Below are 56818 nucleotides of genomic sequence, written 5' to 3'. Positions count from 1 at the left end.
GAACTCGCCCCGCTCCAGGGCCGCCGGCAGCGCGGTCGTCAGGCCGTGCCGGGTGATGACGCGGGCGTCGGCCTCCGGGTCGGCCAGCTCGTAGCGGTTGCCGCCCGCCGACTTGGCCCGGTACATGGTGATGTCGGCGCTGCGCAGCACCTCCGCCGGACTGCGTTCCCCCGCCGGGCCCTCGACGATGCCGATGCTGCCGCGGACCGTGAGTTCGCGGCCGTCGACGCTGATCGGGGCGAGCAGCGCGTTCATGATCCGGCCGGCCAGTTCGTCGACCTCGCGCGGGGTGTCCGGGCCGGTGGTCAGCGCCACGAACTCGTCGCCGCCGAGCCGGGCGACCATCTCGCCGGGTGCGGTGGCGCAGGACTGCAAGCGGTCGGCGACCTCCACGAGGAGCCGGTCGCCGGCCGCGTGGCCGAGACTGTCGTTGACCGTCTTGAAGCCGTCGAGGTCCAGGTAGCACAGGCCGTACCGCTGGCCCGGCCCCGCGTTCAGGGCCTTCTCCAGGCGTTCGAAGAAGAAGCTGCGGTTGGGCAGGCCGGTGAGCGCGTCGTGGGTGGCCTCGTAGCGCAGCCGCAGATTGAGCAGCCGGCGCTCGGTGGTGTCCTCCATCAGCGCCAGCTGGTACTGCGGGCTGCCGTCGGCGTCGCGCAGCAGGGAGACGGTGAGATTGGTCCACAGGACGGTGCCGTCGGGCCGGTAGAAGGCCTTCTCCAGGTGGTAGGCCTCGCGTTCGCCGCGCACCAGCTCGTCGTAGAGCCGCCAGGTCTGGGGCGCGTCGTCGGGGTGCGACCACTCCCGGACGTTGCGGCCGCGCAGCGTCGGGTCGGCGATGCCGAACATGCGCATCAACGCCCCGTTGACCTGGAGGACGTTGCCGTCGAGGTCGGCGATGCCGATGCCTATGGCGGCCCCTTCGAAGACCGCGCGGAAACGGGCCTCACTGGCGTGCAGCGCCTCGGCCACCACGCCCTGCGCCTTGAGGGCGGCCTGCGCGATGGCCTCCTGCTCGGCCAGGGTCCTGGCACGCAGCGACCCGGCGAACCCGGCCGCCATGGCGTGCTGGAGCCGGGCCGAACGGGCCCGCAGGTGCTCGGGGTCGCCGTCCTCGCCGCAGTAGAGCACGAGGTAGGCGTCGATGCAGTCCAGCGTCCGGGCGAGCGCCTCCGGATCGGTGCAGTGCGCGTCGACGAGCGCGGCGCCGACCGCCCTGGCGTCCTCCGCCTCGAAGCTCCGCGCCCGCAGCACCTCGCTCAGCCGGCGGGCCAGCGGCAGCAGCTGCTCCTCGAACTCGGGGCGGGTCGACGACGTCGAGGTCACCGGGAAGACGGCGCGGCTCCAGATCGTCGCGAACCGGCGCAGTCTGTCCTCCGCCCCGTCCGGCTCCGCGCTCACGCCGTACGTCCCACGCCGGCGAAACCGGAGAACGCGTACGGGTCCTCGTCCTCCGGCGCCCCCTCGGGCCGCCAGCGCGGCATCGGAACCAGTCCGGGTTCCACCATGTCGTACCCCTCGAAGAACCGCGCGATCTCGCCGCGCGAACGCATGATCAGTGGATTGCGGATGTCCTTGTACACGCCCACCGCACCCCCGGCCCGCTCGGCGGGCAGCGGGACCCCCTCGTACGAGGCGTGCGTGAGGACGAGCAGGCTGCCCGGCGCGAGCGCCCGGCTCAGTTCCGCCACCGCCGCACAGGGGTCGTCCGCGTCTTCCACGAAGTGCAGTATGGCAAGCAGCAGTAGAGCCACCGGCCGATTCAGGTCGATCAGCCGCTCCACCCGGGGGTCGGCGAGGATGTCCCGGGGCTTGAGGAGGTCGCCGCCCACGACGTCCGCGTGGTCGTCGCCCGCCAGGACGGCCTCGCTGTGCGCGACCGCCACCGGGTCGTGGTCGACGTACACCACGCGCGCGCCGGGCCGGGCGGCCCGCGCCACCTCGTGGACGGCGCCGAAGGTGGGGATGCCGGAGCCGATGTCCAGGAACTGGTCGATGCCCTCACCGGCGGCGAAGCGCACGGCCCGGCGCATGAACGCCCGGTTCGCCTGAGTGATCTTGGGAAGTCCCGGCATGAACTCCATGGCCTTGCGCGCCGCTTCCCGGTCGACCTCGAAGTTGTGCGAACCGCCCAGGTAGAAGTCGTGGATGCGGGACACGCTGGGCACCGTGATGTCGATGCTGCGGGGGGCCCAGGCGGGACGCTCCATCTAGCTCTCCAAGGCATTGGCGATCCGGTGTTCGAGCAGAGGCTACTGATCGCCCGCCGACTGGGCGAGCCCAACCGGAAATTGACCATCCGTTACCGGTCACTGCCTGCGGCACGTGCCGTGCGCCGCACGCGTCGGGACACGCCGCGCCGCGCCGAGGCGCACGAACGGGACGGCGCACGAACGGGACCGTCCCCTCCGCCTGGGTGCGGAGGGGACGGCCCGCTGTCGTGCGCCGGAGGCCGGCGGACGCGAGGTCGCTACTTCTTGGGCGCGCCGACCGGCTTTCCGTCGGGCGAGACGGCGTACCACGTGCCGCCGACGCCCTGGCCGTTGGTGTCGCCGGCCTTCTTGTCGCCGGCGAACGTGTAGATCGGCCAGCAGTCGACCGTCTGCTGCTCGGCGCCGTCGGGCCGGGTGAAGGTCATCAGGTCCTTCTTGACGACGCCCTCCGTGTCGTCGGGCTCCACGGGTGCCACGACCGGCCACTTCTCCAGGCAGGCGCCGGTGCACGCCGAGACCGGCTTCGGCCAGGCCTCGTCCTTCATGAAGCGGTAGACGGTCATGCCGTTCTTGTCGACGACGATCTCGCCGAGCTTCGGGTCCTCACGCGTCGACAGGGCCGCCGACTCGGCCGCCTGGGCCTTCTTGCCGTCGGCGGCGAGCGCGTACCACTTGCCGCCCACGCCCTGGCCCTTGACGTCGCCGGCGGCGGTGTCCTTGGCGTAGCGGTACGCCGGCCAGCCGCCGATGGTCAGCTGCTTGGTGCCGTCGGCCCGGGTGACCTCGCCGAGCAGGGCCTTGTCGATGCCCTCGCCGGCGAGGGCATCACCGGCGGCCACCGGCGGCCAGGCGGTGGCGCAGTCGTTCTCGCAGGTCGTCTTGGGCGGCTTCGCGGTGTCCGCGTCGAAGCGGTAGAGGGTGCGTCCCGCGCCGTCGGTCACCAGCTCGCCGATCTCGGCGTCGGTGGAGACGGACAGCTTGCCCGCGGGCTCCGCCGCGCTCGCCGACGCCTGCGCGCCGTTCGCGCCGGTGCCCAGTCCCTCGCCGGCGCCGGCCCCGATGTCGCCCACGTCGCCCGGCGCCGCGGTGGCGCCCACGTTCTGGCTGCCGGTGGTGGTGCCGCCGTCCTGGCCGCACGCCGTCGTCAGCGCCAGCACCGCCGCGGCGCTCACCACGAGTGAGGCGCTCCGCCAGGAGGTCTTCATCGTCAATCCCCGATCGTCACGAAGGTGTTGGGACGGCAGCCGCGCCGCCGCACGACACTGGGTACGCACGGGAGAGCCGGTTGTGTTCAACGCGGGCGCGCCTTTTTCTTCGCGGTGGTGGACGCTCCCCGCACTACGGACCACATCCCGCACGCGGGTTCGAGGCTGACCGCGAGAGGGTGTGCGCCGGTCAAACCCGCGACCGCTCCATGTCCCTCCTTCGGACCAATCGTGCGGTGATCGGGTGTGGCCGGGCCCGCCAGGCTCCATGATCTGCGTCGTGCATGGACCCGAACCGTCCCGATCCGTCCCTTCCGGACGGGTGTTGGCCCTGGTGACGCTGACGTTCACACTCGTCGGCGCACCGGTCGGCCCGGCGCAGGCGGACGCCTGCGCGTATGCGTCCACCGGACCGGGTGGCACGCACGCGGTGGCAGTCGCCGGGAGCGGCACCTGGCCCGACTTCCCGCCGTGCCCCGAGCCGACTCCGACACCCACCCCCACACCTACGCCCACACCCACGCCGACACCTCCGCCGCCGCCGAAGCCCCCTCCCCCACCGCCGCCCGCCCCGGAGCCGCCCAGGAAACCGCCGGCCCCGAAGCCCGAGGCGCCTCCCGCGCCCCCTCCGCGGCCGGCACCGAAGCCGCCCGCGCCCACGCCGACACCCACCCCCACGCCGGCGCCGGCCCGTCCCGCGGCACCCGCGCCCGCCCCGTCGGCGACACCCGCGCCCCGACCGTCGCTGACCCCGGTGCACTACCCGCGCTACCGCGCCGCCCGGCCCCAGCAGCGGACCTCCCGCGGTACCACGTCACCGCTCGTCTTCGTCCTGCTCATCACGGTGCCCGCGGTGGTCGCCGTCGCCGCGCTCCGAGCGCGCTGAACCCTGGAGCCCCTCTTGCCGGAATGGCTTGTTCTCATCCTCGCGATGCTGGCCGCCTGTGTCGTGGTGGTCATCATCACCGTCGTACGGCACCGTCGGGCCTCCGACGACGAGGACATCACCGAGACCCCGGACGTCATCGAGTACATGACGATGTGGATCGGTGTGGTGTACGCCATCGTCCTGGGTCTGGCCATCGCGGGTGTCTGGGAGGCGCGCAGCGCGGCCCAGGACCACGTGCAGACGGAGGCGGTGGCGCTGCACGAGATCTCGGAACGCGTCCGAGTCTATCCGCCCGACGTCCGTGACCGCATCCGGGAGGATGTCAACGCCTATGTCGGACACGTCGTGTCCACCGAGTGGAAGACGATGGCCGACCGCGGCGAGATGACCGAACGGGGCGCCGAACTGCTCGACCGCGTCCGCGCCGACGTCACGGACTACGAGCCGAAGTCGGACTTCGAGGCGCAGGCGTACCAGCCGCTCGTCGACCAGGTGACCGCAGCGGACCAGGCCCGCATCGCCCGGTCGGAGTCGATGGGGGCGACCATGCCGGGCGTGGTGTGGTTCGGGCTCATCACGGGAGGCGTCATCACGGTCGGCATGGTCTTCGCCCTCCAGATCCGGCGTACCCCCCGCGAGTTGATCCTCGCCGGGCTGTTCTCGGCGCTGATCGCGTTCCTGCTCTTCCTGATCTGGGACTTCGACGCGCCGTTCAGCCGCGGCGTCGCGGCGTCCACGGACCCGTTCGTCAATCTCTTCCCCGGGGCCGGGGACTGAGGGCCGCCCCCTCGGCGCCCCCCTCGGCGGCCCCTCGGGTCCGCACGCGTCCGCGCCCCTCGGCGAGCCCCGCACGGGGTTCCGCCGGGGGGCGTCCGACACTCCGGCCGCGTCCCCCGACCGGCCCACGCGCTTACCCCGTTCGCCCTGCAGCGATCGCGCCGGAGGGCCCGCCTTCCTAGCGTTCCGACCATCGAGGTGCACTCCAGGCTCGCGCGGAACAGGTCCGCCGCCGCTCCTCGGGGACCGGAGGATTCACCATGCGCGCGATACCCGTGGCCTCGGTCGCACTGCTGGGCGCCGCCGCCCTCTCGGGCTGCGTACCGGCCGGGGCGGCCGTGGGCGGCAGTTCGACGTTCGGCTTCACCGTCAGTCCCGCCACCGTGGCGCCGGGCGGCGAGGTCACGGTGGGGGTGGGCCGGGGTGCCGGTGGGTGCCACGGACGTGTCACCGTCGAGTCGCCGGTGTTCGACACGGTCACCATCCCGCGGCACGAGTCGTCGGCCACCGCACGGGTCGACCGGGACGCCCGACGCGGGGCGGTCTACCAGGTGACGTTCGCCTGTGACGGCAGGACCGGCACCGTGGACCTGACCATCGCGGGCGGCCACTCCCACCACCCCTCCGGAGAGTCCGGCCACCCCGACAAGGGCGTGCACGCCGGCGAGGGGGGCAGCGTCGCCGGGTTCGACGTGCGGGAGATGGGGCTCGGCCTCGCCCTCGTCGCCGGTTCGGCCGGCGCCGCGTACCACCTCTGGCGGCGCCGCGCCGGCGAGGACGGCGCCTGACCTCGCCTCGCCCGTGCGCGCCGCACACGCACGGCTCCGCCCCGGACCGTCGCTGGTCCGGGGCGGAGCCGTGTACGTGCGCCACGCGTGCGTGGACCGCGCGAGGACGCGCCGCGTGATCCGGAAGGGAGGGCGGGGCACCGGCGCTGTCCGCAGGGACCGGACGGGACCGCCCCCCGAAGGCGGGCCCCGTCCGTCACGGCCGGGACCCGGTCAGATCCGCCGCTCGGCCCTGCGGCGCATCCAGAACAGACCACCGCCGGCGACCGCCGCGGCCACCAGCCCGCCGCCGATCGCGATGTCGGTCGGCGTCGCCCCGCTGGAGCTGCTGCCGCCGATGCCACCGCGGACACCGCCGATGACGGTGAAGGCGGCCGGCCGCGTGAGCCGCCGCCCCGAGCAGTTGACGGTGATGTCGTACGAACCCGGCCGGGCGTCCTGCCTGATGGTGGCGGTGCCCCTGGACGTCTCGTTGGCACCGCGGACCGGCGTCAGGTGGGTCGTCCGGAACGCGTCCGAGGTCATGGTGCCGCCCTGCGGGCAGCCGTCGACCGTGACGGTCATCTGGCCGCCGCGGGCGATCACGCTGGGCAGGGCGACGATGTTGCTCGGCTGGTGGTGGTCGCCGCCGGCGGTGGCCGTGGGGGCAGCCAGCCCGAGGACAGCGACCGCGGCGCCGGCTGCCGCGAGGGCACGAGTGTTGCGCATGTGATCCTCCGCGGAAGACGCCCCGGGACCCGTCCCCGGTCGATCGGCGAGAAAGCGCCTCCCAGAAAGACCCTCAGTTGCCGTGCGCGGGGCCGCATTTCGGGAATGGTCCGTCCTGGTGAGGGGCGTGCCGGGCCGGAGCCGTGCGACCCGATATCGCCGCAGGTCACGGACCGTCAGAAATTTCCCGCCGGACCGTCCCGGATGGCTCACGCGAGGGCGGGCCACCACCCGTTCGCCGCCGCCCCGTCGCCGGTCGGACGCGCTGCGCTTAGCGTGCTCGTATGCGCGGACGACCGGGCGACGGCCGGGTCGAGAGGGGATGGCCAATGGATGCGTCCGAGTGGGCCGAAGAGGAGGAGCGGCGGAGGAAACGTGCTCCCTGGGGCGTGATAGCGCTGGTCCTGCTGACCGGGCTCGCGCTCATCCGCAACGGTTCGGGGGAGTTCGACCAGGGCCCGCCGCAGCCGGCCTCGGCCGCTGCCTCCGACAGCCGCGTCGCGCCGGGCGAGGGTGCCGTCCCGGGTGTCGCCCCGCTGCCCTACTCGGTACCGGACCAGGTCACCATCGGCGCCATCCAGGTGGACGCGCCGGTCATGCCGGTCGGTCTCGACGCGGACGGCTGGGTCGACGCGCCCCCGGCCGAGGACCCGAACCTGGCCGGCTGGTTCACCGGCGCGGTCTCCCCCGGCGAGAAGGGCACCGCAGTGGTCGTCGGCCATGTCGACAACCAGCAGGGGCCCGCCGTCTTCTACGGGCTCGGTGCCCTCAAGAAGGGCAACACGGTGGAGGTGCGCCGTCAGGACGGGAAGACGGCGGTCTTCGAGATCTACGGCATCGAGGTCTTCGAGAAGGACGACTTCCCCGGCGACCGGGTCTACGCCTCCAAGGGAGGCCCGGAACTGCGGGTCATCACCTGCGGCGGCGGTTTCTCGAAGCAGAACGGATACGAGGGGAACGTCGTCGCCTTCGCCCGCATGACCGGGGTCCGCTGAGCGGGCCCCGGCCGGGCTGGCGCGACGGGCGTCAGGCGTACCGGCGCCGGGGGACGGTGAGGCGGTAGCCGGAGTCCAGCAGCTCGGGCAGGTAGGAGCGCAGGGCCCGTACGGTCTGCGAGCGGTCGCCCCCGGCGTCGTGCGAGAGCACCACGACGCCGGGGGCGGCGCCGTCCTCCACCCGTTCGACGATGGTGCCGGTGCCGGGGGTGGTCCAGTCGAGGGTGTCCACGGTCCAGGCGAGCGGTTCCATGCCCAGTTCGGCACCGAGCTGGAAGGCGGCGCGGTTCCACGCCCCGTACGGCGCCCGGAACCAGCGGGGCGGCTCGCCGCAGACCCGCTCGACGAGCTCGCTCGTGCGCTCCATCTCGGAGCGGACGCGCCGCCGGGTGAGGCGGGTCAGCAGGGGGTGGGACCAGGTGTGGTTGCCGACGACGTGTCCCTCGTCGGCCATCCGGGACAGCAGGCTCCGGTTGTGGTCCGCCATCTCCCCGCACACGAAGAACGTCGCGCGCACGTCGTACGCGGCCAGGGTGTCGAGGATGTCCGGGGTGTAGCGGGGGTCGGGCCCGTCGTCGAAGGTGAGCATCATGACGCGACCGCGGCCCGAGACCCGCAGGATCGGCTCGCTGCGCACCGGTGGCCGCCGCAGCGCGACGCGGGGCGCGCCGTATCCGGTCAGGGGTTGCAGGCGGTAGGAGGAGGAGTGGAGCGGGCGGCGGGCCGCGGGGCCCGGGGCGGGGGCGACCGGCCGGGCCGGTCCGTCCCCCGTGCCCACCGCGAGCGCGCCGGCGGTGCCGGCCGCGCCCACGGCCGCGGCGCCGGCGAGCAGTGCGCGGCGTCGTGTGAGCAAGTGATCCTTCTTCATGACTCATCAGTCGCCCGGTCGCGGACCGGCGCACCGGGGAAACACCGGCGTGGCGGCACGAGAGCACCCGCACGGCCGAGGGCCGCGGGTGACTCCGATAGCCTCACCGCGTGACGGAACACCACTCCCACCAGTTCGAACGGGGCACGGACGGGCCGAAGGTCATCGTCGCCGGCGTGGACGGCTCCGACTCCTCGCTGCGGGCCGCCGCCTACGCCGGCGGTCTGGCCCGGCGGCAGCGCGCGCTGCTCGCCGTGGTGTACGTGCAGCCGGTGCTGGCGGCGGGCGCCTCGCTCGGGGCTCCGGTGGCGGAGACGACCGACGAGATCGCCGAGGACCTGGTGGCGCAGATCCGGGACGCGACCGAGCGGGTCAAGGGGATATTCGACCTGCGCTGGGAGTTCCACACCTTCCGGGGCGATCCCTACAACGGCCTGGTCAAGGCGGCCGACGAGCTGAAGGCCGACGCCGTCGTCGTGGGCGCCTCCGAGCAGGCGGGGCACCGGATCGTCGGTTCCGTCGCGGTGCGGCTGGTGAAGGCGGGGCGCTGGCCCGTGACGGTGGTGCCGTAGCGGCCGTCCGGGGCGGTGCGTGCGTCGCGGCTTCCGTCGCGGGCGGGTGTGGGTCATCATGATCCACCGTCAGCCGTTTGCCGTTCACAAAGAGGTGAGGCGCGTGGCCGGGTTCCGCATGGGCGAGGGCGTTCTCCGTCGCAAACCCATCGAGCGCATCGAGGACACGGAGGGCGGGGAGGGCGGCGGCCTCCAGCGGACGCTGGGGCTGTGGCAGCTGACCGCCATCGGTGTGGGCGGCATCATCGGGGCGGGCATCTTCACCCTGGCCGGTACGGTCGCCAACGGCACGGCGGGGCCGGCGGTCCTCATCTCCTTCCTCATCGCGGGCGTCGCGAGCGCGGCGGCGGCACTGTCGTACGCCGAGTTCGCCGGACTGATCCCGAAGGCGGGCTCCGCCTACACCTACGGATACGCGGTCCTCGGTGAGCTGGTGGGCTGGTTCATCGGCTGGGACCTGCTGCTGGAGTACACGGCCATCGTGGCGGTGGTCGCGATCGGCATCTCCGGCTACTTCAGCTTCCTGGTCGGCGAGATGGGGGCCGACCTGCCGAACTGGATGCTGGGCGCGCCCGGCACCGGCGACGGCCACAAGGTCGACCTCTTCGCGGCGGTGCTGTGCCTGCTGATCGCGTACCTGCTGACACTCGGCATCCGGAACGCGGCCCGCTTCGAGATGGTCGTGGTCGTCCTGAAGGTGCTGGTGGTGCTGCTGGTGATCGTGGTCGGCTTCTTCCACATCACCACCGCCAACTACGAACCGTTCTTCCCCTTCGGGATCGGCGGAGCCTTCACCGGGGCCGCCACGGTCTTCTTCGCGGTCTTCGGCTACGACGCCATGTCGACGGCGGCCGAGGAGTCCAAGGACGCCCAGCGGCACATGCCGAAGGCGATCATCTACTCGCTGGTCATCTCGATGGTGCTGTACGTGGCGGCCTGTCTGGTGCTGACCGGCATGCAGGACTACAAGGACATCGACCCGGAGAGCGGCTTCTCCACGGCGTTCAAGTCGGTGGGGCTGAGCGGCCTGGCCGACGTCATCGCGGTGGGCGCCATCATCGGCATCCTCACGGTGATGTTCACCTTCATGCTCGGCGTGACCCGGGTGTGGTTCTCGATGTCCCGGGACGGGCTGCTGCCCAAGTGGTTCGCGAAGACGCACCCGACGCGGCACGTGCCGACCCGGGTCACCTGGATCGTCGGGGTGGCGTCGGCCGCGATCGCCGGGTTCCTGCCGATCGGCGAGGCGGCCGAGCTGACCAACATCGGCATCCTGCTGGCGTTCGTGGTGGTGTGCGCGGCGGTGATCGTGCTGCGCTACCGGCAGCCGGACCTGCCGCGCACCTTCCGGACGCCGTGGATGCCGGTGGTGCCGGCCCTGGGGATCGTCTTCTCGATCTGGCTGATCACCTTCCTCCAGTGGCAGACCTGGGCGCGCTTCGCGGTGTGGCTGCTGATCGGACTGGTCATCTACTTCGGCTACTCGTACCGCAGGTCGGAGCTGGCGCGCCGTTAGCCCCCGACGGGCGGCAGGCCGCGGAGGAAGTCGGCGAGGATCGCGTCGAAGACGTCCGGCCGCTCCATGTTCGGGTAGTGCGCGGCGCCCTCGACGGTGGCGGAGCGGCCGTCCGGGACCGTACGGGCGAGCCGTTCCGCCTCGGCGACCAGGTCGGCGGCGTCCAGGGAGCCGTTGACGGTGAGCACCGGGACGTCGATCTTCGGGACGCGGGCCCAGGTGTCGGTGAGGGGCACGTGGTGGTTCTCCTCGTCCGGAGTGTGCTTGGCGAGGGTGCCGGAGGCCGTCTCCCGCAGCCGGCTCAGGACGGCCGGGTCGACGTCGTCGAGGTCGCGGTGCTCCCCGGGGACGAAGCGCAGGAACGCCGTGAGCCAGCCCTCGACGTCACCCGCTGCCAGTGCGCGGGCCTGGTCGGCCTGGACCTGCCGCACCCAGGGGTCGGTGTACGCGAACTCGCTGGTGGCCGCGCCGCACGCGACCACCGCGCGGACCAGCTCCGGGTACTCCAGCACCGTGTCGGTGGCGATGGCACCGCCCATCGACACGCCGACCAGCACCGCGGGGCCCGCGTCGAGGTGGCGCAGCAGGGCGGCGAGGTCGTCGGCCCAGCGGAACGGCCGCGTCGCGTTGGCCGAGGAGCCGTGACCGCGGACGTCGGGTGCGACGACCCGGTGGCCGGCCGCCAGGAACGGGATCTGGGCGTCGAAGACACGGTGGTCGGTGAAGCCGGGGTGGAGCAGGACGACGAGGTCGCCGGCCCCGGTGTCGCGGTAGGCCAGGTCGCCGTCGGCGGAGGCGAGGAAGCGCAGGTCCGAAGCAGCCATCATGACAACCAGGGTGTCATGATGCGGGGAGATTGACAACCGGGGTGTCATGATGGGGAGGTGAAGGACATCGATGCACCCCTCCCGCCGGACGCCCTCGCCCAGCGCCTCACCGAGGTGTACGACCTGGTCGGCCCGCTCTACCGGCGCGCGCAGCGCAGCGTCGAGCAGGGCCTGGTGGCGGACGGCCTGTCGGTCGGTGTCCGCGCCGTGCTGACCCTGCTGCACCGGGGCGGGCCGATGACCGTGCCGCAGATGGCCCGGGCCCAGGCGATCAGCCGTCAGTTCGTGCAGCGGATGGTCAACGAGGCCGCGGCGCAGGACCTGGTGGAGAGCGTCCCCAACCCCGCGCACCGGCGGTCCTCACTGATCCGGCCCACCGACCGGGGGACGGAGGCGATCACCGCCGTCCTGGACCGGGAGCACCGGATACTGCGCCAGGTCGGCGGCGGTCTCACCGACGCCGACGTCGGCACGTGCCTGCGGGTGCTCGGGGCGATGCTGACCGCCCTGGACCACGTGGACGAGGGATGACCTACTCCCCCATCACCAGGCCGTCCTCGGCCGCGCCCCGGCTGAGCACGACGTCGCGGATGCGGTCGCGCACGGCCCGCACCTCGGCGCCCTTCTCCAGCGCGCGGTTGAGGTTCACCACCCGGCCGGCGTCGACGTCGAAGAGCTGCGGGACGAACTCGGCCTTGGTCACCCGCCAGCGTTCACCGGCGCGGGCGGGCGGGGCGAAGGTGAAGCGGCCGATGGTCGACTGGTTGCCGCGCGGGTCGCGCTCCCCGTCGCCGTTGATCATCTCGCCCGCGATCTGGTCGCCCATCCCGTAGATCACCCAGGTGCCGTTGACCTTCTCGTACGCCTGCGGGACATGGGCGTGGGTGCCGAGGATGAGGTCGATGTCGGGGTGTTCGCCGCTGCGGGCGGCGGTCAGGTTCTCGGCCAGGGTCAGCTGGTCCTGGTCGGGCTCGTCCTGCCATTCGGTGCCCCAGTGCAGGGACACGGCGACGATGTCCGCACCCGCCTGCCGCGCGGCCCGGGCGTCCGCGACGATCCGCTCCTCGTCGATCATGCCGACCGCCCAGGGCTGTCCGTCGGGGACGGGGTGGCCGTTGGTGTGGAGGGTGTAGGCGAGGTGGGCGACCTCGGCCCGCCCCGCGCGCAGGACCGTCACGGTGCGCGCCTCGGCCTCGGTGCGCGCGGTCCCGGCGTGCCGCACGCCGGCGCGGTCCAGCGCGTCGAGGGTGCGGCGGATGCCGTCGGCGCCGTCGTCGACGCTGTGGTTGGAGGCGGTGGAGCAGCCGTCGTAGCCGGTGGCGGCGAGGGCCTCGGCCACCTCGGGCGGGGACTTGAAGAGGGGGTAGCCGCTGTAGTCGCCGTGCGCGCCGTACACCGTCTCCATGTGGCACAGGGCGAGGCCGGCGCGCGAGACGACGGGCTTGGCGCCCGCGAGCATGGGGCGGAAGTCGTAGCCGGTGCCGCCCGCGTCGAAGCGGGCCCGCTCGATGATCGAGTCGTGGGGCAGTACGTCGCCGGAGGCGACCAGGGTGAAGACGCCGGTGTCCGCCGCGGACGGGGCCGGGGCCGGTCGTCGCGGCGGCTCGTGGTCGCGGGCCTGGCAGGCCGCGCCCACGGTGAGGAGGGCGGTCAGGGCCAGGGCCACCTGCCGACTGCGTGTGATCATCCGTTCGCTCCGCTGGGGTCGCACACACCGATGATTAGTCACATTTACCTACGAACAGGAAATGAGGTGCACACCGCCCCGCGCGGCTCCGACACGCGCATTAGCCCGTCCGGTGTGCGCGAACGAGGGCCCCGACCGTTCGTCGAACCGTTCGTCGACGCGATCGACCGTCCGTCGCACATCCGTGCGCGCGCCCTGTCCCCCGACGACGCCCTGCGATGCCATACGGCCATGACGGCCGGAATCACCCTGAGGGACAGGACGCACGGGACGACCGCCGAGCACGAGCTCGCCGCACTGCAGCGCGAGCACGGCCGGCCCCTGTTCGCGCTGCTGCTGCGGCTCAGTGACGGCGACCGGCAGCGCGCGGAGGACCTGGTGCAGGAGACCCTGGTCCGCGCCTGGCAGCACCCCGAGGCACTGCGCGCCGACGACTTCGACTCCGTACGGCCCTGGCTGCTCACGGTGGCACGACGCCTGGCCATCGACGCGCGCCGGGCCCGGCAGGCGCGGCCCCCGGAGGTCGGTGACGCCGTGCTGGAGAACGCGCGGGTCTGCGCCGACCACGCCGAACGGGCCGCCGCGGCCCTGGACGTGCGCGAGGCTGTGAAGACTCTCACTCCTGAGCACCGTGAAGTCCTGGTGCTGGTGTACTTCCAGGGGGCGAGTGTGGCGGAAGCCGCGGCAGCCCTCGGCATCCCGCCCGGTACCGTGAAGTCCCGCGCGTACTACGCGTTGCGCGCCCTGCGCAGGGTGCTACCGGGTTACGCCGCCGACCTGCGGTGAAACCGACCTTTTGGTCAAGCCTCCGTAAAGCGCCTTGCCGTGGACCCCGGTTGGGTAATCGGCTGTCCTCATCCGTGTTCCGGACGGGGGCCCTTGACCCGGGTCGGGCGACGCGCACGCACCGGAGGAAGGCAGGAAGGGATGCCGCACAGAGGCAAAGAGAGCACGGACGGTCCCGCCGGGGGCGAACTGGCCGTCCCCATGGCGTGGTTGTACGCCGAGTACATCGCCGACGAGCTGCTGCGGACCGGCGACCTGATGCCGCCCACGTCCTTCGAGTTCCGCGCCGGGCGGGACGCGCTGGCACTGACCGTCTTCCTGTCCGACACGGAGGACGAGCTCAGCGGCATCCGGGTCATCACCCGGCTGGAGACCTGGCTGTCGCTGACCGCCTACGACCAGCCCTGGCACGCGTGGGTGCGCGAGCGCCTGGCCGAGGTCACGGCCGACGCGGTCGCCGCCGGCCGGCACTCCCCCGACCTGGCGCTCGCCCGGGCTGCGTGGCGCTGGCTCCAGGACACCGAACTGCTCGCCCCCGACCTGAACGCGGTGCCGGGCGGGGCGGCGGGCGGGGAGGACGAGGGGCCGAAGGTGTGGACGCCGGCCTGGCAGCTGGGCCTGCCGCTCGGCCACCTCGCCATCCACCTCTTCTAGGCGTCGCGGCCCGTCCACCGATTTCCTCCGGTCGGCGACCAATCCACGGGCCGTTCCGCTCCGAATCCCTCGGTCGCGATTCTGTCCGGGCCTTGAATGAATCGGCGGTGCGGTGCGTACGGGTGGGAGCAAGGAGTAACCCCACCCGCACCCAACGGTACGAGGATTCGGCATGAGGTCCCTGGAGAGGCATCGCGACGTCGGCGCCTACGCGCTCGGCGTGCTGGACGAGGCGGAAGCGTTCCGCTTCGAGGACCACCTCATGGAGTGCCCCCGGTGCGCGACGCAGGTGACCGAGTTCGGCCCGGCCACCCGTCAGCTGATGCTGTACCGGCAGGCGACACCACGGCTCGTCACCCCGGTGACCCGGCCCGGACCGCGGCTGCTGGACCGCCTGCTGTCCGAGGTGGCCGCGCGTCGCCGGACCGTCCGCAGGCGGCTGCTGTACGCCGTGGCCGCCGCGCTGGTGTGCGCCGTGGCCGGTCCCGGGGTGGCGCTCTACGCGAGCCGGGCCGACGCGGCGGTACGGCTCACCGCGACCGACGAGCGGTCCGGGGTGTGGGCGCGGGTCACCACCGAGGACGAGACCTGGGGCACCGGGGTGCGGCTCGAGGTCCGGGACGGGGCGGGCCCGCGCTCCTGCCGCCTGATCGCCGTCGGCCGTGACGGCACGGAGCAGACGGTCACCAGCTGGAACGCCACCGGGGAGGGCGCGGGGCCGAGCACCGTGCACGGCGGAGCCGCGCTGCACCCCGACCAGATCGCCCGCTACGAGGTGCGTACCGCGGACGGGGAACGCCTCGTGACGCTCGCCGCCGGCTGAGCGGGGACACCTCGGACGCCCTACTTGAGCAGCCGGGACAGCCTCCGGTCCGCCAGCGGCTTGCCGCCGGTCTGGCAGGTCGGGCAGTACTGGAGCGAGGAGTCGCTGAAGGAGACCTCCCGGACGGTGTCGCCGCACACCGGACACGGCTCGCCGGTGCGGCCGTGCACCCGCAGCCCGCTCCTCTTCTCGGCCTTCAGCCGGCCGGCCGCGACGCCCCGGGACCGCTCGACCGCCTCGGTGAGCGTGGCGCGCAGCGCCTCGTACAGCTGCGCGGTCTCCGCGTCGGTGAGGGAGGCGGCGAGTTTGAAGGGGGACATCTTCGCGGCGTGCAGGATCTCGTCGCTGTACGCGTTGCCCACTCCCGCGATCAGGCTCTGGTCGCGCAGGGCGCCCTTGAGCTGCCGGCGCTCACCGTCGAGGAGGGCGGCGAGGCGGGCCTCGTCGAAGTCGTCGGCGAGCGGGTCGGGGCCGAGTCGGGCCACCCCCGGCACCTGCTGGGGGTCGGCCACGACGTACACGGCGAGACGCTTCTGCGTGCCCGCCTCCGTCAGGTCGAACCCGGCCCCGGTGTCCAGGGCGACGCGCAGGGCCAGGGGGCCCTTGCCGGGGCGGGGCGGACCGGTGGGGAGGCTGTCCTTCCAGTGCAGCCAGCCCGCCCGGGCCAGGTGGGTGACCAGATGCGGGCCGCCGGCGGTCTCGACGCCGAGGAACTTGCCGTACCGGTGCACGGCCGCCACCCGGTGGCCCTCAAGGGCGGAGAGCGGAGGGTCGTACGTCTTCAGCACGCTGATCGCCACGGGCAGCACGCGGACGATCTCACGGTCGACGAGGTGCTCGGTCAGGAAGTCCCTGAGCGCCTCGACCTCGGGCAGTTCGGGCATACGTCAAGGGTGCCACCGGGGACCGGCAGCGCCAGCGGGACTCAGCCCCGGCGGTCGGAGACGACGAACTCGGACCACACGCACTTGCCGCGCCCCCGGGCCTCCACACCCCACTGGTCGGCGAGCGTGTCGACCAGGAGCAGTCCTCGTCCGGAGACCCCGGAGTCCCCGGCGTCGCGGCGGCGGGGCAGGGCGCTGGAGGAGTCCTCGACCTCGACCCGCAGCCGGCGGTCCGTCCCGGTGAGCAGCCGCAGGGTGACGATCGCGGAGCCCTCGGTGTGCATGAGGGCGTTGGTGACCAGTTCGTCGGCGACCAGCTCGATCTCGTCGCTCTGCGGGCCGGCACCCCAGGCACCGACGGCGGCGCGGATCATGTGCCGGGCCTCGGTGAGCGCCTCGGGGTCCCCCGGGGACACGTGCTGCCGGAGCCGGCCGAAGGTCCGGGGCGTTCCCAGCCCGTGCCGGCGCAGCAGGAGCAGCGCCACGTCGTCGTCGCCGCGGCGCTCCTCTGCCACGTCGATGAGCCGGTCGGCCAGGTCCCCGACGTCCTGCGGACCGGAGGCCACCAGCGTCGTGAGGGCCTCTATCCCCTCGTCCACGTCGGCACCTGGCTCCTCGACCAGGCCGTCGGTGCACAGCAGCAGGGTGTGCCCCGGGTCCAGCTCGACGGTGGAGACCGGGTAGACGAGGCGCCCGAACTCGGCGGACAGGCCGAGCGGCAGGCCGCCTTCGACGGGCACCCGGCGGCAGCTGCCGTCGCCCGCGCGCAGCAGCGGGTCGAGGTGCCCGGCGCGGACCATCTGGACCACGCCGGTGGCGGGGTCGGCCTCCGCGTACAGGCAGGTCGCGAAGCGGTCGGTGTCGAGTTCGTGGAGGAAGACCGAGGCCCGCGCCATCACGGTGGCCGGGGGGTGGCCCTCGGCGGCGTAGGCGCGCAGCACGATGCGCAGCTGGCCCATGACGGCGGCGGCATGCGTGTCGTGGCCCTGGACGTCGCCGATGACGGCGCCCACGCGTCCGCCGGGCAGCGGGATCAGGTCGTACCAGTCGCCTCCGATGTCGCGGCCGAAGGCGCCGCCGATGGTGGCCGCGCGGTACCGGACCGCGATGTCGCAGCCGGGCACGCTGGGGATGGTGCGCGGCAGCATGGCCTGCTGGAGACCCTCGGCGAGGTCCATCTCCTGCTCGTAGAGCATGGCCCGTTGCAGGCTCTGCGCGATGCCGCTGCCGAGCGCGACCAGCACGTTGCGGTCCTCCGGGGAGAAGCCGCGCCGGTCGCTGTAGAGGAGTCCGATCGCGCCGATCGGCCGGGCCTGGGCGATCAGCGGCAGGTAGGCGGCCGCGGTGATGTCCAGGTGGGTGATGTGCTGCCACAGGAGGGGGTAGCGCTCCGCGAACTCCTCCGGCGACTCGATGAAACGGGGGCTGAGGGTCCGTACGGCCTCGCTCATCGGGTACGGCTCGTCGATCCGGGTGACGCGGGTGCCGGGGACGAAGCTGTTGTCGGGGCCGTCGGCGACCAGCCGGATGCGGCCGGCCTCGACCAGGCCCATGACGAGGCTGGTGGCGCCGAGGCGGGTGAGGCCGTGGGTGTCGCGCAGGACCTCGATGACGTCGTCCACCGTGCGGGCGTGCGCGAGGGCGGCCGTGGCGAGCTGGACGACGTTGGTGAGGCGCCGGCGGGCCTCGTCCTGCGCGGCCTGCTCGCGGCGGGCCTCGATGTCGCCGACCTCCTGGGTGGCGTCGCGGACGATGCCGATGATGCGGCGGGGGCGGCCGGTCCCGTCGCGGCGGATGTAGCCCTGCGTGCGGGTCCAGCGCAGGGTGCCGTCGCGGGTGCGCAGCCGGAAGTAGGTCCCGTAGTTCTCGCTGCCGTCCTTCATGGCCCGGGCGACGATGGCGTCCAGGCGGCTGCCCTCGGCCGCGGGGACGCGGACCGCGAGGGACTCCGGCCGTCCGTCGTACTCGTCCGGGCGCAGATCGAACACCTCGTGGGCCTGGGCGTCCATGTGGAACAGTCCCGTGTCCAGGTCCCAGTCGAAGCTGCCCATGCGGTTGAGCGCCAGGATCGGGTCCGGGTGGGCGGGCCAGTCGTCCGGGAGTGACGAGGCACTCGCTCCCCGATCAACCATGAGCCCCACCTTGCCAGGGTTTGCCCGATTATTCGACTCCTGTCCGCCGCCCGGGTCGTGGGCGGGGGCCGCCCGCCCACCGGGGTACACAGAGCGTGACCGTACGAGAGGAGCGCGGCCGTGGAGTGGTTCACCGCCCCCGACTACTGGCTGAGCAGGCTGGTCTTCCAGCGGGCCCTGGCCGTGATGTACCTGGTGGCCTTCCTGACCGCCGCCCTTCAGTTCCGTCCGCTGATCGGCGAGCGCGGCATGCTGCCCGTGCCCCGCTTCGTCGAGCGGGTGCCGTTCGGGCGGGCGCCCAGCCTGTTCCAGCTCCGCTACTCGGACCGCCTCTTCGCGTGCTGCGCCTGGGCGGGCTGCGCGGTGTCGGCGGGGCTGGTGGCGGGGGTGGACTCGCTGCTGCCGCTGTGGGGGGCGATGCTGCTGTGGCTGGTGCCGTGGGCGCTGTACCTGTCGGTCGTCAACGTCGGGCAGACCTGGTACTCCTTCGGCTGGGAGTCGCTGCTGCTGGAGACCGGCTTCCTCGCGGTGTTCCTCGGCAACGACGAGGTGGCGCCGCCGGTGCTGGTCCTGTTCCTGCTGCGCTGGCTGCTCTTCCGCGTGGAGTTCGGGGCGGGGCTGATCAAGATGCGCGGCGACGAGTGCTGGCGGAAGCTGACCTGCCTGGACCACCACCACGAGACCCAGCCGATGCCGGGGCCGCTGAGCTGGTTCTTCCACCGCCTTCCCCGGCCGCTGCACCGGGTGGAGGTGGCCGCCAACCACGTCACGCAGCTCGCGGTGCCCTTCCTGCTCTTCACCCCGCAGCCCGTCGCGACGGCCGCCGCGGCGCTGATGATCGTGACCCAGCTGTGGCTGGTGCTGTCGGGCAACTTCTCCTGGCTGAACTGGATCACCATCGTGCTGGCCCTGTCGGCGGTGCGCTTCCCGGCCGACCCGCCGTCCGTGCCCGCCACGCCGCTCTGGTACGAGGTCGTGGTCCTCGCGGCCGCGGCCCTGCTGCTCTTCCTCAGCCACCGGCCCGTCCGCAACATGGTCTCCCGGCGCCAGGTGATGAACCGCTCCTTCGACCCGCTGCACCTGGTGAACACCTACGGCGCCTTCGGCACCGTCAGCCGGGTCCGCTACGAGGTGGTGATCGAGGGCACCGCCGACGAGGTGGCCCGGGAGGACTCGGACTGGCGGGAGTACGAGTTCAGGGGCAAGCCCGGAGATCCGCGGCGCTGGCCGCGCCAGTTCGCGCCGTACCATCTGCGGCTGGACTGGCTGATGTGGTTCGCCGCGCTGTCGCCCTCGTACGCCGGCCCCTGGTTCGGCGTCCTGGTGGAGCGGCTGCTGGAGAACGACCGCGCGACGCTGAGGCTGCTGCGCCGCTCCCCGTTCCCGGCGGACGCGCCGCCCCGTTTCGTCCGCGCCCGGCTGTTCCGGTACCGGTACACGACGTGGCGCGAGCTGCGGGAGACGGGCGCCTGCTGGGAGCGGACGTACGTGCGGGAGTACCTGCCGCCGACCCGGCTGGCCGGGGCGCCACGATCGTAGCGGCCCCCGGTCCGGCTCACCGGGGCCGGTGAGCCGGACCGGCGCGCGCTACGCGCGGGCGAGGCGCAGGGTCATCAGCTGGAACGGGCGCAGCCGTACGGCGATCCGCCCGCCGTCGGCCTCGACCGCGGGCCCCTCCTCGGCCCGCGGGCGCTCCAGCAGGTCGGTCACCGCGACCCGCGCGACCGGGAACCCGGCCGTCAGGGTGGCCCTGGCCCGGCCGCCGTGGGCTTCGTGGAAGCGGACCACCACGTCCCCGCTGCCGTCGTCGGCCAGTTTGACGGCGGTGACCACGACCGCCTCGTGGTCGACCGTCACCAGCGGCGCCACCTCGCCCGCGCCGGTCAGCCGCCGTTCGGGCAGGTTGATCCGCCAGCCCTCGCGCACGGCGTCGCCGATGTCCGCGCCCGGCACCAGGGCGTGCCGGAAGCGGTGCACGCCCTGGTCGGTCTCCGGGTCGGGGAAGCGCGGGGCCCGCAGCAGCGACACCCGCACGGTGGTGGTCGTCCCCGCGTCGCCACCGGTGCGGACGGTGCGGGTCACGTCGTGGCCGTACGTCGAGTCGTTGACGACCGCCACGCCCCAGCCGTGCTCCGCCAGGTGGACGAAGCGGTGGTTGCACGCCTCGAACTTGGCCGCCTCCCAGCTGGTGTTGGTGTGGGTGGGCCGGTGGAAGTGCCCGAACTGGGTCTCCGACGCGTACCGTTCGGCATGCAGGTCGAGCGGGAAGGCGAGCTTGAGGAACTTCTCCGTCTCGTGCCAGTCGACCTCGGTCTCCACCTCCAGTCGCCGCTCCCCGGGCGCGAGCCTCAGTGTCTGGGTGACCCGGGAGGAGCCGAAGCCGCGGACGACCCGCACCGAGGCGCCGTCGTCGCCGGGTGCCAGCTCGTCGGCGTCGGTCAGGTCGGTGACGGTGTTGCGGTAGAACGCGTCGACGTCCCAGGCGTCCCACTTGTTCGGCAGGTCGGGGTGGAGCTGGAGGAGGTTGCCCGCCCCGCCCGGCGCGATCGTCTCGCGGTCGGCGGCGAGGTCGTACACCGACATGACCAGGCCGCGGCCGTCGATCCCGACCCGCAGCAGCCCGTTGTCCAGGACGTGCCCGCCCCCGGGGCGGGGGGTGAGGGCGGTGCGGCCCTCGGACACGGGAGCGGCGGCGGCGCCGGCCGGGACGCCGGTGCGGGGGTGGGGGGCGGCGTTGAAGAGGAGCGGGGTGTCGCCCGCGCCGGCCAGGGCGCGTTGGGCGGCGTCGATGATGCCGTCCAGCTCCCCGGCGACGCGGTCGTACGTGGCGCGCGCCTCGCGGTGCACCCAGGCGATGGAGGAGCCGGGCAGGATGTCGTGGAACTGGTGGAGCAGGACGGTCTTCCAGATCCGGTCCAGGTCGTCGTAGGGGTAGGGGAACCCGGTGCGCACCGCGGCCGTGGCCGCCCACAGTTCGGCCTCCCGCAGCAGGTGCTCGCTCCGCCGGTTGCCCTGTTTGGTCCTGGCCTGGCTGGTGAGGGTGGCGCGGTGCAGTTCCAGGTACAGCTCGCCGACCCAGACCGGCGGCTCGGGGTTCTCGGCCTCGGCTTGGGCGAAGAAGGCCCGCGGGGTCTCCCAGGTGACGGTCGCCGACCCCTCGAGGTCGCGCAGCCGGGCCGCCTTGGCGACCATCTCGCGGGTGGTGCCGCCGCCGCCGTCGCCCCAGCCGGTGGGGGCGAGGGAGTGCCGGGCCACGCCCTTGTCCCTGAAGTTGCGGGCCGCGTGGGCGATCTCGTCGCCGCGCATGGAGCAGTTGTAGGTGTCGACGGGCGGGAAGTGGGTGAAGATCCGGGTGCCGTCGATGCCCTCCCAGCGGAAGGTGTGGTGCGGGAACCGGTTCGTCTGCGACCAGGAGATCTTCTGCGTCAGCAGGTACTTGGCGCCGGCCTCCCTGATGATCTGCGGCAGGCCGGCGGCGAAGCCGAAGGTGTCGGGCAGCCAGGCCTCGTCGTTCTCGACGCCGAACTCGTCGAGGAAGAAGCGCTTGCCGTGCACGAACTGCCGGGCCATCGCCTCGGAGCCCGGCATGTTGGTGTCCGACTCCACCCACATGCCGCCGGCCGGCACGAACCGGCCGTCGGCCACGGCCTTCTTGACCCGTGCCCACACCTCGGGCCGGTGGTCGCGCACCCACGCCCACTGCTGGGCCTGCGACATGGCGAAGACGAAGTCCGGCTCGTCCTCCAGCAGGGCGGTCATGTTGGACGTCGTCCGCGCGACCTTGCGGACGGTCTCGCGCAGCGGCCACAGCCAGGCCGAGTCGATGTGCGCGTGGCCGACGGCGCTGATGCGGTGCGCGGACGCGGCGGCCGGGGCGGAGAGGACGCCGGCGAGGCGCGAACGGGCCGCCGCCGCCGTGCCGTTGACGTCCTGGAGGTCGATCGCGTCCAGCGCCCCGTCCAGGGCGCGGAGGATCTCCCAGCGGCGGGGCGAGTCCACCGGCAGCTCGGCCATCAGCTCGCCCAGGACCTCCAGGTCGAGCACCAGGTTCCACACCGTCTCGTCGAGGACGGCGAGGTCCATGCGGGCGAGGGTGTACAGCGGTTCGTCGCCGGCGGTCTCCTTGTCCCCGAGCGGGGTGGGTACGAAGGGGCGGGGGCCGAAGATGACGGGGTTGGACGCCGCCTCGACGTGCAGGCGGACCTCCTCGCCACCCGCGGCGGGGGCGGCGACGCGTACCCACTGGTTGCGCGGGTTGAGGCCCTTCACTGGGGTGCCGTCGGGCCGGTAGACCAGGCCTTCGCACTGGAAGCCGGGCATGTCCTCGTCGAAGCCGAGGTCGAGGATCGCCTCGACGGTCCGGCCGGCCCACTCCTCGGGCACGGTCCCGGTGACGCGGAACCAGCTGGTGCCCCAGGGGGCGCCCCAGCGGGTGCCCACGGCGACGGGTCCGGGGTCGGCCGCGAGTCCTTCGGCGACCGGCACGGGCTCGCCGGGCGCGTGCCACACGGCGACGTCCAGCGGCACGGACTCGGGGTACACGGCGGGGCGGATGCGCTCGTCGAGGACGCGCTGGAGGCGGGCTTCGACCAGGCTGCGGTCGTCATGCATGCGGGGTCCTCCTTGGTCGGGGCGGGTGTCGGGGGCGGGTGTCGCGGCGGGTGTCCGGGGCGGCCCGCAGCGGGCGGGGCGGCTCGGGATCGACGGGGCGGCTGGCGAGTCGGCGGGGTCGGCTCGGACGTCGGCGGGCGGCTCGGAAGTCGGCGGTTCGGCGTCGGTGGTCGCGGTCACTGGGGCGGACGTGGTGTACAGCTCCCCCACCGCGCGTCCCGCGAACCGTGTGCGTCCGCCTCTCGACGCGGAGGCGTCCGGGCGTGCAGAGTGCTCACGTACTCGTCAGTAGTCCCGTTTCCGGTGAGTGCCCTCTCCGGAAAGTCCCCTTTTCGCACCCCGAGGAGCCCCTTCCGTGACCAGCTGGGCCGGCCGGACCGCCGTCGACATCGCCGCCGCCGTCCGCGAGGGGCGCGTCACACCCCGCGAGGTGGTGGCGGCGCACCTCGCCCGGATCGAGCGGCTGGACGGCCGCGTCGGTGCCTTCCGCGCGGTCCGGGCCGAAGCGGCGCTCGACGAGGCCGACGAGGTGGGCGCCCGGAGCGACCTGGCCGAACTCCCGCTGGCCGGCGTGCCGGTGGCGGTCAAGGACAATCTCGCGGTGCGCGGCGAGTCGAAGCGCGTCGGTTCCGCGGCGACACCGGACGCGCCCGCCGGGGCGGACCACGTCACCGTGGCCCGGCTGCGGGCGGCCGGCGCCGTGGTGGTGGGCCTCACCAACGTGCCCGAACTGTGCGTGTTCGGCACCACCGAGGGCGTGCACGGCACGTCCCGCAACCCGTGGGACCCGGCCCGCTCCGCCGGTGGTTCCTCGGGCGGCAGTGCCGCCGCGGTCGCCGCGGGGCTGGTGCCGCTGGCGCTCGGCAACGACGGCATGGGCTCACTGCGCATACCGGCGGCCAACTGCGGCCTGGTCACCGTCAAGCCGGGACACGGGGTGGTCCCGGCCGGCATCGGCGAGGGCGACTGGTTCGGCATGTCCGAGAACGGACCGCTGGCCACGACGGTCGAGGACGCACGCCTGATGCTGGCGGTCCTCGCGGGCGACCGCGCGGACGGCGGGCCGGTGCGGCGCGCGGACCCCGGTCCCCTGCGCATCGCGGTCTCCCCGCGCAGCCCCCTGGCCGGTGTCCCCGTCTCCCGCCCGTACGCGAACGCCGTCCGCGAGGCGGCCGGACTGCTCATGAAGGCGGGTCACCAGGTGCGCCGGGCCGACCCGCCCTACCCCGCCTCGCTGGGCCTGACCGCCCTGGTCCACTGGACGGCGGGCACGGCGGTGGACGCCCGCGGCCTGGACCGGCGCCGGCTGGCCCGGCGGACCCGAGTGCACGCGGCCGTCGGGCGGGCCTTCGTACGCACGGCCGCCACCGGCCGGGGACGCGAGGCGCTCCGCGCCCGCCTGGAGCCGTTCTTCGACGCGCACGACGTCCTGCTCACCCCGGCACTGGCCCGCCGCTCCCCCGCCGCCGCGCCCTGGCACGAGCGGGGCTGGCTGCGCAACATCGTGGCCGACACGGCCTACTCGCCCTTCACTCCGCCGTGGAACCTGACCGGCTGGCCCGCGATGGCGCTACCGGTCGGCACCCTGCCCTCGGGCGCCCCCTGCGCCGTGCAGTTGGTGGGGCGACCGGGTTCGGAGGCGGCGCTGCTGGAGCTGGCGGAGCGGATCGAGGCGCTGCGCCCGTGGCGTCGCACCGCGCCGCTGGACTGAGCGCCCCGCCCGACGCGGTCGGCGGGTCCCCCGTCAGAGGGCGCGATACATGATGTGCAGGCCGACGCGCCCGTGCCGCGGGTGGTCGAAGGCGTCCGGCACCGTACCCAGGACGGTGAAGCCGAGGGAGGTCCACAGGCGCACGGCGGGGTTGGTCTCGACGACGGCGTTGAAGACCATGCCGCGGTATCCCTGGTCGGCGGCGGCGGCCAGGACGTGTTCGGCGAGGGCCCGTCCGGTGCCGCGGCCGGCCCGGTCGGGGTCGACCATGAAGCCGGCGTTGGCGATGCCCGCGGCGGGCCCGCCGTAGTTGGGGGTCACGTAGGCGGAGGCGACGACGGTGCCCTCGTCCTCGACGACGTAGACGCGTTTGGCGGGGTTCGTCCACAGGGCCCGGGCGTCCTCCTCGGACGTGTCCGGGTCCCAGGCGTAGGTCTCGCCGGCCGCGACGATGCGGTGCCAGATGGGCCAGATGTGCGGCCAGTCATCGGCCGTCGCTTCCCTGATCAGCATGGGCGCGAGTCTCGCACGCCCCTGCCTGCGGCGAATCCCGCGGTTCGCGCGTGGTCAGTCCACGCTGGGCAGGATGTGGGGCTCGGCGAGGTCCTCCTCGTAGCCCGCCAGGCGGATGGGGGCGGACCGGGCCCACACGTCGAGGCTGCCGATCTCTCCCGGCCGGCGGCCCCCGCGCTCGATGCGTTCCTTGGGGCGTTGCTCTGGATTCGTCGTCTCCGGTGTCACCGCGCACTCCTTATGTGTCGGGTCACCCTAGGGGCCTGTCGGCCGAGTCTGCTGTCCGGCACCAGACGCCCGCTGGGGTTTCAGTCGCATGCAGTTCGGACGCGGTGGCGCCGGTAACTCGGGCGAGAGCAGGCCGTTGTGAACCGGCTTGTCCCAAGACGGACATCGGGTGGGGGTGGAGCCCTGTGCTGTCGTCCGTCCGCCTTAGATTAACCAAATGAGCGGGGGTGCGCTCTATGGGGCCCAAAACATGGGGGAACCATTGCCCTTCACATCCTGCCCAGTTGGCCCGAGTATGCCGGGATGATCTCGTTTGCGCACCACAGGTGACTCACCCGTTCGGCCGATGCGGCCGAACGGGTCTTCGATGGCCGCCGACGACCGGGGGCGCACAGTTAAGTCGCCGTTGGCTGCGGCGCAAGGCGGCCATGGTCTGCTGTCGGTCGGCAACGGCTGTCTCGTGGGAGGACCGAGGCATGGAACCGCGCAGCGTCGAGGAGCTGATGGACCTGCTGTACGCCTGCCGCGAGGGGACCCTCGCGGAACGCGGCGGCGGGCGGACGGACCCGCACGAGCACGCGCTGCGCACCGCCGCGCTGCTGCGCCGGCGGCGCCCCGCCGACAAGGAACTCCAGGTGGCCGGCCTGGTGGCACCCGTGGGCCGGCTGCTGTGGTCCGCCGGCCCCACCGGCCGGGCCGCCGACGCGGTACGGCCGCTGCTCGGTGCGCGCGTCGCCCGGCTGCTGCGCCGTCACGCCCGGGCCGACGCCTGGGCCCACGACGACGACGCGGTCAGCCTGCGGCAGGCGGTCGAGGAGGCTCGCACCACCGTGTTCGACGCCGGGGTCCTGGAGGACTGGCGCACGGTGCTGGAGCTGACGGCGGCGCGGCACGCGCGGCTGGGGGCCGTCGACTGAGCCGGACCTCCCGGATCAGGACGGCGCCCCGCCGGCCGGCGGACCGGTCAGGGCCGTTGGTCCGCCGGGACCGTCACCACTTGCCGGGCGCGTAGTCCTTGAGGAAGACGCCGTACAGGTCCTCGCCCGCCTCGCCGCGCACGATCGGGTCGTAGACGCGGGCGGCGCCGTCCACCAGGTCGAGCGGGGCGTGGAAACCGGCCTCGGCCAGGCGCAGCTTGTCGAAGTGCGGACGCTCGTCGGTGATCCAGCCGGTGTCGACCGAGGTCATCAGGATGCCGTCGGTGTCGAACATCTCCTGGGCGCTGGTCCGCGTGACCATGTTCATGGCCGCCTTGGCCGCGTTGGTGTTCGGGTGGCCCGCCCCCTTGTAGCCGCGGGCGAAGACGCCCTCCATCGCGGAGACGTTGACGACGTAGGCGCGCCGGGCGGTCGCCCGGCGCGCGGCCTCGGCCATCGCGGGACGCAGGGCGCTGATGAGGATGAACGGCGAGGTGTAGTTGCACAGCTGGGTCTCCAGCAGTTCCACCGGGGAGATCTGCTCGATGGTCTGGACCCAGGTGTTGCTGTCGACGACGTCGGGGACCAGGCCGCCCGCGTCGATGGCCGTGCCCTCGCGGTGCCGGACCACGCTGGCGTTGCCGGCGACCAGCGCGAGGTCGGCCACCTTCTGCGCGTCGAGCCCCGAGACGCCGACGGGCAGCGCCGTCAGCCCGTCCACCGCTCCGGAGTCGAAGGCGCCGATGACGTGGTGGGAGGGCAGCTCACCGGCGGGCAGCGGGGCGCTCTCGCCCTCGACCAGCGCGGCGTACGCGGAGGGCAGGCGGCGTACGGTCTGGGTGGCGTTGTTGATCAGGATGTCGAGCGGGCCCTGCTCGGTGACCTGGTCGGCCAGCGCCACGGCCTGGGCGGGGTCGCGCAGGTCGATGCCGACGACCTCCAGGCGGTGGATCCAGTCCGCGGAGTCGTCCATGGCCTTGAAGCGGCGGATGGCGTCCTTGGGGAAGCGGGTCGTGATCGTGGTGTGCGCCCCGTCGCGCAGCAGCCTGAGCGCGATGTACATGCCGATCTTGGCCCGGCCGCCGGTGAGCAGCGCCCGCTTGCCGGTGAGGTCGGCGCGGGCGTCGCGGCGGGCCCGGTTCTCGGCGGCGCAGCTCTGGCAGAGCTGGTGGTAGAAGTAGTCGACCTCGGTGTACCGCTGCTTGCAGATGTAGCAGGAGCGGGGGCGCTGGAGTATTCCGGCGATGCTGCCCTCCTCGGTGCGGGAGGAGGGCAGGATGCCTTCGGTCTCGTCGTCGATGCGCTCGGCGGAGCCGGTGGCGGTGGCCTCGGTGACGGCCTTGTCGTGGGCGGTCTTGGCGGCGCGGCGCTCCTGGCGGCGGCGCTGCTTGACCATCCGGTAGATGTGCGAGGTGGCCCGGCGGACCCGGATCGCGTCCGGGTGGTCGACGTCGAGTCCGTCCAGCTCCTCCAGCACGCTCAGGCAGACGGCGAGCCGCTCCGGGTCGATGCCCGGGCCGTACACCACCTCGTCCGTGGTCGCCGTGCCGTCCTGTGTCACCGTCATCGCCGCTGCCGTTCCTGATCACCGTCGCGGCGCTCCGACTCGCGCCCGCTTTCGAACGGCGGATTTTACTTCAGCGGCGGGCCGGGACGCCAAACGCGCCGGGTCAGGGGCCGCAGGCCGTGAGCAGCGTCTCCACCTCCCGGGAGAGGGCCAGGGCGAAGCGGTCCAGGTCCGGCACGGCCTTCGCGTCGGCGACCAGGCCGTAGTGGACCTGCCCGCGGTACGTGGAGACGGCCACCGCCAGGGAGTGGCCCCGGGCCAGCGGCGCCAGCGGGTAGACCTCGGTGAGCGGATGCCCGCCGAGCCGCAGGCCCAGGCTGGGCAGGGGCACGCTGGTGACCAGGATGTCGAACCAGAGCCGGGCCGCCTGGCCGACCAGAGGGCCGCCGAGCCGGTGTCCGAGTGCGGGCACGTGGTCGGCGAGCAGGGCGACGGCGCCGGCTCCGCGGCCCGGCCCGGCGTCCTTGTTGCGGCCCATGGCGGTGCGCACCGCGGCGAGCCGGGAGAGCGGGTCCGGATCGCCGACCGGCAGCCGGGTCAGGTATCCGGAGAGCCGGTTGCCCTGCGGGTGGGCGGTCCGCGGCCGGCGTTTGGAGACGGGGATCAGGGCGCGGGGCGCGACGCCCTCGCTGCCGTCGCCGCGCTCGTCCAGCCAGCTGCGCAGGGCGCCCGCGACGACCGCGATCAGGACGTCGTTGACCGTGCCGCCCGCGGTCTTGCGCACCCGGTGCACGTCGTCGAGGTCGACGGCGACACCCGCGGTGCGGCGGGTGCCGGAGGAGGAGGCGGTGAGCGCGGCCGAGGAGCGCACGTCGAGGGTGGACAGGGCGGCGGCGGCGCCGATGTCGAGGGCCCGGCCGGCGTCGGAGAGGGCGTCGCGCATCCGCTCCGGCAGTCGGCGCACGTCCGGCAGGAGCCTTCGGGCGGGCTCCGCGGGGCGCGGGCGCGGCGCGGGCAGGTCCATCGGGTCGAGGACCCCCGCGGCGAGGGTCAGCGCCCGCAGGCCGTCGGCCAGGGCGTGGTGGAACTTGAAGAGCACGGCGAAGGAGTCGCCGTCCGCGCCCGGCAGCACATGCGCCTCCCACGGCGGCCGGCCACGCTCCAGGGGGCGCTCCATGAGGCGGCCGGCCCGGGCGTGGAAGTCCGTCGTCGGGGGGTGCAGCCGCACGTGGTCGAGCGGGTCGAAACCGGGGGCGGGCTCCCGGGTCGCGCCGCCGAACGAGAAGGGCGTCCGCAGGGCCGGCGGCTGCCAGGTGTCCCGGATACGCATCCGCAGGCCCGGCACGCCGGGGGCGCGGGCCGCGAGCAGGTCTGCCGCGTGGGCGCCCGCGGTCGGCGACCCGGCCGCGAAGACGCCGAGCGCGCCGAGGTGCATGGGGTGCTCGGCGGACTCGATGTTCCAGAACGCCAGGTCGAGAGGAGCGAGCGGATCGGAAGTCAAGGGTGGGCCTCGCAGGGACGACGGGTGGACAAACAGTCAATCGCCCCGCGTCGATTACGGTCAAGTACTATCAAGCTACGCACAGTTAACGTCAGGTTAAAGTCCCGCCCCGCGACCGGGCCGCGAGTGCGGTGCCCCAAGGGGCCGCGGCGCCCGGAGCGGTGGGGACGACGCCGCCCGCGTCGGCGCGCGCCACCCGGACGGCTGCGGGCCGACCGTGCGGGTACGGGCCGACCGTGCGGGTACGGGCCGACCATGCGGGGCCGGGCCGACCATGCGGGGCCGGGCCGACCATGCGGGTACGGTACGGCGGCCGCAGGGCCCCGCGGACGGTGGCGCGTCGTCCGTCCGTCCATCCGTCCGCCGGGCCCGCACCCGCCCGTCACGGCACCCGCTGCCCCTTGCCGAGCGCGATCACGCCGCCCTTGGAGACCGTGTACAGCTCCGAGTCCCGCTCCGGGTTGACGCCGATCGTCGCGCCCGGTGGCACGTCGACGTTCTTGTCCAGCACCGCCCCGCGCACCACCGCGCCCCGGCCGATGTGCACGTTGTCGTGCAGCACCGAACCCTGCACGACGGCCCCCGGATCGATCACCACACCCGGTGACAGCACGGACCGGGTGACCTGCCCGCGGATCAGGCACCCCGCACTGATGATCGACTCGCTGGCCATGCCGCCGGCGTTGAACCGGGCCGGGGAGAGCTGGGTGGAGTGGGTGTAGATCGGCCAGTCGCGGTTGTAGAGGTTGAAGGCGGGGCGCTCCGCGATGAGGTCCATGTGGGCGTCGTAGTAGGCGTCGAGGGTGCCGACGTCCCGCCAGTAGCCCTGGTCGCGGGTGGTCTCCCCGGGCACGTGGTTGTCGCTGAAGTCGTACAGGGCGGCCTCACCGCGGTCGGTGAGCTGGGGCAGGATCGAGCCGCCCATGTCGTGCACGGAGTTCTCGTCCTCGGCGTCCCGGTGCAGGGCCTCGACGAGGGCCTTGGTGGTGAAGACGTAGTTGCCCATCGAGGCGAAGACGCACCCGGGGTCGTCGGGCAGCCCGGGCGGGTCGGCGGGCTTCTCCAGGAACCCGGTGACGGTCCGGCCGTCGGAGCCCGGCGTGATCACTCCGAACGAGGACGACTCGCCGCGCGGCACCCGGATGCCGGCCACGGTCACGCCCGCGCCGGACTCGATGTGCTGGGTCAGCATCTGGCGCGGGTCCATCCGGTACACGTGGTCGGCGCCGAATACGACCACGTAGTCGGGCTGTTCGTCGTGCACCAGGTTCAGCGACTGGAGGATCGCGTCGGCACTGCCCAGGTACCAGCGCGGGCCCAGCCGCTGCTGGGCCGGGACGGGGGTGACGTAGTTGCCGAGCAGGCTGGACATCCGCCAGGTGGTGGTGATGTGCCGGTCCAGCGAGTGCGACTTGTACTGGGTGAGGACGCAGATCCGCAGGATGTCGCCGTTGACCAGGTTGGACAGCACGAAGTCGACCAGCCGGTACGTCCCTCCGAACGTGACCGCGGGTTTGGCGCGGTCCGCGGTCAGGGGCATCAGGCGTTTGCCCTCTCCGCCCGCCAGCACGATGCCGAGCACCGAAGGACCTCCACGACGCATGGCCGCTCCCCTCACCCTCGTTCACCCTCGGCTGCCCCGGCCGGGGCGGCCTAAGCCTGTTTGAGGATCTCCTCGTAGAGCCGCACGGTGCGACGGGCGACCGCGTCCCAGCCGAACTCGTCCACCGCGCGCCGCCGGCCCGCCTCGCCCATCCGCCGGGCGCCCTCCGGGTCGCCGAGGACGGAGTCCAGCGCCCGCGCGAGGCCCGCCTCGAAGTCGTCGTCCCGGTCCCCGCTCACGCCGTCGTCCTTGGGGACGAGCAGCCCCGTCTCGCCGTCCGCCACGACCTCGGGGATGCCGCCGACCCGGGAGGCCACGACGGGCGTTCCGCAGGCCATCGCCTCCAGGTTGACGATGCCGAGCGGCTCGTACACGGAGGGGCAGACGAAGACGGCGGCGTGGGTCAGCAGCTGGATCACCTCACGGCGCGGCAGCATGCTCGGGATCCAGTACACGCCCTCGCGGGCGCGGCTCAGCGCGGCGAAGAGGTCCCGGAACTCCCGGTCGATCTCGGGGGTGTCCGGGGCGCCGGCGCAGAGCACGACCTGAGCGGCCGGGTCGATGTCCCGCACGGCGCGCAGCAGGTGGGGCACGCCCTTCTGGCGGGTGATGCGGCCGACGAACAGGACGTACGGGCGGGAGCGGTCCAGGCCCGTCCGGTCCAGGGCGTCGGTGCCGGGGTCGGGGCGGTACAGGGCGGTGTCGATGCCGTTGTGCACGACGTGGACGCGGCCGGGGTCGAGCGCCGGGTAGCAGGCGAGGATGTCCTCGCGCATCGCTCCGGACACGGCGACGACCGCGTCGGCCGCCTCGACGGCGGTGCGCTCGGCCCAGCCGGACAGGGCGTAGCCACCGCCGAGCTGCTCGGCCTTCCAGGGGCGCAGGGGCTCCAGGGAATGGGCGGTCACCACGTGCGGGATGCCGTACAGCAGCTTGGCGAGGTGGCCGCCGAGATTGGCGTACCAGGTGTGCGAGTGGACCAGTTCGCGGCCTTCGAGGGCGGCGGTCATGGCGAGGTCCACGGAGAAGGTGCGCAGCGCGTCGTTGGCTCCGTCGAGCGCGGACCAGGGACGGTGGCGCAGCACCCCGTCGGCACGGCCCTCGCCCCAGCAGTGCACGTCCAGGTCGACGAGGCGCGCGAGCTCCCGGGCGAGGAACTCGACATGGACGCCCGCGCCGCCGTACACGTCCGGCGGGTACTCGCGGGTCAGTAGTCCCACACGCACCCGGAACCTCCCGTGCTCGTCGGCTGGTCCCTTCATGGTCACTCAGACGGGGCGCGTGGGGAAGAGCGCGGGGGCTGCGAAGATCGGGGAGGGCGGGCGCCGCGAGGGGGACCGGGGCCGCGGGGAGAGCGTGCGGCGGGGCCGGGATCGGGTTCCGCGGGGAGCAGTACCGTCAGGGCCCCTAGGGGGCGTTGGTCAGGGGGCCGGACCGTGATTCGCCCACCCTGGGGAGGACGGTGCCGCCCTCGTACTCCATCGGCAGTAGGACTCAATGAGTGCTCAGGGACGACGACGGGAAGCTCTGGAGACGGCATCGTGTTGTCCATGGAAGACGACCGTTCGCCGCGCCGGGCCGAGAGCCCCCGCCTCACGCAGAGGAGCAGCCGATGAGCGCCCTCGCGTTGTCCGTGCTGCTGTCGCTCGTCTCCGCCGTGGCGTACGCGGGTGGAGCGATCGTCCAGGAGCAGGTCGCGGTCTCCTCCCCCGGCGCTCAGTACGCTCCCCTGCGCCGCCCCGCCTGGTGGGCGGCGGTCGCGCTCAACGGCCTCGGTGGCCTCCTGCACGTGGTGGCCCTCGCGCTCGGTCCGCTGAGCCTGGTGCAGCCGCTGGGCGCGCTCACGATCGTGTTCGCCCTGCCCATGGCGGCGCTTTTCGTCGGCCGCAGGGCCGGGGCGACGGCCTGGCGGGGCGCGCTCATGGCGACGGTCGGTCTCGCAGGTCTCCTCTCCCTGGTCGGCGCCGCCGACGCGCAGTCCCTGGACACCGCGCAGCGGGTGGGCGCGGCGGTCGTGACCGGTGGTGTGATCGTGGCCCTGATGATCGCCGGCCGGGCCGCGCACCGGCACCCGGCGGTGCGCAGCATCCTGCTCGCCGTCGCCTCCGGCATCGCGTTCGGCATGTCGTCGGTCTTCACCAAGACGGTGGCGGTCGACTGGACCGGCGGGGTCACGGGCGCCGACGTGCCGTCCCTGGCCGTGATCGGTGTGCTCGCCACGGCCGGCATGCTGCTGTCCCAGGCTTCCTACCGCGGTGCCGGTCTCGCGGCCCCGCTCGCGACGCTGACGGTCGTCAACCCGGTGGTGGCCGCGGTGGTCGGCATCACGATGTTCGGCGAAACCTTCCGCTACGGCACGACCGGCACCCTGCTCGCCCTGGGCTGCGGTGTGGTGGCCGCCGGCGGCCTGATCCTCCTGACGACGGAGCGGATCGCGCGGGAGGGCGCCGGTGAGGCCGTGCCCCTTGCTGCCGCCGCTCTCCCGGCGACAGCTCCTGTCCCGGCTCTCCCGACGGCTGGCCTCCCGGCCGTGAGTGAGCCGATTGCCGTGCCGTCGGGGACCGCCCGGGCGGCCGAGCGCGCCCCGGTGACCGGGCAGCGCGTCGGCGGCCCGGTCGAGAAGGTCCTCGTGCCCTCTCCCGCGGCAGCGCCGGTCCAGGACACCGCCCCCTCCGAGGAGTCGCTCCGGCTTCGGGAACTCTCGGAGAGGGTCGATCCGCCGGCGTTCTTCGGCCCGTTCCACAACGGTCCGTTCGTCCCGACGCCGGTGCTGGACCGGCATCGGGTACGGATCAGATCCTGACCCCGCCGGCCCGCAGATACGCCAGCGGGTCGACGTCGGAACCGAACCCGGGCCCCGTCCGCACCTCGAAGTGCAGATGCGGGCCCGAGCTGTTGCCCGTGGAGCCCGAGCGGCCGATGCGCTGGCCGGCACCCACCGACTGACCGTCCTTGACCGAGATCGCCGAGAGGTGCGCGTACTGCGAGTAGCGGCCGTCCTCGTGCCGGACGACCACCTGGTACCCGTAGGAACCGCCCCAGCCCGCACTGACGACCCGGCCCGCGGCGACCGACTTGACCGAGGTGCCGGTGGCGACGGGGAAGTCGACGCCGGTGTGGTAGCCCTTCGACCAGGAGGAGCCCGCCTGGTGGTACGGAGTGCCGGTGGGGGCGTCGACGGGGGCGACGACCGCGTGGCGCACGGAGGCCCTGTCGGTCTTGGCCGCCGTCTCCGTCTTGGCCTTGTTCTCCGTCTTGGCCTTGCCGCCGTCCGGGGACGACTTCTTCGGCTGCTTCTGCTTCTGCTGCTTCTGCTTCTGCTGGGGCTCGGCCGTCTTCGCCCTGGGCTTCTCGGCCGTCTTCCCCTCGGGTCGGGGTGCGGTGGTGGTCCCCTCGCCGCGCACCGCGAGGCGCTGCCCCGGCAGGATCAGGTCGGGGTCCGTGCCGATGGCGGCGCGGTTGGACTCGTACAGCCGCTGCCAGCCGCCCCGTACCTGCTGGGTGTCGGCGATGCCCGAGAGGGTGTCCCCGGTGACCACCGTGTACATGCGCCCCTTGCCCGCCCGGGACTGCGGCGTGGTCTGGGGCTTGACGTCCTTCACGGAGTCCGGCTTCGCGCCGGACCGTCCGGTGCGCTCGCCCGACGACTTCTCGGCGGACCCCCCGGTGCCCTTGGTGGGTCTCGCGTCCCCGGCCGGCCGGATGTCGGGCGTGTCGCCGCCCCGGGTGAGTCCGGCCCGCTGCGAGCAGACGGGCCAGGCACCGGGCCCCTGGCCGTCCAGCACCTTCTCGGCGATGGCGATCTGCTGGTCCTTGGTGGCCAGGTCCGCACGCGGGGCGTACTCGGTGCCGCCGAACGCCTCCCAGGTGGACTGGGAGAACTGCAATCCGCCGTAGTACCCGTTGCCGCTGTTGATGTCCCAGTCGTTGGTGGACTCGCAGGCGGCGACCTTGTCCCAGGTCTCCATGTCGGCCGCGTCCGCCGTGCCGGTCCCCATCAGCGGGAGCGCCAGTCCCGCGCCGCCCGCGGTGACCGTCAGTGAGGCGCGGTTGATCCTGTTCGGCTGATACCGGCGGTGCCGGCCGCGTACGGCCATGGAGGTCCCCCTCGACATTGCGTCAGGAGGGGCAAAAGTATGTGCTGCTAACAGGCCATGACAAGACGGCAATCGGCCGGTTCGTCACCCCAAGTGGCGGAGAAGGGATGGCGGTTGCCGGGAAAGGAAGTCCGACCGCTGAGGCGTCGGGGCCCTCCCCCGCGTATGGGAGTCAGCCGGACCACGAGGTGCGACCGGCGTACCGCCACGTCAGGATGGTCGAGCGCGACGATACTGGCGACACCGAGGATGCCGAGGACACCGCCGCACCGCGGCCGCTACGGACGGCAGACATCTCGGGCACCACGAGCACCACGAGCACCACGAGCACCACGAGCACCACGAGCACCACGAGCACCACGAGCAACCATAGGCTTCACGGACACCACAGGCGCACCACAGGCAGCACTAACACCACGGAACGCTCTGGCACCACCGGCATCACAAGCACCACGGAACCCCCCAGCACCTCGGACATCAGGGCACCACCGACACCCAGGTCACTAGGAGCCAACCCAATGAGCACTACAGCGCAGATCGGCGTCACGGGGCTCGCGGTCATGGGCCGCAACCTCGCCCGGAACTTCGCTCGCAACGGCTACACGGTCGCGGTGCACAACCGGACCGCGTCCCGCACGCACGCGCTGGTGGAGGAGTTCGGGGACGAGGGCGCGTTCGTCGCGACCGGGACCGCCAAGGAGTTCGTGGCGGCGCTGGAGCGGCCGCGCCGCCTGGTGATCATGGTGAAGGCCGGCGACCCGACCGACGCGGTGATCCAGGAGTTCGCCCCGCTCCTGGAGCCCGGCGACATGATCATCGACGGTGGCAACGCCCACTTCGCCGACACCCGCCGGCGGGAACGCGAACTGCGCGAGCAGGGCATCCACTTCGTCGGAACCGGCATCTCGGGCGGCGAGGAGGGCGCGCTCAACGGGCCGAGCATCATGCCGGGCGGCTCGAAGGAGTCGTACGACTCGCTCGGTCCGATGCTGGAGAAGATCTCCGCGAAGGCGTCGGACGGGGCGCCCTGCGTGACGCACGTGGGCCCGGACGGCGCCGGGCACTTCGTGAAGATGGTGCACAACGGCATCGAGTACGCCGACATGCAGCTGATCGGCGAGGCCTACCAGCTGCTGCGCGACGTCGCCGGGTACGAGCCGGCCCGGATCGCGGAGATCTTCCGCACCTGGAACACGGGCCGCCTGGACTCCTACCTGATCGAGATCACCGCCGAGGTGCTCTCCCACGTGGACGCGGCGACCGGGAAGCCGTTCGTGGACGTGGTGGCCGACCGGGCGGAGCAGAAGGGCACCGGCCGGTGGACGGTGCAGATCGCGCTGGACCTGGGCGTGCCGGTGTCCGGCATCGCGGAGGCCGTCTTCGCTCGTTCCCTGTCCGGGCACGTGGCACTGCGGGAGGCCTCGCGAGGGCTGGCGGGCCCGAAGGCGTCGCCGCTCGGCGAGGCGGAGGCGGCCGCGTTCGCCGACCGGGTGGAGCAGGCGCTGTACGCGTCGAAGATCGTGTCGTACACGCAGGGCTTCCACGAGGTGGCGGCCGGCAGCGAGGAGTACGGCTGGGACATCGACCTGGGCGCCGTCTCGGCGATCTGGCGCGGCGGCTGCATCATCCGCGCGGCCTTCCTGGACCGCATCCGGGCCGCGTACGACGCCCGCGCGGACCTGCCGAGCCTGCTGTCGGACGAGACCTTCGCGAACGAGATCGCCCAGGCGCAGGACGACTGGCGCGAGGTGCTGGTCGCCGCGACCCGGCAGGGCGTGCCCACCCCGGGCTTCGCCGCCGCCCTCGCCTACTACGACGCCCTGCGCGCCGAGCGGCTGCCGGCCGCGCTGACGCAGGGCCAGCGGGACTTCTTCGGCGCGCACACCTACCGGCGCACCGACCGGGACGGCGCGTTCCACACGCTGTGGGGCGGGGACCGGTCCGAGGTCACCGCGTAGGACTCGCGGACGGCGGACGGCGGTACGGCCGTACGGTCCTCCGCCGCCCTCCACTGCCCCGCTCGCCGCTCCCTCTGTTCCCACGGCGGTTCCGCACGACTCAGCTCAGCGGCGGCCCGGGCTCCGGGTTGGGTACGGGCTCCGGCCCCGGCGGGATCGGTGACGGGGAGGGGTCGGGGGGACCCGGGTGCGGGGGCGCCGGTGTCGGCTGCGGGCCCGGCCCCGGGGGCTGGGGCGTGGGCTCCGGGCCGGGACCCGGCGGCGGTGGCGGGGGCGTCGGCTCCGGGCCGGGACCCGGCACGGGCACCGGGTCGGGGTGCGGCTGGGGCTCCGGGTCCGGTCCGGGGGTGGGTCCTGGCGTGGGCCCGGGGGGAACGGGATCCGGATACGGGTTCGTCATGGCGCTGTCCTCCGGCCAGTCGGTCGACGTCGGCTCTGGATCTGTCCCCCGCCTACCCGAGGGCAGTCCCTCCACTCACTCCCCCACACGAACGGCCGGGCCCGGGTGGCCGAGGCGTCCCCTCACCGGACGGCGACCGGAGCGGAGCCGACGATGGTGGCGCTCGCGGTCACCGCGTACCGCAACGCCGTACGCCGAACGGCGACGCGTACGCCGCCTCCGCCGCCGCGTCCAGCCCCGGCGCGGGGCTGGCCAGCACCGGGACGGCGGTCCCTGCCCGCTCCCGGGCCGGCGCCATGGAGGCCTGGGCCAGGACGATCACGTCGGCATCGGTGACGGCGTCGGCGGCCTCGGCCACCACCCGTGCGAAGCCCTCGGTGTCCCCGGCCTCGAACCGGGACCAGGCTCCTTCGACCAGGAGGCTCCGCACCTCGACGGCACGTCCGGCGCGCCGGGCCTCCTCCCCTATCAGCGCCGCTGTCGGCTCCAGGGTGCTCCGCAGGGCGCCGAGGACGACGACGCGCGGGCCGGCTGCCACGGCCGCGGCAGCCATCGGCCGGTCGACCCGCAGCACCGGCACGCCCGCGTCGCCGGCGGCCGACTCGGCGACGGCGCCGATGGTCGAGCAGGTGCACAGGACGGCCCTGGCACCCTCGGCGGCAGCCTTGCGCAGCGCCGTCCGGACGTCGTCCGCCACCGCCTGGGGCCCTTCCCGACGCGCCCGGTCCAACAACTCGGCGTCGACGTGGTGCCGCAGCACCAGACCCGGGTGCGCCGCGTCCCGCAGGGCGTCGAAGACCGGGACGTGGACGGGTGAGGTGTGCAGCAGCGCCAGCACGGGCGCCCCCCGATCGTGGTTGTGGCCGCGGAGCGAACCCCGGGCGGGCGCGCGGCCGGGTCGGAACTTCGCCCCGCCTCCGCGGGCCTCGGATCAGAACCGCTCCGGATGCGCCTGGAGCCACTCCTTCGCCGCGCGCAGCAGCTCGGCGTCGGCCGCGGGCGCGTCGTCCGGGTGGCGCTCGGCCCACTTGACGACGTACGAGCACAACGGCGCGACGGCGATGCCCTCACGCCGCGCGGCGGCGTACAGCTCACGGGTCAGCGCACCGGCGATGCCCTGACCCTCGTGGGCCGGCTCGACGACGGTGTGCACGGGGACGAGGGCGCGGTCAGGGTCGTCCAGCACGAAGTACTCGATGCGGCCGACGACCTCGCCGGCACCGACCGCCTCCAGCCGGCCCGCCGCACGGTCGTCCCGGATCTCGATGTCACTCACGGCCACGCTCCTCGTCCCCGGCCCGGTAGGTCAGGCCGACACGGCCTGCGGGCTGCGCTCCTGGTCCGATCCCGGCACCGGCTCGGACGGGTCGGCCCCCAGGGCGACGATACGGTTGTCGCCGTCCACGTGGACGACGCTGGGCCGCAGCGACCGCGCCTCGGCGTCGGTGACCTGGGCGTAACTGATGATGATCACGAGATCGCCGGGGTGCACGAGGTGGGCGGCGGCCCCGTTGATCCCGACCACACCGGACCCGCGCTCACCCTCGATGACGTAGGTCTCCAGCCGGGCCCCGTTGGTGACGTCCACGATGTGCACGAGCTCACCGGGCAGCAGGTCGGCGGCGTCGAGCAGATCGGCGTCGATGGTCACGGAACCGACGTAGTGCAGGTCGGCCTGGGTGACGGTGGCACGGTGGATCTTGGACTTGAACAGAGTACGCAGCACTTTGGACTCCTGGAAGACGGCTCCCCGCCTGCTTTTTGCGGGTCAGGGGCGTCGTTCACTGTACAGCGGTACTCCTCTCACTCGAAGATGCTCAAGAATATCGATCCCTCTTGGGCAAGAAGGCTCCCAACCTGCGCTTCCGCGTAGGATCCAGCTGCTGCGCCATCGCCGTCCAAAGACCCTCTCGAGCAACTGCCTCGGAATATGCATGCGCTTGAGCTGCTGCTGCCCCGACCGGCGCTGACCGGCCCGATCCTTCGGTACGGGACCACCCACGTGTGCCTGCCATCGTCGTCGCTCGCGGAGCCGGACCCGGCGGAGTTCCCGACGTCGGTGACCGTCATGGTCGGTGGCGCGGCATGCCCGGCCGGTGTCGCGGCGACCTGGTCGGACGACCGGACCCTCATCAGCATGTACGGGCCGACCGAGGCGACCGTGGCGGGCACCGTCAGCGACCCGCTGAGCGGTAGCGGCGGGTCGCCGTCGGGACGTGCGGTGCGGGACATGCGCCTGTACGTCCTCGACTCGACGCTGCGGGCCGGTGCCGCCGGAGTACCCGGTGAGCTGTATTCCGCGGGCCCGGAGCGGCCCGTGGCCACCTGCGTCGGCCCGCCGTCACCGCGGAACGGCTCGTCACCGACCCGCACGGCAGCGGCGCCTGATGTACCGCACCGGTGACCTGGTGCGTTGGCGGGACGACGGCACGCTGGAGGGACTGGGCCGCGTCGACGACCAGGTGAAGATCCGCGGTTTCCGGATCGGGCAGGGCGAGGTCGAGGCGGTGCCCACCGGCCACCCCGGGGTGAGTCAGACCGTCGCCGTGGCCCGCGAGGACCGGCCGGGCGACCGCCGTTTCTCGACTTCGTCGAGCAGACCTGGACCGAGATGGGCCGCTGAGCCTGGTCGGGAGATGGAGCGGCCCTTGTAGGGCCTGTATCGCTGAACTCCCGGGCAGGTGCCCTGCGGAGGGCACTTGCCCGGGGGTTCGGACGTACGGGTGCGGACGGCCCTTGTGTTGAGGGCTCGGTGTCAGAGGGACACTGCCATGCGGTGGTCGGAGACAAGGCCGTGCTCTGCCCGCAGGGCTCGCTGGACGCCTGCGGGCAGAGCATGAAGTGTTCGGTCACCGTGGCCCGGTACGCCCGGTACCGGCCGGGGGGCCCGAAGACCTCGGTGCCCCGGCTGAACGGTGCCTTGTCCAGGTAGATCTGCAGGCCCCGGGCCAGTTCGCCCCCGGTCAGCTCGCACGCCGTGGCGGACATGTACACCGCTTCGTCCGCGCCCGGCGCCTGCTGCGAGTTGAACACCACGATGCCGGCCTGGGCCGTGCCGCGATGTTGCGAACCTGGGTTGCGTCGGGAGACGAGATCCCACAGAACGTCGCGTACCCGTCGGCCACGTAGTGGACCGGGGACGCCCACGGTTCGCCGTCGGCGTTCGCCGTTCCCAGGGTCATGAAACTGTTCTGTCGGGGAGGGCTCGACCCTCAGCCCTCCATTTTCCATGTCCATGACGTGGGCCGTACCGCCGAGACGCTGTCACTGCACCTGACATGCCCTGGTATCCGCCGGTCAGCGGCTCGCCAACGTAGCCCTCAGCACTCCCGAACACCTCGTCCAGCACATCCGAAGCGGTCGGCGACATATCCGGTACCGCAGCGGCCTTGTCGACGCTGACTTGCCGAAGCCGGCCTGCCCCTGAACCGCTGACCGGAGGCGACACCACGAGTCCAACCTCAGTTGATGCGGGACAACCTGTTACTGACGCCCTCTGCCCTGGCGTTTACTGGACAGTAACGCGGACGAATCCCTGGTTATCTGTCGGTCGCAAGGAAAATGATCCACCGAAGAAAGCTCGGTCGAAATCCGTGGGCCGGTGGTAGCAGCGCACGGAGGAGGGGACGCCGACAAGGGATGGGGTGTCGATGTACGTCGGAAGCTTCGTCAGTACGTAGCGTGCGGCCATGGCCTGACGCGTACGAGCTGGCAGGCTGCCACGCAGTTCCCGACCGGCCAGAAAGTCCTGAGCGTTTCGCAGGCAGGCCTCACGGAACTCCCGATCGCTGCGATAGGCCTCATGGACACGTGTACGCAGGTGCGCGTAGGGCGCGCTTTGCTGAATCATGTCGAGGCCGATGATGCAATCGTCCGCCTGGTGCATTCCCAGGTCTTCGAAAGCGTCGATGATCCGGTTCCTGAGAGCCCTTATTTCCTTTCGCGCCTTCCGGCGGGAGTCAGCCGCACTATATCCAATCGCGCGAAAGGTGAAGTAGGTACCCTGCTCCGGCAGATACGCATGAACCGATTCGAACTCATTGAACGCCCACAGCAGCATCTGGCGTATCCTGGAACGGGAAAAGTAGCTGTTACCTGGGCTCATTCCGAACAGCGCATGGCGTCTCTGCCGATATATGTGCCCACAGTGTTCCGTGAGGGGCTCGCTTACTATGTGAGGCATAGAGGTAGCTCCGACTCGATGGCGACAGCGGGGTCACAGCACGGGACGCACCCTTGATCTTGTGTTGTGTTTGTCCCGATGCGCGGCAGCCGCATCCTGGTGTGGCTTCATATTCTCGAGTACCCACAGCGGCCATACATACGCCGTTACTCGCGGACGATATTGAAATGCACTCCCGCACCTCTTCGTCTCCTACTAGAAAAAATTATGCCGCGTGCGGCTGCCGGCGCGGGCGAAAGCTTCGACAAACGGTCTGCCCACGCATCCAACAGGGTGCGCGACCTGGGCAGAGATCCTCGGCCTGATAGGGCGTCGGCACCTGTCACGGATCACCCTCCCGTCCGGGGCGAGGCGCCTGGACGTGGCCGCCAACTGTGGCACGGCCAAAGCGCAGCGTTCCTCAGACCTACGCCTCTCCACTTCCTGCGTCGAGTAGTGAATGGCCGTCCGCAGGGCGGTCCGTTCCAGCCAGGGTGGGGCGATCGGCTGGGATGCCGGCGGTCTTCTGCCTACGCGTGCGAGGTGTTGGCAACGCGCGCCCCGTGCGCGGCGAACACCCCGGATCACCGGCTCACCCCCGTAGACATCGCTGCACTGCTGTACCACTCTCAAGTGCGGAATAGAACACCGTGCGGCTTGACTTCCGCGCGCCTCTGCGCAACTCCCAGATGGCCGCTCCGTGTCAGCAGCGCGCCTGTCCCAGGAATTACCATCCCCGAAAGGTGCACCATGAGAACCAAAGCCATCACACACCACAGACCCGCACCGCGTGCGGTAATCGCCGCAGTCACGACCTTACTGTTCTTGTTCGTCGGCCTGCTGTGCACCGCCGGGCCGGCGAACGCCAAGGAGGACGGTCTGCTCGACGCCACCTGTACACCGCCCAGCAGCTCGAATCTCACCTACAGTCCGCCGCTCACCAACGTCCCGCAGGTGAGCACCCCATCGCTGAGCTGGCAACTCGGACCCTGCGTCTCCACCTCGGTCCCCGCGCTCACCTCCGGTACAGCCACCGTCATCGGCACACCCCAGCCGCGTACCTGCCTGGAACTCCTCAGCGCAGGGCCAGAGACACGAACGATCCACTGGAACACGGGCGCGACCAGCAGTATGTCGCTGAACCGGACGGTCACCCTGGCCGGTGCGGCCCTCGTCGTCACCCACACCGGCACGGTTACATCCGGTCTCTTCGCGGGCGACACAGTCGTCATCACCGAAACCGGCGTGGCCACCGACATCCTGCTCTGCACCGCCGGACTGGGCACGGTCAACAGCATCTACAACCTCATCACGATGGAAGTCACATCCGTGTGATCATTCCGCATGAGGCGGCGGCCGCCCCGGCGTGAGACCCCGCCCACCCGAGTGTCTCTCTGAGTGAGCGTTCTCGCGTGGGCACTGGCCGGGTGACGCCGACGCGGCCGCGGTGGGACCCGCACCGCACAAGGCTCCCGTTCCGTTGAGGGAAGTGTTCGACTCACAACCCAGCTGCACGGGAGCTGTTCCGCGGGCGCTTGTCGCTCCGGTGCACCTGCGCTGACACGAGACTCTCGCCCGGATCGTGGCCGGCTTCGCGATCTCGTCGGCACCGTTCACGCGTCCGACACCGGTGTGACCAGCCTGCTCGCCGAAACCAGCTACGGCCCGCTCGGAACGCTGCGCGAGCGTGATCCGGACTTCGTCCTGCGGACGCTTCCGATCCCGCCCGCCTGGCCGGGCCGCACTCGTGGGCTCACCCGGTCTGTGCACACGGGATGATCGGGATCCGCCGGCGCCGGGGCGGCCATGGCCAGGACACGCCAGTGAACGCGCTGGCCGGTCCGGGCGCCCCGGCCGTCGGCATGCACACCCGGGTGTGACCACCGCGGTCTCCGTGACGGACAGACGCGCGGCAGGGTTGACGCCGTCGCCGACTGCTCGCAACACGCAACGGAAGTGCAGCGACCAGAGGGCCCACCTCACGTACGGGTACCGGTCTCCTGTTCCGTGGCGAGACGGAGAGCAGCCGCCATGGCACCGAGATGAACGCCATAGGACGTTCCGCTACGGTCAGCGCCGTCCGTGTCGACTCGCAGCGCCCGACGGACGAACTCCGCGGCCGCCGGGTGCTCGATGGCATTGAGCACATGAGCGTGCACGGCGGCGCTGAGGGTGGAACCATGAGTGGTACGGGGCAGATAGTGGTCGACGGTGCGCTGCCAGGTGTCCGTGCTCGCGGGATACCCCAGGTGCTGGAGGAGGGCCATCAGTTCCTCCGGAGTGAAGAGATAGCCGAGCATGAGGGTGTCGGCCTGTTTGCTCAGCCGGTAGCGGTTGGGGTGATCCCCCTCGCGCTCGAGAATGCGGTCGAGCCTTCTGAGGTCCGGATAACGTGAGCGGTAGCCGTTCCAGTCGAACTCGGCCAGGTCCTCCCATCCCTCGAACTGGCTGATGACACCCTCATGAAAGGGAATGTGTAACCGGCGCGACATTTCCAGCCAGCACTGCGGCTCGTCCGGCGCCATGGAGAGCAGCGCCGTCAGTCGCTCCCGGTGCTGCCCGGGCAGAGCGCACCACAGTCGATGAGCCCGGATGAGCGTCCAGGCAGCCGTGACGTTTGTGTAGGCGTTGTCCTGCAACCCCGGCACGGGACATCCGGGGTACCCGTCGTGGTACTCGTCCGGTCCCATGACGCCCACGAGGTGGTAGCGGCGACCGTCGAAGTGCTGGGCTGCCGAGGAAGCCCACATACGGGCCGTCTCGAGAATCATTTCCGCCCCTCGTGCGTGCAGGTAGGAGACATCGCCGCTGAGACGGACGTACTGGTCAACGCTGTACGCGATGGCGGAGTTGATGTGCCGTTGGAGGGCGCTGTGGTCGGCGGTCCAGCGACCGCTCAGCGGATTCTCGACGATCGGCACGGTCGCCTCGCGTCCGCTCGCCGCGCTCTGCCAGGGGTACAGTGCACCTCTGAGGCCCGCCTTCGCCGCGGCGGCGCGGGCCGCGGGGAGCCTGCGGTACCGATAGTCGAGCAAGGCGCGGGCCGTGCGAGGCCACTGCCGAGAGAGCCATGGCACGGCGAACAGCTCGTCCCAGAAGACGCGTCCCTGGTACTCCTCTCCATGCAGTCCCCGGGCCGGAAAGCCTGCGTCCAGACCGGTGATGTGGGGGGACATCGTCTGCAGAAGGTGAAACTGGTGCAGCCGGTGCACCTGCTTCGGAACGGAGGCGCTCGGCCGCGGGGACCGGTGCCACAGCTTCCGCCAGGCCTCCTGGTGACGGGCCAACAGTTCCGCGGGGTGCGGTGCCGAAGCCGCTCTCTCGGCCGCGCGCTCCCCCACGTCCTCCGGGGAGAGTGTTCGGGAGGTCAGCTGCGCGACAGTTTTGACCACCTCGACCTTGCCCGCTCGTGCCACCGGCAGGCGCAGCAGTGTACGCGGGCGCAGAGGGCGAGTGCTGTCCGCGTCAAGGGATCTGACTGACGGCCGGGCGGCACTCTCCCTCAGGACCGCGGTTGCGGCCGCGACGCCGACGGACACTCCGGTGCCCACGGTTCGGCAACCCACGGTCACTATGTGTTCGCCGGCCCGGGCAGTGCAGTGCAAGTCGGTGAGGTAGTGCCCTCCGAAAGCGCGGTATCGGTCCACCTGGCTGTTGCGAACGGAACCGTCCAGGGCAGACTCCACTTCCAGGACGCCCTGCCAGTTCTCCGCGGTGACCTCGGTCCTCACCAGAGCCAGAGCCGGGTCGTCCATGCTCACCAGGACCGCTTGTGCCACTCGGGTCCGCCTTCCCCGAAGGTCTCGATACCGGACGAGGCGGGTCAGCACTCCGTTAAGGAGGTCGAGCCTGAGATGGTGGCTAAGGATCTCGGTGCTGTCGACGGACAGCCAGGGCTCGTCGTCCTCGTCTCCGGTAAGAGGCCGCAGGCGCGTCCACAGCCAATCGGGCAGGTTGGCCATGGCCTCGCACTGCACCGTTCGCCCCTCCACCGACAGGGAGGTACGCCCGTAGCATCCGGCCGCGTAGGCACCCCTGTAGTGGGGCCCCTCGGATTCCTCGCCGGGCACGGCCGCGCGTACGCCGAAGGCCCCGTTGCCGAGGGCGCACAGCGTCTCGCGAATACCTTCCTCCTCGGGCCGGTACCCCTCGTACTCCCACACCCATTCGCTGTTCGCGCCCAACGGTCACCTGCCCGTGCCCGGTTCGTGCCTCGGCGCAGCCAGGAGTTCGCTCAGCACGTCGTCGAGCATCGCACCGTCCTGGGCGGCCCTGCCCAGTGCCACCCCGTCCCAGGGAGCTAGCCGGCGGAGGGCGGAATAGGTTCCCGCCGTGACAGCGCCGCCGTAGATGACACTGACGCTGACATGGTCGGGCGCCCCTTGGCGCAGGGCGTCCAGCACTGCGGCCGCCTGGTGCGGTTCGGCGCTCTGCGCGCCGCCGATGGCCCAGACGGGTTCGTAGAGGATGACGGCCGCTGCACCTGTGGGCAGGGAGCCCAGGACGGTCGTCGCCTGTTGGTGGACGCGGGCCACGGTCTCTGCGGGGCCTGAGCGCTCTTCCTCACCGACGCAGATCACCGGGGTCAGGCCGGCGAGCGCGGCCGCCCGCGCCTTGCGTCCGACGAGTCGGTCGTCCTCGCCGAACACGCGGCGACGCTCTGCGTGTCCGACCATCACGTGTGTGCAGCCGATCTCTGCCAGCAGGTCGGCGGAGACCTCTCCGGTTACCGCTCCCTCCTCGTACCACGCGTTCTGGGCCCCGATCGTCATGCCAGTGCCCCTTACGCGTCGCACTCCGCCAGGAAGAAGCGGGTATGGCAGGCACACGCAGAAGCGCAGCCGTCCCAGGGGGTCGGCTCTGGGCAGGAGAACATCGTCGATCCACTGTTCGGTCTGCCGCAGACCGAGGTTCATCTTGGTGCTGGTCAGCGAGACTGGTGTGGTCACTTGTGATCCCGTGCCTATTCGAGGTTGGTGTGCAGGGCGAGCATGTCCCGCGGGTCGACCTTGTACAGCCGCTCGTAGGCGAGGACGAGGGAGTCGAAGAACAGAAGGGCCCCTTGCTCGAACAGGGTGCCGACGAACTGGACGGAGCGGTCCAACTCGTGGTCCTGGCCGTACTCGGCCAGGTGGACCAACAGGTCGGCCCGCCGGGCCAGACGTGAGTCGGCGCTCGCGGTCACGACGGCTATCCGGGCGCCCGCGTCCGCAGCGGTCTCCGCCGTCATCACCGTGGTGGGGGTCTCTCCTGAGCCGCTGCACACCACCAACAGGTCGTCGGGGCCGATCGGCGGAGTGGTGACGTCGCCCACTACGTGCGCGCACAGGCCCAGGTGCATCAGACGCATTGCGAAGCCCTCCGCGGAGAGCTTGGAACGTCCGGCTCCGGCGACGAAGATCCTCCTGGAGTCGCGGAGCGCAGTGGCGAGGCCGGCGCAGGACCGATCGTCGACATGGGAGAGCATTGCGTCGAGTTCCCGTACGACGACCCGTCGGGCCGAGGCGTAGGGACCGTCGACCCCCACGGCCGTGTCGGCCGGCGATACCTCGATCTCGATGTCCTTGTCCTGGTCGACCATGTCGTGTCCGTCCTGTTCCTGGCGATGGGCTCGTTCGTCGCGTTCTGTGGAGCGCAAGGGGTCAGGGGCGCCAGAAGTCCTGGTGCACCACTTCGTCCACACCTCTGCGGGGTGCGGGGCGGAAAGACGTGCCCTTCGGATGGGCGACGGCCATGAGTCCCGCCTGGGTGACGTGTTCCGGCAGACGCAGGACCTCAGCGGCCTCCTGGGCACGGGCCAGGTGCAGTGCCGTCACCGCACAGGCCAGGCCGCGCAACCGCAGGGCGAGCATGAAACTCCACATGGCGGGCCAGATCGACCCGTAGTACACGGAGTGCGCCACGTGATCCACCGGGGCAGGCAACCCCAGCTTCCTGAACCTCTCCTCGAAGTCGCCGGGTGACAGGCTCAGGCAGGGAACCACGAGGACAGGCACGCGGTGCAGGTGCTCCGCCAGATGAGCCGACGCTCGCCAGACGCCGGTGCGTTCCGGTGACTCGGCGGCCTGGTCCGCCATCGCCTCCAGATAGGGCTGGGCCGCCCTCCGGTAGCACTCGGCCAGTCGGCGCCTGCTCACGGCGTCCGCCACCACAACCCACTGCCACGGCTGGTCGTTGGAGCCGTTGGGCGCCTGCAACGCATCCGACAGAGCAGCGTGCACCAGACGCATGTCGACCGGACGATCGAGGTCCAGACGCCGCCGTACCGACCGGGTCGTCGTCAGCAGTTCCTCGGCGCTCAGCTTCCCTGTCACCGGCGCGGAGTGTGGTGCGCGCGGGCCGGCCTCTGCCTGCGCCGCGCGGGGATCTTGCCGCTCGTTGGCATGGCACGGGTCGTTCACGGTATGCGCCTCCTGTTGCAGTCTCTCGTCTGTGTCCTCGCTCCGACTCCGTCGGAGGCTCGGGGCCACCCCGACGGGGCTCCGGGCGGAAGAGCAAGGCCGGCGCGCCTCGTTCGGCCTGGTCACCGGCTCGGTGCCGATCGACTCCTGTGCTTCACCGGCCCGCGGCGGCCGTGCAGTGCGACTGTCCCCGAGGGGCCTCGTCACACGCTCCGGGGAGACGGCATGCGTGAACGCGTTGAACACCCGGCGTCGCCCGGCCGTTCAGTCGGACGTGTCGATCGCGCTTGCCCCGGACCGGACCGTGCCCGGCCCGGCGGCGAGGTGCGAAATCCTGTTGAGGAGCGCAACGGCCTCCGGAACCCGCCGGAAGCGTACGAGCCGTGCTTGCAGCTCCTTCAGGAACACGGCCGACCGCTGGGAGCGGAGGAAGGGATACTCCTCCATGAACAGGCGGCCGTACATGCAGGCTTCGTCGACCCGGCCCAGGTCGAGCAGGACGAGGGCGACGCGCACTTGGCTGAGCGCTCTTCGACGGCGTTCGTGGGAAGGGCGGTCCTCGGCCGCGTACCTCAGTGCGTCAAGCGCCGCCGGGGTGTCACCGAGGCGCAGGAGAACCAGCCCTTTCCGGTAGGCCAGTCCGGCCTTGGGGTAGCAGGTGAAGGCCCCGGGGCGGGAATCGGCCCGATCCAGGCAGGCCTCGGCCGTGTCCATGTCCCGGTAGACGGTGCGGGACTCACCGGACAGCGCCCGGACATAAGCACGCTGCACGAGCACGAACGCCCGTAGGTCGTCGCCTTTCTCGACGTCCGCGGCGGTGATCGCCCTGTCGGCGAGATCGATCGCGTAGGGCAGCGCACCCACCCGGACCGCCTGCACGCTCAACGCCCTGAGCGTGATGGCGCGCGTGCGCCAGTCCTGGTTCTCGGCCGCGGTCCTCAGTGCTGCGTAGTAGTAACGCTGTGCCAGTCCCGCGTGGCCGGCGTCCGCCGCCATGTCGCCCAAGGTGTGGGCGAGTTGGCTGGTGACAGAGAGTAGGTCCTTGCGTAGCAGCGGAGATGCCGGCTTCATCAGCAGCCGACCGATGTCCTCACTCAGATACGAGGCGGACGCGGATCGACCGTGCCCTCCTCCGAACAGAGACCAGTTCCTGGCGAACTGGTCCAGCATGTACCTGGCTCTCACCACGTCGGCTTCGCTGACCTGAGCGCCACGGACGCCAGGACCGACGCCCCTCGGGAGGCCAACCGGGTCGAGACCGGGCGGGACCGACTGCCTGAAGACGACACGCACCAGCCTCGGACGCTGTGCTGGATCGGCGTCGGCTCTCGCCAGGGTCACCAGGCCGCGGAGCGGGTCCCCCGGTCGCCCACGTTCCACCTCGTCCTCCCACCCGTCGTCGGCAGCGGTCTCGGCCAGGCCCGTCTCCTCCGGGTTGATCGGACGCCCGGTCCGTCGGGTCAGAGCTTCGGCGACGAACTCGGGAACCGGAGCCTTCGGCCGGGAGCCGGCCAGCCAGTGGGCCACCGCTGTGCGGTCGTAGCGCAAGGGCATTCCCTGGGCGGCCGCCAGGCGGTCGACGTCCCTCGCCAGTTGTGCGGCGCTCAGATTCGCTTCGGCCAGCAGTTGCGCGAGTAAGGCATTGCGCGTGCGACGGCGTGGCATGATCCCCTCCTTCACATCCAGTTCTGCCGTGACGACTCGGCAACCGCTACCGGCGTACGGACTGAACAGCTTTCATCGTGCTTGTGGTGCGAGCTGTGCCAATGGCCCGGTCGGGGCAGCGCGCGCACTGCCCCGAGTCGTTGACACCCGTACGCGAAGGTGCACACCCCATGTGCGGCTGAGGGCCTCGGAGGAACGGTCGTCGGTGCAAGGGCCGTGGGTGTCGGACAAGGATCAGTCGGCGTCGGGACCGCGAGGTTGCCACCGTGGCCCGGTATGCAGGAAGGGTGGTGGGATGCTCCCTCTCCGAGCCCTCGCTACCTGTCTTCTCCCGTAGCCGTCCATACATGCACGAACCCGCACCTTTGACTCACCTTCGCTGGCGCCGGTGGACGTGCAGGCCCTGCGTCGACCGCCACGGGCTTCCGGCCGGAGCGAACCGCCGGCACACGACTCACCGGAGCAGAGCTTCAGCGGTGCCGAACCCTCCGCGTTCAACATGCACACGCCTCGTCGGCGTGTCCGGGGTGTGCAACGCACGCTCAGGGTGAGACGCAGTACATGCCTTCCGGTGAGAGGCGCCCGGGGGCCCACCGTGAAGCCACCAACCTCCCGGACGCGATTTTCCGAGAACACGCGCGCCCTGCTGAGAGAGATGCCGAAATCCCCGCTCACATGGACTCCGACGTCGTTGACGGGGTTCAGAAAGGGGACAGGATCAGCCCACGAATAGGGAATTTGCATGTCAGGTATCGAGGGAATCCCCGCACGATCTTCCGAGACAGCTGCGGCCTATCGCGTCGCGGAAAACGTAGCAGGAGAGGAGGCAGTCCAGAACTTTGTCGACGCACTCGGCCCAGTCGGCGACTACGTGGCCGACCTGGTGATCGACGTCGTGTTCGGCAAACTTCACAGCCGGCCGGCGATGAGCCACGAGGAGCGCGAGATGGTCACGCTTGCGATCATCGCATCACTCGGTGGCGCGGAGGAGCAACTGACCACACATCTTCGCATCGCCCATCGCCTCGAGATACCGCCGGAAAAAGTGATCGAGATATTCGCGCACACCGGAGCCTACGCGGGATTTCCGCGCACTCTGAACTCGGTCGAAACGGCCAGGAAATTCTATGGCGAGCTGGGCCTTCTTCCCCTGGGTCGGGCACCTCGAAACCCTTGAAGTCCCGACCCACCCCATACCTGAAAGGATCGGTCATGTCCTTCCACACAGCCGTTCTGTTTCCCGGTCAGGGCGCCTACCTGCCCGGGGTCCTCGCCGACAGGGCGAGCCGCTTACCGAGGGCCGCAGAGGCACTGGACGCCATCGACGAGGTGATCACCGCACAGGGCCACGACCCGATCGCTCCGCTGCTGCTGGACCGTGAGGCGCCGTCCTTGCAGGACCTCCTGAAGAGCGACAGCGATCGGCTGGATCTGGCGATCTACGCCACCAATGCTGTGGCGGCCGAACTGCTCGCCGGCATGGGAGTGCGCGGCGACGTCCTCATGGGACACAGCTTCGGTGAGTTCGCCGCGCTGTCCGCCGCCGGGGCCGTTTCCGTCACCGACGTCGCGCGCATGGCGTGCGCACGGATCGACGCGTTCCGCAGTGCCGCGCCCGAGGACGGTGGACTCGTGGCACTGGACGTCCCGGCCTGGCGGGCCGACCATCTGGTGGGCGTCCTGAACGAACCCGGCCTGCGGACGGCGATCGACAACGGCCCGGGCCAGACGGTCGTTTCAGGACCTTCCGCCTCCCTGGAGAGGGTCGAGAAGGTCGCGATGGACCTGGGTCTACGGGCCACTCGGTTGCGCGCTCGGTACGCCTTCCACAATCCTCTGCTCAGCGACGCGGCGGACCGATTCCGCACCGCCGTGGCGGACATGACAGTCGGTGCCCCCCGTGTCGCGGTCTTCTCCCCCGTTCTGGGACGGTTCGTGCACAGCGCCGCGGACGTTCGTGAAGTCGTCGAACGGAACATGATCGCGCCCGTCCCCTTCTACGAGGCGCTGCTCACCCTCTTCCGCCAGGGCACACGCGTGTTCATCGAGGCCGGCGCGCGTCAGGCCCTCACCGGGATCGTACGGTCCTCCCTGCCCTCCGCGGCCACCGCGATCCCGCTCCTCGCGAACCGCGGCGACATGGAAGGTCTCGCGGCAACCTTGACAAGTGCCGGTGTGCCGGCCCGATGGCGGGCGGAGGACGACCGCGGGGCCGGCACCGCGAACGACGTTCCTCTGGACGACCACGTCCACGTGCCCTCCCCCACCGGCGACGGCGCAACGGACGGACGGGCCGACCTGCTGGCCCAGCTCACCGCTCTTTACGCCGAGGACCTCGGTTTCCCGGCCGAGATGCTCACCGCAGACATCGACTTGGAGGCGGATCTGGGCGTCGATTCCGCGAAGCAGATCGCGCTCTTCGAGCGTGTCCGGAGCCACTACGACCTGCCGGTCGTCCCGGGCGAACGACGTAACGAGGCGACCACGTTGGAGCGTATAGCCGATCTGGTGGAGGAACTGCGCGGATGAGGACACCGGAGAACGACGAGGAACTCATCGCGGTGGTGGGTACCGGGCTGGCAGTGCCCGGAGCCGGCAGCCCCGCCGAGCTGTGGCGGCTGCTGAACGGGAGCCGGGACGCCTTCAGCGAACCGGGGGACCGCTTTCGTCTCGACCACTTCTGGTCCGGTGACGCCCGGCAGGAGGACAAGACCTACGCGCGCCGCGCGGGGTACCTCCACGGTTTCCGTCCCCATCCGGCCCTGAGTGAGGAGGAGTCCGAGGGGGCCGGGCGCGACGTCGCGGTGCGATGGCTGCGGCACGCTCTCCTCCAGGCCCGCCAGCACGTGCGCACGGATTCCGGCCGGCGATGTGCGGCGTACGTCGGCGCCTGGCCAGGAGGAAGTCAGAGCCTCGTCGAATCGGTGCTCGTGGACGTGGTGACCCGCCCGCTCAAGGACGACGAAGAGGTCGCACGAGTCCGCGACACACTTTTCGCCCACTACCGGCACGCGCTGCCGGCGTGCGAGGCGCTCACTCCCGACGCGGTCGTACGGGACGTGTTCTCCCGGTTGCCCGAGCGGCTGACCGAGTCGTGTGTCGTGGACACTGCCTGCGCCTCGTCGCTCTACGCGGTGGATCTCGGCGTCAAGGCCCTGCTGGCGGGCGAGTGCGAGATCGCCTACTGCGGTGGCATCACCGTGGTCGATCCCACCATGGCGGTGATGTTCGCGAAGCTGAACGGCTTGTCACGGCACGGGCGCGTACGCGCGTTCACGAAAGATGCGGACGGGACCCTGTTCAGCGACGGCGCCGGGGTGGTGGCTCTGAAGACGCTGCGGCAGGCGACGCGTGACGGGGACAGGGTGCACGGCGTACTACTGGGTTTCGGAGGAGCAGCGGACGGCAGGGGCAAGTCGATTTCCGCACCCAACCCGGCCGGCCAGCGGCGGGCGATAGAACGCGCCCGCTCCGTCAACTCCCTGAGCCCCGACCAGGTCGACTGGGTCGTGGCGCACGGAACCGGAACGGTCGCCGGGGACCGCGTGGAGTCGCAGACACTGTCCGCCCTCGGGAAGCCGTCCGGACAGCTCTGCACCAGTAACAAACCCGTCGTCGGGCATACCGGGTGGACGGCCGGCGTGGTCTCCCTCATCCATGCCCTCCTCGGACTTCGCCACGGCTGGGTTCCGGCGCAGCTGGGCGCTCGGGGGCACCGGGACGAGACTGCCGACGGCCTCGAAGTGCCGACGGGGCCCGTCCGGCTGCTGCCTCGGAGCCGAGGACGCCGGACCGTCGGGGTCTCGGCGTTCGGTTTCGGAGGAACCAACGGCCACCTCCTGGTGGCCGACCCCGAAGAGGTGACCGGCCTTCGTTCCGCACCTCCGCGGAATACCGACGACGACATGGTCCTGGTCGCCTGGGCCGCGCATCTCCCCGGTACTCCGTCCCGCACTTCCCTGCGGGACTGGCTCCGCGGCACGGCAGCCGCGCCGCTCGCCTTGTTCCCAACCCCCTACCCTGCTCCTCCACCGGCCGAAGTGAGACTGTCCGCCCGTACCCTGCCCGTCATCGATCCGGGGCAGTTGATGGGTTTGCAGGCCGCAGCGCAGTTCGTCGACGACCACGGTGAACTGTGGGCGGACCTGCGGGACACCACCGGAGTCATCGCCGCACACACCGGCATGCCGCGCGGACTCGTCGGCACCGCTGTCCGCTGCTACCACGACGACGCCACCGCGGTGCTGCGGGAGCACTCCTCCGACCCGGGACACACGACCGCGGCCGCATCCCTGCGGACGATGCGGGAGTCGTTGCCCGCCTGCACCGAGGATTCGCAGGCAGGCGTTCTGCCCAACGTCATCGCATCGAGGATTGCTGCCCGGTACGACCTGCACGGACCCACCATGACCGTGGACGCCGGCGTGGACAGCACGCTCTCCGCGCTTCGTGTGGCTCACCACTACCTGCGCACGGGCGAGCTGGACATGGCCCTGGTTCTGGCCGTGAACGCAAACGCCACGGCCACCAACGCGGCACTCACGGGTGCCGAAGCGACACGCCTCGCCGAGGGAGCCTTCCTGCTGGCGGTGACCACGGAAAGCCTGGCCGGACGCCATGGGTGGCAGGCACTGGCTCGGTTGTCCTCCGACGACCGCGAGACCTCGACCGACGCGACGGTCGCACCGACGACATCCGAAAGCGACTACCTGGCCGCCGGCCATGCCGTCGCGCTCCTGCGTGCCGTCGAGTCGGACGGCACCCCGGTCAGGCTGCGCGCCCGCCACGGGGACACGGCGCTGCGTGTCCAGCCTGTACCAGCCGGGCGCCCGGTCTCGGCGAAGCCCTCTTCGCCCCGCCTGACAACGCGGTACGTACCAGGCTTCGTGCGCGCATCACTGCCCGTGCCCCGCGACCGGTCCTCTCGCACGCCGCTCCCCTCGCGGGGGGTGGTGCTCGCCGACTCCGCCGAGACCGCCGCACGGATCACCCAGGAAGTGAAGGCAGCCGGTTCCGCGCTACTGGTCCTCCCGGCCGGCGACGAGCTGCACACCTCGGCCCGGGCCCGGGAAGCGTTGTCGGCCGCCGCCAACGGAGCCGCACCCCACCTGACCGTTGTCGGCGACCTAGCGGAACTGACCCTGGAGCGTGCCCTCGCGCTGCACGAGATGACGTTCCTGGCCGTGCAGCGCCTGTGGGCCCGCCCCGCGTCGCAGGAATCCCTCAGCGTCCTGCTGGGCGGCATGGCGCAGTCCCCCCGGGTGTCGGCCGTCCCGGCCCTGTTCGAGGGGCTGGTGAAGAGCCTGCGCTGGGAGCGCCCTCATATCGCCGCGAGCGTCGTGGTCACGGACGAGGCGGTGACCAGCGCGGTGCTCGCACGAGCAGAGGCGGAACACGCGGCCCCCTCCGGTCCTCCGCCGGTGGTGCGGTACCTGCGCGGCGAACGCTGGGTGGAGGCCGTGCTCCCGGCTCCCCTGCCCCCCGTGGTCCCCACTGCCGGTCTGCTCCCGCAGGACTGCGTGGGCGTTGTCACCGGAGGAACGAGCGGCATAGCACGAGCGATGCTGATGAATCTGCCGCCAGATCTACGCCCGCGCCTGTGGCTGTTGGGCCGCACCCCGTTGTGCCCGGAGCCGTTCGACGACCTGCGGGACGGGCCGGGCCGGAACGCCCGGACCGAGCTCCTGCGAAGGATGCGCAAGGAGCACCCCGACCTGCCGACGCGGACCGTCGTGTCACGGGTGGACGGCATCCTGAGGCAGCGCGCGGTACGAGACGCCGTCCGGGTGCTCCGGGACCGGTTCGGGGACGACCGCGTGCATTACGCGACCTGTGACGTGGCGGACCGGGATTCCCTCCAGAAGGTGGTCGGGGGAATCCTGGAGGCTGCGGGCCGAGTCGACTTCGTCCTGCACGCCGCGGGGCAGGTGGCTTCGTCCCTGCTGCCCGGCAAGTCCCTCGACGCGTTCCGCGCCGTACGGGACACGAAGGTTCTCGGGCACCGTCATCTCTCCGACGCCCTGGCGTCCCACCCGCCCCGGTGGTGGTGCAACGTCGGCTCCTACTCCGGCACCGCCGGAGCTCCCGGGGACACGGACTACGCCTCCGCCAACGCCTATCTCGCCGCCGTGGCGGAGACGGCCGCAGGGGCCGCGCAGACGACGATCGGCTTCACGATGTGGGGTCAGACCGGTATGGGGGCCGACGTACTGTTCCAGGAACACGTGGCCAGCCAGGCTCAGTTCACACCGATCTCCACGGAAGAGGGCGCCGAACAGTTCACGGCCGAGATGCGTGCGGCACCGCTGACCGGTGGTTCGTCGGTGTACCTGGGCCCGGCGGAGCGCGACCGGCTGGCGCAGCACCGCCCTGGCCTTGTCCGCGACGACCGACCGCCGGCCCCCTCGGTCCGCCGACGGCCCCCCTGGTGGACGCGACCAGCGGACGCCTCCGACCACGCCGAGTGGGCGTACCTCGTCGACCCTGACTTCGAACGGCACCTCCTCGACCACCTCGTCAGCGGAAAGCCGACCGTGCCGGCGACCTTCATTCTCGACATCGCCGCCCAGGCGGCCGAGGCACTGCTTCCTGACGCCGTCACCACGGGATTCCGCGACGCGCGGTTCGAGTCCTTCATCCGCCCGTTCGCCCGCGCAGTGCCCTCCCCCTTGCGGATCCGGGCGTCAGTGACGTCCGCCTCACGCACCGAGGGCACGTCGGGGTCCGCCGTCGAGGTCACCATCCATTCGGACACCCTCGACCCTCACGGCGGCACCCGGCGGGGCGCGCTGCTGCACTTCCGGACCGTGGTGCTCCTGGACCGGCGGCCGCGGGAAGCGACTCAGCAGGCTTCCCGTCCTCTCGCGTCCCCTCTGCCGGCGGAGGACGCATACGCCTCGCCACACGCGGCGGTCTCCCTGCGCGGCCCCTTCCGCAACCTCTCGGACTGCCTGGTCGGCGCCACGGCCGCACGTGGCATGTGGACGCCCTCCCTGGCCGGCCACCCCCAGTTGCGCACGATGACCATTCCCGCGCTCTTCCTGTGCGCCGCGCTGCGCACCCTCGCCCTCAGGCCGCGGTCAGCCGGTCACCGCCCCCTCTTCGTACCCCGTTCCGTAGGCCGGATCGATCTGTACACGCAAGGGGCCAACGACCACGACCTCGTCCTGCGGCACGGGCACAGCCTGAGCGTGGCCGCCGACGAAGCGGGCGTGTGCAGCGGA

General features: G+C 71.9%; 49 protein-coding genes (2 of these 49 cut by a window edge). 21 read left to right on the top strand and 28 right to left on the bottom strand.

Annotation, left to right across the window (positions count from 1 at the left end):
- The 3 genes from rmdA to AC07FV_RS06695 form a co-directional block, all read right to left on the bottom strand.
- Positions 1 to 1398: the 5' portion of a cyclic Di-GMP phosphodiesterase RmdA gene (gene rmdA, locus AC07FV_RS06705; protein ID WP_479085174.1), read on the bottom strand. Its footprint begins 747 nt before the window's first position; only the first 1398 of its 2145 coding nucleotides appear in the window; its start codon is at positions 1396 to 1398; the stop codon falls past the left edge of the window.
- Positions 1395 to 2207 (bottom strand): SAM-dependent methyltransferase, encoded by an 813-nt coding sequence (locus AC07FV_RS06700; RefSeq protein ID WP_479085172.1) that lies wholly within the window; start codon positions 2205 to 2207, stop codon positions 1395 to 1397. Before AC07FV_RS06700 ends, rmdA begins: the two co-directional genes overlap by 4 nt.
- A 260-nt stretch (positions 2208 to 2467) precedes the next feature.
- Positions 2468 to 3415: an SCO0930 family lipoprotein gene (locus AC07FV_RS06695; RefSeq protein ID WP_479085772.1), complete on the bottom strand. Its 948-nt coding sequence runs from the start codon at positions 3413 to 3415 to the stop codon at positions 2468 to 2470.
- Positions 3416 to 4169: 754 nt separating this feature from the next.
- On the opposite strand from AC07FV_RS06695, the gene AC07FV_RS06690 reads away from it, so the two are divergent.
- From AC07FV_RS06690 to AC07FV_RS06680, 3 genes are all read left to right on the top strand, one after another.
- On the top strand, positions 4170 to 4301 hold the full coding sequence (locus AC07FV_RS06690; RefSeq protein ID WP_356605313.1) for a hypothetical protein: 132 nt from the start codon (positions 4170 to 4172) through the stop codon (positions 4299 to 4301).
- A 15-nt stretch (positions 4302 to 4316) separates the two neighbouring features.
- Positions 4317 to 5081 carry a bestrophin-like domain gene (locus tag AC07FV_RS06685; RefSeq protein WP_479085170.1) on the top strand — a complete coding sequence of 255 codons (765 nt, stop codon included), beginning with the start codon at positions 4317 to 4319 and terminating at the stop codon, positions 5079 to 5081.
- A 260-nt stretch (positions 5082 to 5341) separates the two neighbouring features.
- Entirely contained in the window at positions 5342 to 5869 is a 528-nt protein-coding gene (locus AC07FV_RS06680) for a hypothetical protein (protein WP_479085168.1), read from the top strand.
- A 213-nt stretch (positions 5870 to 6082) separates the two neighbouring features.
- Here the strand turns inward: AC07FV_RS06680 and AC07FV_RS06675 are convergent, their stop codons facing one another.
- Entirely contained in the window at positions 6083 to 6577 is a 495-nt protein-coding gene (locus AC07FV_RS06675; RefSeq protein WP_356605319.1) for a hypothetical protein, read from the bottom strand.
- 329 nt (positions 6578 to 6906) lie between these two features.
- Between AC07FV_RS06675 and AC07FV_RS06670 the strand changes: the two genes are divergently transcribed.
- Positions 6907 to 7572 (top strand): class F sortase, encoded by a 666-nt coding sequence (locus tag AC07FV_RS06670; RefSeq protein WP_479085166.1) that lies wholly within the window; start codon positions 6907 to 6909, stop codon positions 7570 to 7572.
- A 31-nt stretch (positions 7573 to 7603) separates the two neighbouring features.
- Here the strand turns inward: AC07FV_RS06670 and AC07FV_RS06665 are convergent, their stop codons facing one another.
- Positions 7604 to 8440 (bottom strand): polysaccharide deacetylase family protein, encoded by an 837-nt coding sequence (locus AC07FV_RS06665; RefSeq protein ID WP_479085165.1) that lies wholly within the window; start codon positions 8438 to 8440, stop codon positions 7604 to 7606.
- 110 nt (positions 8441 to 8550) lie between these two features.
- On the opposite strand from AC07FV_RS06665, the gene AC07FV_RS06660 reads away from it, so the two are divergent.
- Together AC07FV_RS06660 and AC07FV_RS06655 are read left to right on the top strand one after the other, a co-directional pair.
- Positions 8551 to 9012, top strand: coding sequence for a universal stress protein (locus tag AC07FV_RS06660; RefSeq protein WP_479085163.1), 462 nt, complete (start codon positions 8551 to 8553; stop codon positions 9010 to 9012).
- 103 nt (positions 9013 to 9115) lie between these two features.
- A complete protein-coding gene (locus AC07FV_RS06655) occupies positions 9116 to 10528 on the top strand; it encodes an amino acid permease (protein ID WP_479085161.1) in 1413 nt (470 codons plus the stop codon).
- Here AC07FV_RS06655 and AC07FV_RS06650 read toward each other — a convergent pair.
- Positions 10525 to 11355: an alpha/beta fold hydrolase gene (locus tag AC07FV_RS06650; RefSeq protein ID WP_479085159.1), complete on the bottom strand. Its 831-nt coding sequence runs from the start codon at positions 11353 to 11355 to the stop codon at positions 10525 to 10527. The two genes, AC07FV_RS06655 and AC07FV_RS06650, sit on opposite strands and share 4 nt — an antisense overlap.
- A gap of 57 nt (positions 11356 to 11412) precedes the next feature.
- Here AC07FV_RS06650 and AC07FV_RS06645 point away from each other — a divergent pair, with 57 nt between their 5' ends.
- Positions 11413 to 11886 carry a MarR family winged helix-turn-helix transcriptional regulator gene (locus tag AC07FV_RS06645; protein ID WP_479085157.1) on the top strand — a complete coding sequence of 158 codons (474 nt, stop codon included), beginning with the start codon at positions 11413 to 11415 and terminating at the stop codon, positions 11884 to 11886.
- 1 nt (position 11887) lies between these two features.
- Here AC07FV_RS06645 and AC07FV_RS06640 read toward each other — a convergent pair whose 3' ends face one another.
- Positions 11888 to 13042: a CapA family protein gene (locus tag AC07FV_RS06640; RefSeq protein ID WP_479085155.1), complete on the bottom strand. Its 1155-nt coding sequence runs from the start codon at positions 13040 to 13042 to the stop codon at positions 11888 to 11890.
- Positions 13043 to 13273: 231 nt separating this feature from the next.
- Here AC07FV_RS06640 and AC07FV_RS06635 point away from each other — a divergent pair, with 231 nt between their 5' ends.
- From AC07FV_RS06635 to AC07FV_RS06625, 3 genes are all read left to right on the top strand, one after another.
- Positions 13274 to 13828 (top strand): sigma-70 family RNA polymerase sigma factor, encoded by a 555-nt coding sequence (locus AC07FV_RS06635; protein WP_356605333.1) that lies wholly within the window; start codon positions 13274 to 13276, stop codon positions 13826 to 13828.
- A gap of 141 nt (positions 13829 to 13969) precedes the next feature.
- Complete coding sequence (locus AC07FV_RS06630; protein WP_479085154.1) at positions 13970 to 14482, top strand: hypothetical protein; 513 nt, start codon at positions 13970 to 13972, stop codon at positions 14480 to 14482.
- A gap of 172 nt (positions 14483 to 14654) precedes the next feature.
- A complete protein-coding gene (locus AC07FV_RS06625; protein ID WP_479085152.1) occupies positions 14655 to 15305 on the top strand; it encodes a zf-HC2 domain-containing protein in 651 nt (216 codons plus the stop codon).
- A gap of 20 nt (positions 15306 to 15325) precedes the next feature.
- Here the strand turns inward: AC07FV_RS06625 and AC07FV_RS06620 are convergent, their stop codons facing one another.
- Together AC07FV_RS06620 and AC07FV_RS06615 are read right to left on the bottom strand one after the other, a co-directional pair.
- A complete protein-coding gene (locus AC07FV_RS06620) occupies positions 15326 to 16189 on the bottom strand; it encodes an Fpg/Nei family DNA glycosylase (protein ID WP_479085151.1) in 864 nt (287 codons plus the stop codon).
- A 41-nt stretch (positions 16190 to 16230) separates the two neighbouring features.
- On the bottom strand, positions 16231 to 18321 hold the full coding sequence (locus AC07FV_RS06615) for a SpoIIE family protein phosphatase (RefSeq protein WP_479085150.1): 2091 nt from the start codon (positions 18319 to 18321) through the stop codon (positions 16231 to 16233).
- Positions 18322 to 18441: 120 nt separating this feature from the next.
- Between AC07FV_RS06615 and AC07FV_RS06610 the strand changes: the two genes are divergently transcribed.
- A complete protein-coding gene (locus AC07FV_RS06610) occupies positions 18442 to 19860 on the top strand; it encodes a lipase maturation factor family protein (RefSeq protein WP_479085148.1) in 1419 nt (472 codons plus the stop codon).
- Positions 19861 to 19908: 48 nt separating this feature from the next.
- On the opposite strand, the gene AC07FV_RS06605 is transcribed toward AC07FV_RS06610, so the two are convergent.
- Complete coding sequence (locus tag AC07FV_RS06605) at positions 19909 to 22932, bottom strand: alpha-mannosidase (RefSeq protein WP_479085146.1); 3024 nt, start codon at positions 22930 to 22932, stop codon at positions 19909 to 19911.
- Between the two features lie 355 nt (positions 22933 to 23287).
- On the opposite strand from AC07FV_RS06605, the gene AC07FV_RS06600 reads away from it, so the two are divergent.
- Positions 23288 to 24643 (top strand): amidase, encoded by a 1356-nt coding sequence (locus tag AC07FV_RS06600; RefSeq protein WP_479085145.1) that lies wholly within the window; start codon positions 23288 to 23290, stop codon positions 24641 to 24643.
- A gap of 33 nt (positions 24644 to 24676) precedes the next feature.
- Here the strand turns inward: AC07FV_RS06600 and AC07FV_RS06595 are convergent, their stop codons facing one another.
- Positions 24677 to 25156, bottom strand: a complete 480-nt coding sequence (locus AC07FV_RS06595; RefSeq protein ID WP_479085143.1) for an N-acetyltransferase family protein — start codon at positions 25154 to 25156, stop codon at positions 24677 to 24679.
- A gap of 54 nt (positions 25157 to 25210) precedes the next feature.
- On the bottom strand, positions 25211 to 25384 hold the full coding sequence (locus tag AC07FV_RS06590) for a hypothetical protein (protein ID WP_356605350.1): 174 nt from the start codon (positions 25382 to 25384) through the stop codon (positions 25211 to 25213).
- A 476-nt stretch (positions 25385 to 25860) separates the two neighbouring features.
- Here AC07FV_RS06590 and AC07FV_RS06585 point away from each other — a divergent pair, with 476 nt between their 5' ends.
- Entirely contained in the window at positions 25861 to 26301 is a 441-nt protein-coding gene (locus AC07FV_RS06585; RefSeq protein WP_479085141.1) for a hypothetical protein, read from the top strand.
- Between the two features lie 73 nt (positions 26302 to 26374).
- Here the strand turns inward: AC07FV_RS06585 and AC07FV_RS06580 are convergent, their stop codons facing one another.
- The 4 genes from AC07FV_RS06580 to glgA all read right to left on the bottom strand — a co-directional run bounded on the left by AC07FV_RS06580 (position 26375) and on the right by glgA (position 32138).
- Positions 26375 to 27868 (bottom strand): SDR family NAD(P)-dependent oxidoreductase, encoded by a 1494-nt coding sequence (locus AC07FV_RS06580; protein WP_479085140.1) that lies wholly within the window; start codon positions 27866 to 27868, stop codon positions 26375 to 26377.
- 103 nt (positions 27869 to 27971) lie between these two features.
- Positions 27972 to 29309 (bottom strand): wax ester/triacylglycerol synthase family O-acyltransferase, encoded by a 1338-nt coding sequence (locus AC07FV_RS06575; RefSeq protein WP_479085139.1) that lies wholly within the window; start codon positions 29307 to 29309, stop codon positions 27972 to 27974.
- A 382-nt stretch (positions 29310 to 29691) separates the two neighbouring features.
- A complete protein-coding gene (gene glgC / locus AC07FV_RS06570; protein ID WP_479085138.1) occupies positions 29692 to 30912 on the bottom strand; it encodes a glucose-1-phosphate adenylyltransferase in 1221 nt (406 codons plus the stop codon).
- Between the two features lie 50 nt (positions 30913 to 30962).
- Positions 30963 to 32138: a glycogen synthase gene (gene glgA, locus AC07FV_RS06565; protein ID WP_479085137.1), complete on the bottom strand. Its 1176-nt coding sequence runs from the start codon at positions 32136 to 32138 to the stop codon at positions 30963 to 30965.
- Positions 32139 to 32524: 386 nt separating this feature from the next.
- Between glgA and AC07FV_RS06560 the strand changes: the two genes are divergently transcribed.
- Positions 32525 to 33715, top strand: a complete 1191-nt coding sequence (locus AC07FV_RS06560; RefSeq protein WP_479085135.1) for a DMT family transporter — start codon at positions 32525 to 32527, stop codon at positions 33713 to 33715.
- Here the strand turns inward: AC07FV_RS06560 and AC07FV_RS06555 are convergent.
- The gene (locus tag AC07FV_RS06555; RefSeq protein ID WP_479085133.1) at positions 33705 to 35009 is read right to left on the bottom strand and encodes a transglycosylase family protein; all 1305 of its coding nucleotides are present in this window, start codon (positions 35007 to 35009) and stop codon (positions 33705 to 33707) included. The genes AC07FV_RS06560 and AC07FV_RS06555 overlap by 11 nt on opposite strands.
- Before the next feature lie 172 nt (positions 35010 to 35181).
- Positions 35182 to 35370 carry a hypothetical protein gene (locus AC07FV_RS06550; protein ID WP_479085131.1) on the bottom strand — a complete coding sequence of 63 codons (189 nt, stop codon included), beginning with the start codon at positions 35368 to 35370 and terminating at the stop codon, positions 35182 to 35184.
- Positions 35371 to 35527: 157 nt separating this feature from the next.
- On the opposite strand from AC07FV_RS06550, the gene gndA reads away from it, so the two are divergent.
- Positions 35528 to 36967 (top strand): NADP-dependent phosphogluconate dehydrogenase, encoded by a 1440-nt coding sequence (gene gndA / locus AC07FV_RS06545; RefSeq protein ID WP_479085129.1) that lies wholly within the window; start codon positions 35528 to 35530, stop codon positions 36965 to 36967.
- Positions 36968 to 37536: 569 nt separating this feature from the next.
- On the opposite strand, the gene AC07FV_RS06540 is transcribed toward gndA, so the two are convergent.
- The 3 genes from AC07FV_RS06540 to panD form a co-directional block, all read right to left on the bottom strand.
- Positions 37537 to 38205, bottom strand: coding sequence for an aspartate/glutamate racemase family protein (locus AC07FV_RS06540; protein WP_479085127.1), 669 nt, complete (start codon positions 38203 to 38205; stop codon positions 37537 to 37539).
- Between the two features lie 93 nt (positions 38206 to 38298).
- A complete protein-coding gene (locus AC07FV_RS06535) occupies positions 38299 to 38643 on the bottom strand; it encodes a GNAT family N-acetyltransferase (RefSeq protein WP_479085125.1) in 345 nt (114 codons plus the stop codon).
- Between the two features lie 30 nt (positions 38644 to 38673).
- Positions 38674 to 39093, bottom strand: coding sequence for an aspartate 1-decarboxylase (gene panD, locus AC07FV_RS06530; RefSeq protein WP_384704383.1), 420 nt, complete (start codon positions 39091 to 39093; stop codon positions 38674 to 38676).
- A 204-nt stretch (positions 39094 to 39297) separates the two neighbouring features.
- On the opposite strand from panD, the gene AC07FV_RS06525 reads away from it, so the two are divergent.
- Together AC07FV_RS06525 and AC07FV_RS06520 are read left to right on the top strand one after the other, a co-directional pair.
- Positions 39298 to 39771, top strand: a complete 474-nt coding sequence (locus AC07FV_RS06525; protein ID WP_479085123.1) for an AMP-binding protein — start codon at positions 39298 to 39300, stop codon at positions 39769 to 39771.
- Positions 39755 to 40021, top strand: a complete 267-nt coding sequence (locus AC07FV_RS06520) for a hypothetical protein (protein WP_479085121.1) — start codon at positions 39755 to 39757, stop codon at positions 40019 to 40021. The genes AC07FV_RS06525 and AC07FV_RS06520 overlap by 17 nt, the downstream gene beginning before the upstream one ends.
- Positions 40022 to 40330: 309 nt before the next feature.
- Here the strand turns inward: AC07FV_RS06520 and AC07FV_RS06515 are convergent, their stop codons facing one another.
- Together AC07FV_RS06515 and AC07FV_RS06510 are read right to left on the bottom strand one after the other, a co-directional pair.
- On the bottom strand, positions 40331 to 40549 hold the full coding sequence (locus AC07FV_RS06515; protein ID WP_479085120.1) for a pyridoxamine 5'-phosphate oxidase family protein: 219 nt from the start codon (positions 40547 to 40549) through the stop codon (positions 40331 to 40333).
- A 326-nt stretch (positions 40550 to 40875) separates the two neighbouring features.
- Entirely contained in the window at positions 40876 to 41550 is a 675-nt protein-coding gene (locus tag AC07FV_RS06510) for a tRNA-dependent cyclodipeptide synthase (protein ID WP_479085118.1), read from the bottom strand.
- A gap of 729 nt (positions 41551 to 42279) precedes the next feature.
- On the opposite strand from AC07FV_RS06510, the gene AC07FV_RS06505 reads away from it, so the two are divergent.
- Complete coding sequence (locus AC07FV_RS06505) at positions 42280 to 42864, top strand: hypothetical protein (protein ID WP_479085116.1); 585 nt, start codon at positions 42280 to 42282, stop codon at positions 42862 to 42864.
- Between the two features lie 644 nt (positions 42865 to 43508).
- Here the strand turns inward: AC07FV_RS06505 and AC07FV_RS06500 are convergent.
- The 5 genes from AC07FV_RS06500 to AC07FV_RS06480 all read right to left on the bottom strand — a co-directional run bounded on the left by AC07FV_RS06500 (position 43509) and on the right by AC07FV_RS06480 (position 49595).
- Complete coding sequence (locus AC07FV_RS06500; RefSeq protein ID WP_479085114.1) at positions 43509 to 45713, bottom strand: glycoside hydrolase family 65 protein; 2205 nt, start codon at positions 45711 to 45713, stop codon at positions 43509 to 43511.
- Between the two features lie 3 nt (positions 45714 to 45716).
- Positions 45717 to 46445, bottom strand: coding sequence for a triose-phosphate isomerase family protein (locus tag AC07FV_RS06495; RefSeq protein WP_479085770.1), 729 nt, complete (start codon positions 46443 to 46445; stop codon positions 45717 to 45719).
- A 47-nt stretch (positions 46446 to 46492) separates the two neighbouring features.
- On the bottom strand, positions 46493 to 47110 hold the full coding sequence (hxlB, locus tag AC07FV_RS06490) for a 6-phospho-3-hexuloisomerase (RefSeq protein ID WP_479085112.1): 618 nt from the start codon (positions 47108 to 47110) through the stop codon (positions 46493 to 46495).
- Between the two features lie 61 nt (positions 47111 to 47171).
- Positions 47172 to 47843, bottom strand: coding sequence for a nitroreductase family protein (locus AC07FV_RS06485; RefSeq protein ID WP_479085110.1), 672 nt, complete (start codon positions 47841 to 47843; stop codon positions 47172 to 47174).
- Between the two features lie 351 nt (positions 47844 to 48194).
- Positions 48195 to 49595: a tetratricopeptide repeat protein gene (locus tag AC07FV_RS06480; protein WP_479085108.1), complete on the bottom strand. Its 1401-nt coding sequence runs from the start codon at positions 49593 to 49595 to the stop codon at positions 48195 to 48197.
- A 742-nt stretch (positions 49596 to 50337) separates the two neighbouring features.
- Here AC07FV_RS06480 and AC07FV_RS06475 point away from each other — a divergent pair.
- The 3 genes in view from AC07FV_RS06475 to AC07FV_RS06465 are tightly spaced (at most 35 nt apart) and all read left to right on the top strand, a layout consistent with a single transcriptional unit that may run on beyond the window.
- On the top strand, positions 50338 to 50772 hold the full coding sequence (locus AC07FV_RS06475; protein ID WP_479085106.1) for a carboxymuconolactone decarboxylase family protein: 435 nt from the start codon (positions 50338 to 50340) through the stop codon (positions 50770 to 50772).
- 35 nt (positions 50773 to 50807) lie between these two features.
- Positions 50808 to 52124 (top strand): acyltransferase domain-containing protein, encoded by a 1317-nt coding sequence (locus tag AC07FV_RS06470; protein WP_479085104.1) that lies wholly within the window; start codon positions 50808 to 50810, stop codon positions 52122 to 52124.
- On the top strand, positions 52121 to 56818 hold the 5' portion of the coding sequence (locus tag AC07FV_RS06465; protein ID WP_479085102.1) for an SDR family oxidoreductase. Its footprint extends 186 nt past the window's final position; the window shows 4698 of its 4884 coding nt (coding positions 1-4698); the start codon lies at positions 52121 to 52123; its stop codon lies off the right edge, out of view. Before AC07FV_RS06470 ends, AC07FV_RS06465 begins: the two co-directional genes overlap by 4 nt.

The organism is Streptomyces sp. NPDC045956 (assembly GCF_056430705.1).
The sequence above is the reverse complement of the archived record's forward strand: the minus strand, read 5'-3'. Positions and strand labels throughout refer to the sequence as shown.

What these genes read in the sequence shown, in the direction of transcription:
- AC07FV_RS06700 (WP_479085172.1), bottom strand. Translation starts at nt 2,207, where the DNA reads ATGGAGCGTCCCGCCTGGGCCCCCCGCAGCATCGACATCACGGTGCCC.
- AC07FV_RS06695 (WP_479085772.1), bottom strand. Translation starts at nt 3,415, where the DNA reads ATGAAGACCTCCTGGCGGAGCGCCTCACTCGTGGTGAGCGCCGCGGCG.
- AC07FV_RS06680 (WP_479085168.1), top strand. Translation starts at nt 5,342, where the DNA reads ATGCGCGCGATACCCGTGGCCTCGGTCGCACTGCTGGGCGCCGCCGCC.
- AC07FV_RS06675 (WP_356605319.1), bottom strand. Translation starts at nt 6,577, where the DNA reads ATGCGCAACACTCGTGCCCTCGCGGCAGCCGGCGCCGCGGTCGCTGTC.
- AC07FV_RS06670 (WP_479085166.1), top strand. Translation starts at nt 6,907, where the DNA reads ATGGATGCGTCCGAGTGGGCCGAAGAGGAGGAGCGGCGGAGGAAACGT.
- AC07FV_RS06665 (WP_479085165.1), bottom strand. Translation starts at nt 8,440, where the DNA reads ATGAAGAAGGATCACTTGCTCACACGACGCCGCGCACTGCTCGCCGGC.
- AC07FV_RS06650 (WP_479085159.1), bottom strand. Translation starts at nt 11,355, where the DNA reads ATGATGGCTGCTTCGGACCTGCGCTTCCTCGCCTCCGCCGACGGCGAC.
- AC07FV_RS06640 (WP_479085155.1), bottom strand. Translation starts at nt 13,042, where the DNA reads ATGATCACACGCAGTCGGCAGGTGGCCCTGGCCCTGACCGCCCTCCTC.
- AC07FV_RS06635 (WP_356605333.1), top strand. Translation starts at nt 13,274, where the DNA reads ATGACGGCCGGAATCACCCTGAGGGACAGGACGCACGGGACGACCGCC.
- AC07FV_RS06630 (WP_479085154.1), top strand. Translation starts at nt 13,970, where the DNA reads ATGCCGCACAGAGGCAAAGAGAGCACGGACGGTCCCGCCGGGGGCGAA.
- AC07FV_RS06625 (WP_479085152.1), top strand. Translation starts at nt 14,655, where the DNA reads ATGAGGTCCCTGGAGAGGCATCGCGACGTCGGCGCCTACGCGCTCGGC.
- AC07FV_RS06620 (WP_479085151.1), bottom strand. Translation starts at nt 16,189, where the DNA reads ATGCCCGAACTGCCCGAGGTCGAGGCGCTCAGGGACTTCCTGACCGAG.
- AC07FV_RS06615 (WP_479085150.1), bottom strand. Translation starts at nt 18,321, where the DNA reads ATGGTTGATCGGGGAGCGAGTGCCTCGTCACTCCCGGACGACTGGCCC.
- AC07FV_RS06605 (WP_479085146.1), bottom strand. Translation starts at nt 22,932, where the DNA reads ATGCATGACGACCGCAGCCTGGTCGAAGCCCGCCTCCAGCGCGTCCTC.
- AC07FV_RS06595 (WP_479085143.1), bottom strand. Translation starts at nt 25,156, where the DNA reads ATGCTGATCAGGGAAGCGACGGCCGATGACTGGCCGCACATCTGGCCC.
- AC07FV_RS06585 (WP_479085141.1), top strand. Translation starts at nt 25,861, where the DNA reads ATGGAACCGCGCAGCGTCGAGGAGCTGATGGACCTGCTGTACGCCTGC.
- AC07FV_RS06580 (WP_479085140.1), bottom strand. Translation starts at nt 27,868, where the DNA reads ATGACGGTGACACAGGACGGCACGGCGACCACGGACGAGGTGGTGTAC.
- glgC (WP_479085138.1), bottom strand. Translation starts at nt 30,912, where the DNA reads ATGCGTCGTGGAGGTCCTTCGGTGCTCGGCATCGTGCTGGCGGGCGGA.
- AC07FV_RS06560 (WP_479085135.1), top strand. Translation starts at nt 32,525, where the DNA reads ATGAGCGCCCTCGCGTTGTCCGTGCTGCTGTCGCTCGTCTCCGCCGTG.
- AC07FV_RS06555 (WP_479085133.1), bottom strand. Translation starts at nt 35,009, where the DNA reads ATGGCCGTACGCGGCCGGCACCGCCGGTATCAGCCGAACAGGATCAAC.
- gndA (WP_479085129.1), top strand. Translation starts at nt 35,528, where the DNA reads ATGAGCACTACAGCGCAGATCGGCGTCACGGGGCTCGCGGTCATGGGC.
- AC07FV_RS06525 (WP_479085123.1), top strand. Translation starts at nt 39,298, where the DNA reads ATGCATGCGCTTGAGCTGCTGCTGCCCCGACCGGCGCTGACCGGCCCG.
- AC07FV_RS06520 (WP_479085121.1), top strand. Translation starts at nt 39,755, where the DNA reads ATGTACCGCACCGGTGACCTGGTGCGTTGGCGGGACGACGGCACGCTG.
- AC07FV_RS06515 (WP_479085120.1), bottom strand. Translation starts at nt 40,549, where the DNA reads ATGACCCTGGGAACGGCGAACGCCGACGGCGAACCGTGGGCGTCCCCG.
- AC07FV_RS06510 (WP_479085118.1), bottom strand. Translation starts at nt 41,550, where the DNA reads ATGCCTCACATAGTAAGCGAGCCCCTCACGGAACACTGTGGGCACATA.
- AC07FV_RS06505 (WP_479085116.1), top strand. Translation starts at nt 42,280, where the DNA reads ATGAGAACCAAAGCCATCACACACCACAGACCCGCACCGCGTGCGGTA.
- AC07FV_RS06495 (WP_479085770.1), bottom strand. Translation starts at nt 46,445, where the DNA reads ATGAACCTCGGTCTGCGGCAGACCGAACAGTGGATCGACGATGTTCTC.
- hxlB (WP_479085112.1), bottom strand. Translation starts at nt 47,110, where the DNA reads ATGGTCGACCAGGACAAGGACATCGAGATCGAGGTATCGCCGGCCGAC.
- AC07FV_RS06480 (WP_479085108.1), bottom strand. Translation starts at nt 49,595, where the DNA reads ATGCCACGCCGTCGCACGCGCAATGCCTTACTCGCGCAACTGCTGGCC.
- AC07FV_RS06475 (WP_479085106.1), top strand. Translation starts at nt 50,338, where the DNA reads ATGTCAGGTATCGAGGGAATCCCCGCACGATCTTCCGAGACAGCTGCG.
- AC07FV_RS06470 (WP_479085104.1), top strand. Translation starts at nt 50,808, where the DNA reads ATGTCCTTCCACACAGCCGTTCTGTTTCCCGGTCAGGGCGCCTACCTG.